The sequence below is a fragment of the Kocuria sp. CPCC 205263 genome, from assembly GCF_040981075.1.
Classification (GTDB): Bacteria; Actinomycetota; Actinomycetes; order Actinomycetales; family Micrococcaceae; genus Kocuria; species Kocuria rosea.
The window spans coordinates 399,388-455,934 of sequence record NZ_JAVKPV010000002.1 but is presented as its reverse complement, the minus strand read 5'-3'; the positions used below and the strand labels follow the sequence as shown (position 1 = coordinate 455,934).

General features: G+C 72.9%; 52 protein-coding genes, 2 tRNA genes and 1 riboswitch (1 of these 55 only partly in view). Of the genes, 4 read left to right on the top strand and 50 right to left on the bottom strand.

Annotated features, from left to right (window positions below; all coding sequences use genetic code 11):
• From recA to rpsO, 13 genes are all read right to left on the bottom strand, one after another.
• Window positions 1-1,034, bottom strand: the 5' portion of a protein-coding gene (gene recA, locus RF647_RS04480) for a recombinase RecA (protein ID WP_017832910.1). 79 nt of this gene lie to the left of the window's left edge; only the first 1,034 of its 1,113 coding nucleotides appear in the window; it begins with the start codon at window positions 1,032-1,034; its stop codon lies beyond the left edge, outside the window.
• Window positions 1,035-1,268: 234 nt separating this feature from the next.
• Window positions 1,269-1,490 carry a DUF3046 domain-containing protein gene (locus RF647_RS04475; protein ID WP_017832911.1) on the bottom strand — a complete coding sequence of 74 codons (222 nt, stop codon included), beginning with the start codon at window positions 1,488-1,490 and terminating at the stop codon, window positions 1,269-1,271.
• Window positions 1,491-1,644: 154 nt separating this feature from the next.
• Window positions 1,645-2,076 carry a helix-turn-helix domain-containing protein gene (locus RF647_RS04470; RefSeq protein WP_017832912.1) on the bottom strand — a complete coding sequence of 144 codons (432 nt, stop codon included), beginning with the start codon at window positions 2,074-2,076 and terminating at the stop codon, window positions 1,645-1,647.
• 163 nt (window positions 2,077-2,239) lie between these two features.
• On the bottom strand, window positions 2,240-2,734 hold the full coding sequence (locus tag RF647_RS04465) for a CinA family protein (protein WP_368810675.1): 495 nt from the start codon (window positions 2,732-2,734) through the stop codon (window positions 2,240-2,242).
• Complete coding sequence (gene pgsA / locus RF647_RS04460; protein ID WP_136341568.1) at window positions 2,731-3,336, bottom strand: CDP-diacylglycerol--glycerol-3-phosphate 3-phosphatidyltransferase; 606 nt, start codon at window positions 3,334-3,336, stop codon at window positions 2,731-2,733. The genes RF647_RS04465 and pgsA overlap by 4 nt, the downstream gene beginning before the upstream one ends.
• 37 nt (window positions 3,337-3,373) lie before the next feature.
• Complete coding sequence (locus tag RF647_RS04455) at window positions 3,374-6,367, bottom strand: DNA translocase FtsK 4TM domain-containing protein (protein ID WP_368810674.1); 2,994 nt, start codon at window positions 6,365-6,367, stop codon at window positions 3,374-3,376.
• Window positions 6,368-6,431: 64 nt separating this feature from the next.
• Complete coding sequence (locus tag RF647_RS04450; RefSeq protein WP_368810673.1) at window positions 6,432-8,123, bottom strand: ribonuclease J; 1,692 nt, start codon at window positions 8,121-8,123, stop codon at window positions 6,432-6,434.
• A 13-nt stretch (window positions 8,124-8,136) separates the two neighbouring features.
• Window positions 8,137-9,093: a 4-hydroxy-tetrahydrodipicolinate synthase gene (gene dapA, locus RF647_RS04445; protein WP_368810672.1), complete on the bottom strand. Its 957-nt coding sequence runs from the start codon at window positions 9,091-9,093 to the stop codon at window positions 8,137-8,139.
• Window positions 9,094-9,160: 67 nt separating this feature from the next.
• The gene (locus RF647_RS04440) at window positions 9,161-9,793 is read right to left on the bottom strand and encodes a hypothetical protein (protein ID WP_368810671.1); all 633 of its coding nucleotides are present in this window, start codon (window positions 9,791-9,793) and stop codon (window positions 9,161-9,163) included.
• Window positions 9,794-9,798: 5 nt separating this feature from the next.
• Window positions 9,799-10,602 carry a 4-hydroxy-tetrahydrodipicolinate reductase gene (gene dapB / locus RF647_RS04435; protein WP_368810670.1) on the bottom strand — a complete coding sequence of 268 codons (804 nt, stop codon included), beginning with the start codon at window positions 10,600-10,602 and terminating at the stop codon, window positions 9,799-9,801.
• A 43-nt stretch (window positions 10,603-10,645) separates the two neighbouring features.
• Complete coding sequence (locus tag RF647_RS04430) at window positions 10,646-12,070, bottom strand: pitrilysin family protein (RefSeq protein ID WP_017832921.1); 1,425 nt, start codon at window positions 12,068-12,070, stop codon at window positions 10,646-10,648.
• A gap of 54 nt (window positions 12,071-12,124) precedes the next feature.
• Window positions 12,125-14,389, bottom strand: a complete 2,265-nt coding sequence (locus RF647_RS04425; RefSeq protein ID WP_368810669.1) for a polyribonucleotide nucleotidyltransferase — start codon at window positions 14,387-14,389, stop codon at window positions 12,125-12,127.
• Window positions 14,390-14,650: 261 nt separating this feature from the next.
• Window positions 14,651-14,920 carry a 30S ribosomal protein S15 gene (gene rpsO / locus RF647_RS04420; RefSeq protein WP_017832923.1) on the bottom strand — a complete coding sequence of 90 codons (270 nt, stop codon included), beginning with the start codon at window positions 14,918-14,920 and terminating at the stop codon, window positions 14,651-14,653.
• 297 nt (window positions 14,921-15,217) lie between these two features.
• Here rpsO and RF647_RS04415 point away from each other — a divergent pair, with 297 nt between their 5' ends.
• Window positions 15,218-16,087 carry an aldo/keto reductase gene (locus RF647_RS04415; RefSeq protein WP_368810668.1) on the top strand — a complete coding sequence of 290 codons (870 nt, stop codon included), beginning with the start codon at window positions 15,218-15,220 and terminating at the stop codon, window positions 16,085-16,087.
• Window positions 16,088-16,105: 18 nt separating this feature from the next.
• Here RF647_RS04415 and RF647_RS04410 read toward each other — a convergent pair whose 3' ends face one another.
• From RF647_RS04410 to rimP, 10 genes are all read right to left on the bottom strand, one after another.
• Window positions 16,106-17,107, bottom strand: a complete 1,002-nt coding sequence (locus RF647_RS04410; RefSeq protein ID WP_368810667.1) for a bifunctional riboflavin kinase/FAD synthetase — start codon at window positions 17,105-17,107, stop codon at window positions 16,106-16,108.
• A gap of 30 nt (window positions 17,108-17,137) precedes the next feature.
• A complete protein-coding gene (locus tag RF647_RS04405) occupies window positions 17,138-17,797 on the bottom strand; it encodes a GNAT family N-acetyltransferase (RefSeq protein WP_368797114.1) in 660 nt (219 codons plus the stop codon).
• Between the two features lie 99 nt (window positions 17,798-17,896).
• The gene (locus tag RF647_RS04400; RefSeq protein ID WP_368810666.1) at window positions 17,897-18,379 is read right to left on the bottom strand and encodes a hypothetical protein; all 483 of its coding nucleotides are present in this window, start codon (window positions 18,377-18,379) and stop codon (window positions 17,897-17,899) included.
• A gap of 55 nt (window positions 18,380-18,434) precedes the next feature.
• Window positions 18,435-18,806 (bottom strand): hypothetical protein, encoded by a 372-nt coding sequence (locus RF647_RS04395; RefSeq protein WP_017832928.1) that lies wholly within the window; start codon window positions 18,804-18,806, stop codon window positions 18,435-18,437.
• Window positions 18,806-19,882 carry a tRNA pseudouridine(55) synthase TruB gene (gene truB, locus RF647_RS04390; protein ID WP_368810665.1) on the bottom strand — a complete coding sequence of 359 codons (1,077 nt, stop codon included), beginning with the start codon at window positions 19,880-19,882 and terminating at the stop codon, window positions 18,806-18,808. The genes RF647_RS04395 and truB overlap by 1 nt, the downstream gene beginning before the upstream one ends.
• Before the next feature lie 21 nt (window positions 19,883-19,903).
• Window positions 19,904-20,353, bottom strand: a complete 450-nt coding sequence (rbfA, locus tag RF647_RS04385; protein WP_017832930.1) for a 30S ribosome-binding factor RbfA — start codon at window positions 20,351-20,353, stop codon at window positions 19,904-19,906.
• Between the two features lie 158 nt (window positions 20,354-20,511).
• Complete coding sequence (gene infB / locus RF647_RS04380) at window positions 20,512-23,385, bottom strand: translation initiation factor IF-2 (protein WP_368810664.1); 2,874 nt, start codon at window positions 23,383-23,385, stop codon at window positions 20,512-20,514.
• Between the two features lie 204 nt (window positions 23,386-23,589).
• A complete protein-coding gene (locus RF647_RS04375; RefSeq protein ID WP_368810663.1) occupies window positions 23,590-23,940 on the bottom strand; it encodes a YlxR family protein in 351 nt (116 codons plus the stop codon).
• Between the two features lie 195 nt (window positions 23,941-24,135).
• On the bottom strand, window positions 24,136-25,116 hold the full coding sequence (nusA, locus tag RF647_RS04370; RefSeq protein WP_368810662.1) for a transcription termination factor NusA: 981 nt from the start codon (window positions 25,114-25,116) through the stop codon (window positions 24,136-24,138).
• A 191-nt stretch (window positions 25,117-25,307) separates the two neighbouring features.
• On the bottom strand, window positions 25,308-25,823 hold the full coding sequence (gene rimP / locus RF647_RS04365) for a ribosome maturation factor RimP (protein WP_368810661.1): 516 nt from the start codon (window positions 25,821-25,823) through the stop codon (window positions 25,308-25,310).
• A 100-nt stretch (window positions 25,824-25,923) separates the two neighbouring features.
• Here rimP and RF647_RS04360 point away from each other — a divergent pair, with 100 nt between their 5' ends.
• Complete coding sequence (locus RF647_RS04360) at window positions 25,924-26,946, top strand: hypothetical protein (RefSeq protein ID WP_368810660.1); 1,023 nt, start codon at window positions 25,924-25,926, stop codon at window positions 26,944-26,946.
• A gap of 21 nt (window positions 26,947-26,967) precedes the next feature.
• Here the strand turns inward: RF647_RS04360 and RF647_RS04355 are convergent, their stop codons facing one another.
• The 18 genes from RF647_RS04355 to rpsB all read right to left on the bottom strand — a co-directional run bounded on the left by RF647_RS04355 (window position 26,968) and on the right by rpsB (window position 45,580).
• The gene (locus RF647_RS04355; protein ID WP_251356191.1) at window positions 26,968-27,735 is read right to left on the bottom strand and encodes a TSUP family transporter; all 768 of its coding nucleotides are present in this window, start codon (window positions 27,733-27,735) and stop codon (window positions 26,968-26,970) included.
• Between the two features lie 49 nt (window positions 27,736-27,784).
• A complete protein-coding gene (locus tag RF647_RS04350; RefSeq protein ID WP_368810723.1) occupies window positions 27,785-29,584 on the bottom strand; it encodes a proline--tRNA ligase in 1,800 nt (599 codons plus the stop codon).
• Between the two features lie 148 nt (window positions 29,585-29,732).
• Entirely contained in the window at window positions 29,733-30,587 is an 855-nt protein-coding gene (locus RF647_RS04345; protein ID WP_241975697.1) for a DUF4081 domain-containing GNAT family N-acetyltransferase, read from the bottom strand.
• Between the two features lie 18 nt (window positions 30,588-30,605).
• A complete protein-coding gene (gene ispG, locus RF647_RS04340) occupies window positions 30,606-31,772 on the bottom strand; it encodes a flavodoxin-dependent (E)-4-hydroxy-3-methylbut-2-enyl-diphosphate synthase (protein WP_133410454.1) in 1,167 nt (388 codons plus the stop codon).
• Between the two features lie 178 nt (window positions 31,773-31,950).
• The gene (locus tag RF647_RS04335; RefSeq protein ID WP_368810659.1) at window positions 31,951-33,285 is read right to left on the bottom strand and encodes an RIP metalloprotease; all 1,335 of its coding nucleotides are present in this window, start codon (window positions 33,283-33,285) and stop codon (window positions 31,951-31,953) included.
• 198 nt (window positions 33,286-33,483) lie between these two features.
• The gene (locus RF647_RS04330; RefSeq protein ID WP_081615817.1) at window positions 33,484-34,083 is read right to left on the bottom strand and encodes a methionine ABC transporter permease; all 600 of its coding nucleotides are present in this window, start codon (window positions 34,081-34,083) and stop codon (window positions 33,484-33,486) included.
• A 56-nt stretch (window positions 34,084-34,139) separates the two neighbouring features.
• Window positions 34,140-35,219, bottom strand: a complete 1,080-nt coding sequence (locus RF647_RS04325) for a methionine ABC transporter ATP-binding protein (protein WP_133410456.1) — start codon at window positions 35,217-35,219, stop codon at window positions 34,140-34,142.
• Window positions 35,216-36,109 (bottom strand): MetQ/NlpA family ABC transporter substrate-binding protein, encoded by an 894-nt coding sequence (locus tag RF647_RS04320; RefSeq protein ID WP_368810658.1) that lies wholly within the window; start codon window positions 36,107-36,109, stop codon window positions 35,216-35,218. Before RF647_RS04320 ends, RF647_RS04325 begins: the two co-directional genes overlap by 4 nt.
• Before the next feature lie 100 nt (window positions 36,110-36,209).
• A riboswitch (SAM riboswitch) is annotated at window positions 36,210-36,326 on the bottom strand.
• A 44-nt stretch (window positions 36,327-36,370) separates the two neighbouring features.
• Entirely contained in the window at window positions 36,371-37,645 is a 1,275-nt protein-coding gene (gene dxr, locus RF647_RS04315) for a 1-deoxy-D-xylulose-5-phosphate reductoisomerase (RefSeq protein ID WP_368810657.1), read from the bottom strand.
• Window positions 37,646-37,774: 129 nt separating this feature from the next.
• Window positions 37,775-38,047, bottom strand: coding sequence for a GlsB/YeaQ/YmgE family stress response membrane protein (locus tag RF647_RS04310; protein WP_017834137.1), 273 nt, complete (start codon window positions 38,045-38,047; stop codon window positions 37,775-37,777).
• A 223-nt stretch (window positions 38,048-38,270) separates the two neighbouring features.
• On the bottom strand, window positions 38,271-39,902 hold the full coding sequence (locus RF647_RS04305) for a cation acetate symporter (RefSeq protein ID WP_368810656.1): 1,632 nt from the start codon (window positions 39,900-39,902) through the stop codon (window positions 38,271-38,273).
• A 3-nt stretch (window positions 39,903-39,905) separates the two neighbouring features.
• Window positions 39,906-40,286 carry a DUF485 domain-containing protein gene (locus tag RF647_RS04300; protein ID WP_368810655.1) on the bottom strand — a complete coding sequence of 127 codons (381 nt, stop codon included), beginning with the start codon at window positions 40,284-40,286 and terminating at the stop codon, window positions 39,906-39,908.
• A gap of 164 nt (window positions 40,287-40,450) precedes the next feature.
• Window positions 40,451-41,059 carry a DivIVA domain-containing protein gene (locus RF647_RS04295; protein WP_368810654.1) on the bottom strand — a complete coding sequence of 203 codons (609 nt, stop codon included), beginning with the start codon at window positions 41,057-41,059 and terminating at the stop codon, window positions 40,451-40,453.
• Window positions 41,060-41,084: 25 nt separating this feature from the next.
• Window positions 41,085-42,041, bottom strand: coding sequence for a phosphatidate cytidylyltransferase (locus RF647_RS04290; RefSeq protein ID WP_017834133.1), 957 nt, complete (start codon window positions 42,039-42,041; stop codon window positions 41,085-41,087).
• Window positions 42,041-42,598: a ribosome recycling factor gene (gene frr, locus RF647_RS04285; RefSeq protein WP_309057665.1), complete on the bottom strand. Its 558-nt coding sequence runs from the start codon at window positions 42,596-42,598 to the stop codon at window positions 42,041-42,043. Before frr ends, RF647_RS04290 begins: the two co-directional genes overlap by 1 nt.
• A gap of 126 nt (window positions 42,599-42,724) precedes the next feature.
• Complete coding sequence (gene pyrH, locus RF647_RS04280) at window positions 42,725-43,498, bottom strand: UMP kinase (protein WP_017834131.1); 774 nt, start codon at window positions 43,496-43,498, stop codon at window positions 42,725-42,727.
• 232 nt (window positions 43,499-43,730) lie between these two features.
• On the bottom strand, window positions 43,731-44,561 hold the full coding sequence (tsf, locus tag RF647_RS04275) for a translation elongation factor Ts (protein ID WP_368810653.1): 831 nt from the start codon (window positions 44,559-44,561) through the stop codon (window positions 43,731-43,733).
• A 110-nt stretch (window positions 44,562-44,671) separates the two neighbouring features.
• Window positions 44,672-45,580 carry a 30S ribosomal protein S2 gene (gene rpsB, locus RF647_RS04270; protein ID WP_017834129.1) on the bottom strand — a complete coding sequence of 303 codons (909 nt, stop codon included), beginning with the start codon at window positions 45,578-45,580 and terminating at the stop codon, window positions 44,672-44,674.
• Between the two features lie 440 nt (window positions 45,581-46,020).
• Between rpsB and RF647_RS04265 the strand changes: the two genes are divergently transcribed.
• A complete protein-coding gene (locus RF647_RS04265; RefSeq protein WP_368810652.1) occupies window positions 46,021-46,977 on the top strand; it encodes a M23 family metallopeptidase in 957 nt (318 codons plus the stop codon).
• On the opposite strand, the gene RF647_RS04260 is transcribed toward RF647_RS04265, so the two are convergent.
• From RF647_RS04260 to RF647_RS04235, 6 genes are all read right to left on the bottom strand, one after another.
• Window positions 46,975-47,048, bottom strand: a tRNA-Ile gene (locus RF647_RS04260). The genes RF647_RS04265 and RF647_RS04260 overlap by 3 nt on opposite strands.
• Window positions 47,049-47,081: 33 nt before the next feature.
• The gene (locus RF647_RS04255) at window positions 47,082-48,377 is read right to left on the bottom strand and encodes a glycosyltransferase (protein WP_368810651.1); all 1,296 of its coding nucleotides are present in this window, start codon (window positions 48,375-48,377) and stop codon (window positions 47,082-47,084) included.
• Window positions 48,374-49,369: a DMT family transporter gene (locus RF647_RS04250; protein WP_368810650.1), complete on the bottom strand. Its 996-nt coding sequence runs from the start codon at window positions 49,367-49,369 to the stop codon at window positions 48,374-48,376. Before RF647_RS04250 ends, RF647_RS04255 begins: the two co-directional genes overlap by 4 nt.
• Before the next feature lie 166 nt (window positions 49,370-49,535).
• Entirely contained in the window at window positions 49,536-50,393 is an 858-nt protein-coding gene (locus tag RF647_RS04245; RefSeq protein ID WP_368810649.1) for a phage holin family protein, read from the bottom strand.
• Between the two features lie 173 nt (window positions 50,394-50,566).
• The gene (locus tag RF647_RS04240) at window positions 50,567-50,995 is read right to left on the bottom strand and encodes a hypothetical protein (RefSeq protein ID WP_368810648.1); all 429 of its coding nucleotides are present in this window, start codon (window positions 50,993-50,995) and stop codon (window positions 50,567-50,569) included.
• A 153-nt stretch (window positions 50,996-51,148) separates the two neighbouring features.
• Entirely contained in the window at window positions 51,149-52,378 is a 1,230-nt protein-coding gene (locus RF647_RS04235) for a heparan-alpha-glucosaminide N-acetyltransferase domain-containing protein (RefSeq protein WP_368810647.1), read from the bottom strand.
• A gap of 296 nt (window positions 52,379-52,674) precedes the next feature.
• Between RF647_RS04235 and RF647_RS04230 the strand changes: the two genes are divergently transcribed.
• On the top strand, window positions 52,675-52,938 hold the full coding sequence (locus RF647_RS04230) for a hypothetical protein (RefSeq protein ID WP_284562451.1): 264 nt from the start codon (window positions 52,675-52,677) through the stop codon (window positions 52,936-52,938).
• 89 nt (window positions 52,939-53,027) lie between these two features.
• Here the strand turns inward: RF647_RS04230 and RF647_RS04225 are convergent.
• From RF647_RS04225 to RF647_RS04215, 3 genes are all read right to left on the bottom strand, one after another.
• Window positions 53,028-53,100: transfer RNA gene (locus tag RF647_RS04225), tRNA-Asn, on the bottom strand.
• 79 nt (window positions 53,101-53,179) lie between these two features.
• Window positions 53,180-55,060, bottom strand: a complete 1,881-nt coding sequence (dnaG, locus tag RF647_RS04220) for a DNA primase (RefSeq protein ID WP_368810646.1) — start codon at window positions 55,058-55,060, stop codon at window positions 53,180-53,182.
• Window positions 55,061-55,165: 105 nt separating this feature from the next.
• Entirely contained in the window at window positions 55,166-56,494 is a 1,329-nt protein-coding gene (locus RF647_RS04215; RefSeq protein ID WP_368810645.1) for an MFS transporter, read from the bottom strand.
• Window positions 56,495-56,547: the final 53 nt, after the last annotated feature.

The following is a 56,547-nucleotide window of genomic DNA, read 5'->3' as shown; positions in this document are numbered from 1 at the left end:
TCCTCGACGACCCCGAGCTTCACCAGGATCCGGCGTTCGATCTCTTCGGCCAGCTCCGGGTTGTCCTTGAGGAACCGGCGCGAGTTCTCCTTGCCCTGCCCCAGCTGGTCGCCCTCGTAGGTGAACCACGCCCCGGACTTCTTGACGATGCCGTGCTCCACGCCCATGTCGATGAGCCCGCCCTCGGTGGAGATGCCCTCCCCGTAGAGGATGTCGAACTCCGCCTGCTTGAAGGGCGGCGCCATCTTGTTCTTGACGATCTTGGCGCGGGTCCGGTTGCCCACCGGGTTGGCCCCGTCCTTGAGGGTCTCGATGCGGCGCACGTCCACGCGCACCGAGGCGTAGAACTTTAGCGCCTTGCCACCGGTGGTGGTCTCGGGGCTGCCGAAGAACACCCCGATTTTCTCGCGCAGCTGGTTGATGAAGATCGCGGTGGTGTTCGAGTGGGAGAGCCGGCCGGTGATCTTGCGCAGCGCCTGGCTCATGAGGCGGGCCTGCAGACCCACGTGGCTGTCGCCCATCTCGCCCTCGATCTCGGCCTTGGGCACCAGGGCCGCCACCGAGTCGATGACGATGATGTCGATGGATCCGGAGCCGACGAGCATGTCCATGATCTCCAGGGCCTGCTCACCGGTGTCCGGCTGCGAGACCAGCAGGCTGTCGGTGTCCACGCCCAGCTTCTCGGCGTAGGAGGGGTCGAGGGCGTGCTCGGCGTCGATGAAGGCGGCGATCCCGCCGGCCTTCTGGACGTTGGCGACCGCGTGCAGGGCCACGGTCGTCTTGCCGGAGGACTCCGGGCCGTAGATCTCCACGACGCGCCCGCGCGGGAACCCGCCGATGCCCAGCGCGACGTCCATCGCGATGGACCCGGTGGGGATGGTCTCGATCTTGGTCGCCGGACGGTCGCCCAGGCGCATGACCGAGCCCTTGCCGTAGTTCTTGTCGATCTGCGCGAGAACGGTCTCGAGAGCCTTCTCGCGGTCGCTGCCGAACTGCTGGTCGGCGCTCTGCTTGTTGCTGCCCTTGGCTGCCATGGTCCACCTCGTGTTCGGGGGGTTCCGCCGGTGCGGCCGGAACCGTTGCTGCTGGTCTTTTCGTGTTCCACGGTATCGCCGTGGTCGGACACCGTAAGGCTTCGAGCGGGGTCTGGGGAGGAGCGGGAACCACTGTCTCGGGACGGACCGGGCTGTGCAGTCCGCGCCCCGTTGCTTCGAATATACCTTCGAAGCGGTCGCGGGTCCACGGGCGCGCCGGGAACCCGGCGGGCGTCAGTCCCGGGGCGGGCGGTCCACGCCCCACCAGCGGGACTCGGGGACGTCCTGGGCCCGGCAGAGGGCGAACCACACGGTCCGCGGGTCGACGCCGGCCTCGATGGCCTCGGCGGCCGTGCGGTGCTCGAGCTCCCCGAGCACGAGGTCCCGGGCCAGGACCCTGCTGTAGCCCGCGCCGAACTCGTCGGCCATGAGCTGCCAGAAGCTGCTCAGCCTCATCCGCGTCCTCCTTCGTCGTGCCTCCCGCCGGGGGTCGTGCCCGTCCATCCTGCCATCCGGGCGGCGGGGCCGGCACAGGCCGGAGGGCCCGGCGGTCCTGGGACCGACGAGCCCTCCGGGACGTCGTGGGCGGGCGGCGGACCGCCCTTGCGGATCAGCGGGCGCCGGCCGCGGCGGCCTCGCCGCCGTTGACGCGGCCGAACTCCCGCGAGTACTGCTCGGTGAGGTCGCTGGGCACCGTGTCCGGGACCAGGAGGCCCTCGGCGTAGGCCAGGCGGTCCGCGACCTCGCGCAGCATCTGGGACATCGGGATGTCGAGCGCGGCGCAGATCGAGGCGAGGAGCTCGGAGGAGGCCTCCTTCTGGCCGCGCTCCACCTCGCTCAGGTAGCCGAGGGAGACGCGGGCGCTGTGCGAGACCTCTCGGAGGGTGCGTCCCTGACGCTGGCGGACGCTGCGCAGGACCTCACCGATCTCCTGGCGGAGTACACCCATCTTCATGTCCTTCGTCTCGGTGCTGTCGTCCTCGTCGAGGCCCACGTCCTTCCAACGGACGACGCCATTGACGGACACGGGTTGCTTGGTCATGTGAATCGCTCGTCTCCTCGTGTGTGCGGCAGCTTCACCGCCGGCTGCGGGCGGTGCCTCGGCGCCGGCCGGTCGACATCTTGACTTCGATCGGCTCAACTCGAGCCTGCGATCATTGCTAACCCCGCTGACGGTTCCATTCTTCCCCGCAGGAGGCGGTTTTTCACTGTGAGTTGGCTGGGAGCACCAGGGCCGCCGTGAGCCGCTCGAGGGCGGCGCGCACGGCGGCCGCCCGGATCTCGGCCCGGTCCCCTGCCGCGGCCAGCTCGTGGACGGTGGACCCGTCCGGTCCCGCGACGCCCAGGTAGACCGTGCCCACGGGCTTGCCGTCGTGCGGCTCGGGACCGGCGGCGCCCGTGGTGGAGACGGCCCAGTCCGTGCCGAGGCGGCGGCGGGCGCCCTCCGCCATGGCGACCGCGACGTCGGGGTCGACGGAGCCCCGCTCGGCGAGCAGCCGGGCCGGCACGCCGAGGACCTCGGTCTTGACCCGGTTTGAGTAGGAGACGACCGCGCCCTCGAAGCAGGCCGAGGCCCCGGGGACGTCGACGACGGCGGCGGCCAGCGCTCCCCCGGTGAGGGATTCCGCAGTCGCGACCGTGAGCGCCCGGCGGACGGCCTCCTCGACGAGCGCCCGGGCGGCCGGCTGCGGCTCCGTCACGCCGCGTTCCGCTCGGCCAGCGCCCGGCGGCGGAGCTGGACCGCCTTGACCACGTAGTCCACGCCGGTCACGACCGTGACCACGAGGGCCGCCCCCATCGCGATCCAGCCCAGCCACGGCCACCACGCGCCCACCAGGGGCACCAGCGGGAGCAGCAGGAGCAGGAGCGCCACGGTCTGCAGGACGGTCTTGAGCTTGCCGCCCTTCGAGGCGGCCATGACGCCGTAGCGGATGACCACGAAGCGCAGGAGCGTGATCCCCCACTCCCGGACGAGGATCACCACGGTCACCCACCACCACAGCTCGCCGAGCATCGAGAGCACCACGAACGCGGCACCGGTCAGTAGCTTGTCGGCGATGGGGTCGGCTATTTTGCCGAAGCTGGTGATCAGCCCGCGGGCCCGCGCGATGTCGCCGTCGAGCTTGTCCGTGTACATGGCGACCGCGAAGACCGCCAGGGCGGCCCACCGCATGCCCAGGGAGTCCTCCCCCTGGGTGCCTCCCACCCACAGGAACCACACGAAGAAGGGCACCAGCACGATGCGCAGGGCGGTCAGCGCGTTCGGCAGGTTGAGGTTGGACGCCGGGTCCGCGGGGCTCATCTGGTGCTCGCTTCCTGGTGGGTGGGACGGGGTCGGCTCAACGGCCGGTCAGCTGCCAGGCGTCCTCGGACTCCTCGGGGTCCTCGGCGCCGTCGCCGTGGTCGGTCGCGGTCCGGGCCAGCGAGGCCTCGACCGGGTCCTCGCCGTAGTCGACCGACCCGCCGGCGCCGGCCTGCGGCGCGGGCGGCTCCTCGCCCCGGAGCACGGCGAGGGTCGCGGCGAGGTCGTCGGGCTTGACGAGCACGTCCCGCGCCTTGGACCCCTCGGAGGGCCCGACGACGCCGCGGGACTCCAGCAGGTCCATGAGCCGGCCGGCTTTGGCGAAGCCGACGCGCAGCTTGCGCTGGAGCATGGAGGTGGACCCGAACTGGGTGGTCACCACGAGCTCGGTGGCCTGCAGGAGGACATCGAGGTCGTCCCCGATGTCCTCGTCGATGGTCTTCTTGGGGGCCTCCTGCACCACGTCCTGGCGGTAGTGGGCCTTCATCTGGCCCTTGACGTGGTCGACGACCTCGTGGATCTCCGACTCGGTGACCCACGCGCCCTGGACGCGCATCGGCTTGGAGGCGCCCATGGGCAGGAACAGGGCATCGCCCTGGCCGATGAGCTTCTCGGCGCCCGGCTGGTCCAGGACCACGCGGGAGTCGGTGACCGAGGATGTCGCGAACGCCATCCGGGAGGGCACGTTGGCCTTGATCAGACCGGTGACCACGTCCACGGAGGGCCGCTGGGTGGCAAGCACCAGGTGGATGCCGGCGGCACGGGCGAGCTGGGTGATCCGCACGATCGCGTCCTCGACGTCGCGCGGGGCGACCATCATCAGGTCCGCGAGCTCGTCGACGATCACGAGCAGGTACGGGTACGGCCGGATCACGCGCTTCGAGCCGGGCTCGGGCTGGACCTTGCCGTTGCGCACGGCCTTGTTGAAGTCGTCGACGTGCTTGTACCCGTAGTGCGAGAGGTCGTCGTAGCGGGCGTCCATCTCCCGCACGACCCACTGCAGCGCCTCGGCGGCCTTCTTGGGGTTCGTGATGATGGGGGTGATCAGGTGGGGCACGCCCTCGTAGGCGGTCAGCTCGACCCGCTTCGGGTCGACCATGACCATCCGCACCTCGTCCGGGGTGGCGCGCATCAGGAGCGAGACGATCATCGAGTTCACGAAGCTCGACTTGCCCGCGCCGGTGGCGCCGGCGACGAGCAGGTGCGGCATCTTCGCGAGGTTGGCCACCACGTAGCCGCCTTCGACGTCCTTGCCCACGCCCATGACCATGGGGTGCTCCGTCTTGCGGGCGTTGTGCGAGCGCAGGACGTCGCCCAGGGACACGGTCTCGCGGTCGGTGTTGGGGATTTCGATGCCGATCGCGGACCGGCCGGGGATCGGCGAGAGGATGCGCACGTCCGCGGAGGCCACGGCGTAGGCGATGTTCTTGGACAGCGCCGTGACGCGCTCGACCTTGGTGCCGGAGCCCAGCTCGATCTCGTACCGGGTGACGGTGGGCCCGCGGGAGAAGCCGGTGACCACGGCGTCCACGTTGAACTGCTCCAGCACGCTCGTCAGGGAGGCGACCACGGCGTCGTTGGCCTCGGAGCGCTCCTTGGGCGGCGGGCCCTGCACGAGCGCGCCGGCCGCGGGCAGGGAGTAGGCGATGTCGCCCTCGAGCTTGAGCTGCTCCGCGCGGGCGGGGATGGGCGACTCGGGGGTGTGGGTGCGGGCGGTGACGGACGTGGAGCCGGTGGGCTCGGCGGCCACGTCCTCCAGCGCCGGGGAGCCGGAGCCCGCGGCGGTGTCCGCGGCCGGCTCGAGGCCCTGCTCCCGGCGCAGCCGGCGTGCGGCGAGCTGCTCCTGGGTGGGCCGCTTCTGCCCCGGCCGGGGGACGTCGCCCCCCTGCTCCGCGGCGGCGGCCGGCTCGGCGGGCGGCTCGGCGGATCCCGCCGCCCCCGCCGTTCCCGCCGCGGCGGCCCGCTGCCGGGCGGCGCGCGCGGAGTCGACGTCGAAGACGCGGGTCGGCGCCTGGCCGTCGGCGGCCTCCTCGGCGACGACGGCGCGCTCGAAGGCCTCGTCCCCGCGGTAGCCGTCGAGGGCGCGGCGCTCGGCCTCGGCCGCCTTGCGCTCGCGGCGCTTCTCGCGGCGGGTCTTGGCCGCCTCGGCGCGCGCGGCGTGCTCGTCCAGGTAGGAGCGGTCGTGCCGGGCGGCGGACACATCGGTCGCGGAGACGGGGCCGTCCTGGCCCATGAGCCGCCAGTAGCCCTGCCGCAGTCGCGGCAGGATGAGGTTGACGGGCGTGGCGGTGACCACGAGCACGGACAGGAACAGGGCCGCGACGAAGATCGCGCCGGCGCCGACCGGGGTGATGAGGGCGCTCAGCGGGTCGGCGGCGAGGAAGCCCACGTAGCCGCCGGCGCTCCGGAGCACCTCGTGGCCCTGGCTCGGGGACGGCTGCCCCAGGAGCACGTGCGCGAGGCCGGAGCCGGCGACGACGGCGGCGCCCAGCCCGATCGCGATGCGGTTGTTGGCCGAGGTGTCCTCGGGGTGGCGGAAGCGGCGCAGGGCGAAGCCCACGAGGGGCAGCGGCAGCACCAGGGCCGTCCAGCCGAAGGTCCCCGCGAGGACCTCGTGCACCGCCACCGCGGGGACCGCCAGCCACGGCGCGGACGCGCCGGGCAGGTTCCACCACTCGACGGCCGCGGCGAGCAGGCCGAGCAGCAGCAGGAAGAGGGCGCCGCCGTCGCGCAGCGACTCCGCGGGCACGTCCGTGCGCAGGGTGCCCATGCGGCGCACGGCGCCGCCGACCACGTGGGCGAGGGCCGTCCAGACGCCTCCGACGGCGCGGGCGCACCAGGCCAGGGCGGCGCCCATGCCGTGCAGCACCCGCGGGGAGCCCGCGGAGGGCGCCGCGGAGCCCCGTCCGGCGGTCGACGGACGGCGGGTGGAGGTGGACCGGCTGGATCCCGACGACCGCGCAGAAGACGTGCTGTTCTTGCCACGCGACGTCGAGGCGCCCTTGCGGGCGGGGGAAGTACGAGTCGCCATGCTCCCAGGGTAGACCACGGCCTCCCCTCGTCAGCGGTGCCGCACGGGGGGAGGGACCGGGGGCTCAGGCCTCGATGACGACCGGGACGATCATGGGCTTGCGGCGCAGCCGGCGGCTGACCCACGAGCCGATGGTGCGGCGCACCACCTGCTGGAGCTGCTGGGTGGTGTGGTTCTTGCCCGAGTGGTTGATGGCGTCCTCGAGCGCGGCGGTGATCCTCGGCTTGATCTCGTCGAACACGCTGTCGTCCTCGGCCACGCCGCGGGCGTGCACGTCAGGGCCGGTGACGACCTTGCCAGTGTCCCGGTTCACCACGGTGATGACGGAGATGAAGCCCTCCTCGGCCAGCACGAGCCGGTCCTTGAGGTCGGCGTCGGTGATCGTGCCCACGGAGGAGCCGTCCACGTAGACGTAGCCGCACTCGACCTGGCCGGTGATCCGCGCCTCGCCGTCGGCCATGTCCACCACGGTGCCGCCCTCGGCCAGGAGCACGTGGTCGGTGGGCACGCCGGTCTCCTCGGCGAGCTTGCCGTTGGCGATGAGGTGGCGGACCTCGCCGTGCACCGGCATGACGTAGCCGGGCTCCACGATGTTGTAGCAGTACAGCAGCTCGCCCGCTGCGGCGTGCCCGGAGACGTGCACCTTGGCGGTGCCCTTGTGGACCACGTTGGCGCCCAGCCGCATGAGCCCGTTGATGATCCGGAAGACCGAGTTCTCGTTGCCGGGGATGAGCGAGGACGCGAGGATCACGGTGTCGCCCTCGGTGAGCTGGACCTTGTGGTCGCCGTTGGCCATCCGGGACAGCGCGGCCATCGGCTCCCCCTGCGACCCGGTGCACATGATGACCAGCTTCGAGTTCGCGTGCTCGTCGATCCGCTTCTGGTCGATCAGGGTGTTCGGCGGGACCTCCAGGTAGCCCAGCTTCTCGGCGATGGTCATGTTGCGCACCATGGACCGGCCCATGAACGCGACCTTGCGCCCGTGCTCGGCGGCGGCGTCCAGCACCTGCTGCACGCGGTGGACGTGCGACGAGAAGGACGCCACGACCACGCGCTTCGGGGCGCGCCCGATCACGTCCGCGAGGACGGGGCCGATGTGCTTCTCCGTGGGGGTGAACCCGGGGACCTCGGCGTTGGTGGAGTCGGTGAGGAACAGGTCCACGCCCTCCTCCCCCAGCCGGGCGAAGTGGCGCAGGTCGGTGATCCGGCCGTCGAGCGGCAGCTGGTCCATCTTGAAGTCGCCCGTGTGCAGGACGGTGCCGGCCTTGGTGCGCAGGAACACCGCGAGGGCGTCCGGGATCGAGTGGTTGACGGCCACGAACTCGCACTCGAACTCGCCGAGCCGCTCGACCTGCCCCTCCCGCACCGCCATGGTGTAGGGCTTGATCCGGTGCTCCTGGAGCTTCGCCTCGATGAGCGCGAGCGTCAGCCGGGAGCCGATCACGGGGATGTCGGGGCGGCGCTTGAGCAGGTACGGGACGGCGCCGATGTGGTCCTCGTGGCCGTGGGTCAGCACCACGGCCACGACGTCGTCGAGCCGGTCGACGATGTGGTTGAGGTCCGGGAGGATGAGGTCCACGCCCGGCTGGGTCTCCTCGGGGAAGAGCACGCCGCAGTCGACCACGAGCAGCTGCCCGTTGATCTCGAACACCGTCATGTTCCGTCCGACCTCGCCCAGCCCGCCCAGCGGGACGACGCGCAGGACGTCCTTGCCGAGGGCGGGGGGAGCCGCCAGGTCGGTGTGCCACTGGGTCATGGGACCCCTTTCGTCAGTCGATGGTCTCGAGGAGGGTGTCGGCGACGACCGAGCCCCGCAGGTCCGCACGGATCAGGGCGGCCTCGGCCTCCGTGGGCGGGACGTGCGGGAGCCGCACGGTGTTGTGCGGCAGCCGGCCCTGCCACATGAGGATCGTCTTCGCCGCGACGGCGCCGGGGGCGCGGGTCATCGTGGCGCGGACGACGGGCTCGAGCTCGGCGTTGATCCGCTGGGCCGTGACGAGGTCCTGGGCACGGACCGCGTCGACGAGTTCGCGGTACCGGGCGGTGGCCACGTGGGTGGTGACGCCAATGAGCCCGGCGGCGCCGATGGCCATCCAGGGCAGGGTCAGGCCGTCGTCGCCCGAGTAGTAGAGCAGGTCGGTCTCGGCCAGCACCCGGGTCGCGGCGACCAGGTCCGCCTTGGCGTCCTTGACGGCCACGATGTTGGGGTGCCCGGCCAGGGAGACGAGGGTCTCGGTGGCGATCGGGATGCCGGCGCGGCCGGGGATGTCGTAGAGCATGATCGGCAGGTCCACGGAGTCCGCGAGGCTGCGGAAGTGGGCCTCGACGCCGGCCTGGGAGGGCTTGTTGTAGTACGGGGTGACGATGAGCAGCCCGTCCATGCCGAGCTTCTCGGCCGCGCGGGAGAGGTAGCGGGAGTGCTCGGTGTCGTTGGAGCCGGTGCCCGCGAGCAGCGGCACGCGGGAGCCGACGGCCTCCTTGACCGCGCGGAACACGGAGAGGTTCTCCTCGTCGGTCATGGTGGAGTACTCCCCCGTGGTGCCGCACACCACGAGGCCGTCGCAGCCGTCGTCGACGAGCTGCTCGGCCATGGCCGCGGTGGCGTCCAGGTCCACGGAGCCGTCCGCGGCGAAGACGGTGATCATCGCGGTGAGCAGCGTCCCGAACAGTGGCTCGGACCGGGTCGCGGGGAGGTCGGCGGAGGAAGGCGAGGCGTTGGCAGTCATGGGTGCCAGGTTACCGCCTCCGCGGCGGGGGCACCGGCGGGCGGGCAGCAGGGGCTCACCACCACGGTCAGGCCCGGCCCTCGCCCGGGGGGTCGGCGGGCTCCACGTTGCGGGCGGCGCGCCCGCGGGAGAGGGCCACGGCGTCGCGCATCGCGGAGCGGGCGCGGGTCCGGTCCCCGGCGGCCGCGTAGGCCAGGGAGAGCCGGTACCAGTTGCGCCAGTCGCCCGGGTCCGCCTCGGTCTGCGCCCGGACGGCCCCGAAGCGCTCGTCGGCGGCCTCGCGCACGATGCGCCCGCCGGGGGTGCGCGGGAGGTCGTCGGGCGGCAGCCCGCCCTCCTCGTGCAGCGTCCGGCCGAGCTGCTCGGTCCGGACCCCGAACAGGATCTCGCGCACCAGCGCCCACACGCCCACGGCCGGGAGCACCAGCATGGCGACGCCGAAGGCCCTGGCGATCCAGCCGTCCGTGCCCAGCAGCAGCACCGCGCGGTGCAGGCTCAGGCCCAGGTAGACGACGAGCAGCGTCACCATGGCCGCGGCGAGCAACTTCGCCTTGCTCGTCGACTCCAGGAGCGTGAAGACGCCCGCGAAGACGAGCACGGCGAGGATCCACAGCTTCGAGCCGCCGGGGATGGGCAGCAGCCAGAGGGTCAGCAGGGCCGCCGCGAGCAGGCCCCAGATCCAGGCTCGGATGGAGTCCATCGGCGCTACAGCCCCAGGTCGAGGTAGCCCTCGAGCCCGTGCGTGAGCCCCTGGTGGGAGCCCACCTCCCGGACGCCGAGCACCACGCCGGTCATGAAGGAGATCCGGTCGAAGGAGTCGTGCCGAATGGTGAGCTGCTCGCCGACGCCGCCCAGCAGCGTCTCCTGGTGGGCGACGAGCCCGCGCAGGCGCACGGAGTGCACCCGGACGTCCTCCACGAGCGCGCCGCGGGCCCCGCCCGGGTCCTGCTCCGTGGCGTCCGGCGACGGCGCGACCCCCGCGGAGCGCCGTGCCTGCCCGACGAGGGCGGCGGTGCGGGCGGCGGTGCCCGAGGGGGCGTCCACCTTGTCCGGGTGGTGCAGCTCGACGATCTCGACGGACTCGAAGAACCGGGCGGCCTGCGCGGAGAAGCGCATGGCGAGCACCGCGCCGACCGAGAAGTTGGGAGCGACGAGCACCCCCACCCCGGGGTGCTCGGCCAGCAGCGCCTCGAGCCGGTCCAGCCGCTCGGCGTCCCAGCCGGTGGTGCCCACGACGCAGTGCATGCCGTGCTGCACGGCGAAGCGGACGTTGGCCTCCGTGGCGGAGGGGACCGTGAGGTCGACCACGACCTCCGCGCCGGCGGCGACCAGGGCCTGGAGCGAATCCTCCCGGCCGAGCTCGGCGACGAGCTGGAGACCCTCGGCGCGGCGCACCGCCTGCACGGCCTCGCTGCCCATCCGGCCGCGCGCGCCGAGCACGGCGACGCGCAGCTCGGCGGGGGCGGACGGCGGGGCGTCGGTGGTCACGGGGGCGGTGCGCTCGGTCATGGCTCCAACTCTAGGTCACGGGACGGGCGGCGGCGGCGTGCGGTCAGCGGCGGGTGGGCGCCACGATGGTGGTCACGACCGGGCCCTCGGCGAGCCACCCCGCGAGCTCCCGGACCTGCTCCGGGGTCACGGAGCGGACCCGGTCCAGGGACTCGTCGATGTCGAGGAACTCCCCGGACTTCAGCTCCGCGGAGCCCAGCCGGGACATCCGGGACCCGGTGTCCTCGAGGGCGAGCACGGTGCCCCCGCCCAGCTGGCCCACGACCTTGCGCAGCTCGTCCGCCCCGATGCCGTCCCGGGCGAGCGTCTCGAGCTCGCCGGCCATGAGCGCCAGGACCTCGTCGGTGCGCGCGGGCAGGCACCCGGCGTACATCCCGAAGTAGCCGGCGTCCGAGTAGGCGCCCGAGAAGGAGAACGTGCTGTAGGCCAGGCCGCGCTTCTCGCGGATCTCCTGGAACAGGCGGGAGGACATCCCGCCGCCCAGGGCCGCGTTGAGCACGGTCATCGCGAAGCGGCGGTCGTCGCCGGCCACGAGCCCGGGCCGGCCGACGACCACGTTGGTCTGCTCCACGGGCCGCTCCAGGAAGTGCTCGCCCCAGTCCGGCTCCAGGGGCGCGGGGGTGCGCTCGCGCCGCGGGAGGGGGGCCGCCGGGGCGGCCGGGTCCCAGCCCGCGCGCTCGAGGGCCTCGGCGACGAGGGCGACGACGACGTCGTGCTCGAGGCCACCGGCGGCCGTGACCACGAGGCCCTCGGGCCGGTAGTGGCGGCGGTAGTGCTCGACCACCGCGTCGCGGGGCACCGCGAGGATCTCCTCGGGGGTCCCACCGATGGGCCGGCCGAGGGGGTGGGCCCCCAGCACCCGCTGGGTGAACTCCTCGAAGGCGACGTCCTCGGGGTCGTCCTTGTCCATCGCGAGCTCCTCGAGGATGACCCCCCGCTCCCGCTCGAGCTCGTCCGGGTCCAGGGCGGCCGACGTCACCATGTCGGTGATGACGTCGATCGACATCGGCAGGTCCTCGGCCAGGACCCGCGCGTAGTAGCACGTGTGCTCCTTGGCCGTGGCGGCGTTGGACTCCCCGCCCACCTCGTCGAACGCCTCCGCGATCTGCAGCGCGGAGCGCCGCTCGGTGCCCTTGAACAGCAGGTGCTCGAGGAAGTGCGTGGAGCCCAGGCGGCCGGGCTGCTCGTCACGGGAGCCGACGCCGACCCAGAAGCCGACCGTCACGGCCCGCTGGGCGGGCATCCGCTCGGTGACAACCCGGGTGCCGCACGGCAGGACCGTGCGACGGACCACGTTGCCGCCGGCGCCCTCGTGGAGGGTGTGGCTGAACCCCGCGGCGGCCGTGGTCAGGGCCGCGGCCGCGGCGGAGGGGGAACTGCGGGGGACCGCCGAGAGGCGGGCGTCCGGGCCGGGGGTGCTCCCCGGGCCGCGGTCGCCCGCCTCCAGCGGCAGATCGACTGCCGTCATCCAGCTGTGCTGCTTTCTGTGCTAGTGCGGTGCTGTGCGCGGGACGGGCCCGGCTCAGGCCTCGGTGGCGTCATCGTCCTCGGTGGGTACGTTCGGCTCCTCGGCGACCACGGGGGCCAGGGACAGCTTGCCGCGGTCGTCGACCTTCGTGATCTCGACCTGGACCTTCTGGCCCACGCCGAGGACGTCCTCGACGTCGGTGACGCGCTTGCCCTCGTTGAGCTTGCGCAGCTCCGAGATGTGCAGCAGGCCGTCCTTGCCCGGAGTGAGGGAGACGAAGGCGCCGAAGGTCGTGGTCTTGACCACGGTGCCCAGGTAGCGCTCGCCGACCTCCGGGACCTGCGGGTTGGCGATCGCGTTGATCGCCGCGCGGGCCGCCTCGGCCGAGGGGCCGTCGGTGGCGCCGATGTAGACGGTGCCGTCGTCCTCGATGGAGATGTCGGTGCCGGTGTCCTCCTGGATCTGGTTGATCATCTTGCCCTTCGGGCCGATGACCTCGCCGATCTTGGAGACGGGGACGGTCACGGAGATCACGCGCGGGGCGAACTCGCTCATCTCGTCCGGCCGGTCGATGGCCGCGTTCAGCACGCCGAGGATGTGCAGCCGGGCCTCGCGGGCCTGGGTCAGCGCGGCGTCCAACACCGAGGAGGGGATCCCGTCGAGCTTGGTGTCGAGCTGGATCGCGGTCACGAACTCGGAGGTGCCGGCCACCTTGAAGTCCATGTCGCCCAGCGCGTCCTCGGCGCCCAGGATGTCGGTCAGCGCGGCGTAGCGGGTCTCCCCGTCCACCTCGTCCGAGACCAGGCCCATGGCGATGCCGGCCACCGGTGCGCGCAGCGGCACGCCGGCGTTGAGCAGCGACAGGGTCGAGGCGCAGACAGAGCCCATCGACGTGGAGCCGTTGGAGCTCAGCGCCTCGGAGACCTGCCGGATCGCGTAGGGGAACTCCTCGCGGGAGGGCAGCACCGGGGTGATGGCCCGCTCGGCCAGGGCGCCGTGGCCGATCTCGCGGCGCTTCGGGGAGCCCACGCGACCGGTCTCGCCGGTGGAGTACGGCGGGAAGTTGTAGTGGTGCATGTACCGCTTGTGCTTCACCGGGGACAGCGAGTCGATCTGCTGCTCCAGCTTCAGCATGTTCAGCGTGGTCACGCCCATGATCTGGGTCTCGCCGCGCTCGAAGATCGCGGAGCCGTGCACGCGCGGCAGGACCTCGACCTCGGCGGTGAGCTGGCGGATGTCCGTCAGGCCGCGGCCGTCGATGCGCACCTGCTCGGTGAGCACCCGCTGGCGCACGGTCTGCTTGGTGAGCGCCTGGTAGGCGCCGTTGACCTCGTCCTTGCGGTCGGTGAAGGGCCCGTCCTCGCCGGCGAGCTCGGCCAGGGTCGCCTGGTGCAGCGCGTCGGTCGCGGTCTCGCGCTCCTGCTTGTCGGCGATCGAGTACACCTCGGCGAGCCGGGTGCCGACGGAAGCCGCGACGGCCTCCTTGACGTCGTCCCCGAAGCCGCCGAAGCGGGGCAGCTCCATCTCCGGCTTGCCGGCGCGGGCCTTGAGGTCGGCCTGGGCGTCGCACAGCGCTTTGAGGGCCGGCTTGGCGGCCTCGAGGCCCTGGGCCACGAGCTCCTCGGTGGGGGCCACGGCGCCGTTGTTCTTGATCAGGTTCCAGGAGTTGTCGGTGGCCTCGGCCTCGACCATCATGATCGCGACGTCCTCGGTGCCGTCCTTGCCGGTGACGACGCGGCCGGCCACGGCCATGTCGAACACGGCGTTCTCGAGCTGCGAGTGCTTCGGGAAGGCCACCCACTGGTGCTGGCCGTTCTCGCCGGCCATGAGCGCCACGCGCACGCCGCCGACGGGACCCTGGAAGGGCATCCCGGACAGGGTCGTGGCCATCGACGCGGCGTTGATCGCCACGGTGTTGTAGATCTCGTCCGGGTTCATGGACAGGATCGTGACGACGACCTGCACCTCGTTGCGGATGCCCTTGGCGAAGGCGGGGCGCAGCGGGCGGTCGATGAGCCGGCAGGTGAGGATCGCGTCCGTGGAGGGGCGGCCCTCGCGGCGGAAGAACGAGCCCGGGATGCGCCCGGCCGCGTACATCCGCTCCTCGACGTCGACCGTCAGGGGGAAGAAGTCGAAGCCCTGGCGGGGGGACTTGCCCACCGTGGTGGCGGCGAGCATGGTGGTGTCCTCGTCGATGGAGACGAGGGTGGAGCCGGCGGCCTGCTTGGCGAGGCGGCCGGTCTCGAAGCGCACGACGCGCTTTCCGTAGGAGCCGTTGTCGATGACGGCTTCGGCGTACTGGATCTCGGGACCCTCCAAGGGTCACCTCCGTTTCGTGTCGGCGGGACCGTCCGCGCGTCACCCGGTCTTCGATCGAGATCCACGGAAGGTCCGGGGCCGCGGGGGCCGTCCGGTGTCCGGAGATCACTACCGAGGACCGCGAATGATCGGCGCGGTGGCCCCGTCTGGTGTTCGATGGTGCTGTCTCTGGTGGTGCGAGGTCCGCCCGGCTGCTGTGCCGTGCGGGCCCGGTGCTCGGCGGCGTCCTCCCGTTGCCGGGCGGACGCCGCCGGGTGCCGACTAGCGGCGCAGGCCGAGCCGCTCGATGAGCGTGCGGTAGCGCGTGATGTCGGTGTCGCGCAGGTAGGTCAGCATGCGGCGACGGCGACCGACCAGGGCCATCAGGCCGCGGCGGGTGTGGTGGTCGTGCTTGTGCTGCTTCAGGTGCTCCGTCAGATCGGCGATCCGGCGGGTCAGGACCGCGATCTGCACCTCGGGCGAACCGGTGTCGCCCTCGTGGGTGGCGAAGTCCTTGATGATCTCCTGCTTGATGGCGGCGTCGAGTGCCACGTGTAACTCCGTTCGAGTCAGTACCGTGCGGCCCGGACGACGGGCTCGTCGCCGGGTCCCGGGACTCCCCGGGGGTCCGACAACCACGGACTGCAGTCGGACCGCCGTCCAGTCTAGCGGACCCGGGCGCGCCGCCCCACCCCCGGGCGGCGCGGCGCGCTGCGCTGGGCCTCCCCCGGCCGGTGGGCCAAAATGGGAGGGACACGACGGCGGGGTCCCGGCGCACGGCCGTCCGGGCCGGGTAGGACCGTGCCGGCAGCACGTGGCCGAGCAGGACGAGACGAGCAGGAGCAGCGCGTGAGCAAGGACGAGAAGGACGGGCGGGGCCCGGCGGTCGCCGACCGCACGCACACGATGCGGGACGGCCGGCGCATTCCCGCGATCGGGCTGGGCACCTACCCGATGGACGACGCCGGGGCCGAGGCCGACGTCGCCGAGGCCCTCATGCTGGGGTACCGGATGGTCGACACCGCGGTGAACTACGGCAACGAGACGGGCGTGGGGCGCGCGATCGCGGCGGCCGGCGTGCCGCGCGACGAGCTGTTCCTCACCACCAAGCTGCCGGGCCGGGACCACGGCACGGACTCCGTGCGCCGCTCGCTCGAGGGCTCCCTGCGGCGGCTGGGCACCGACCACGTGGACCTGTACCTCATCCACTGGCCGAACCCGTCGGTCGGCCGGTACGTCGAGACGTGGCGGACGATGCTGAAGCTGCGGCAGGAGGGGCTCGTCCGCTCGGTGGGGGTGTCCAACTTCACGCCCGCCCACATCCGCCGCCTGGTCGAGGAGACCGGCGAGACGCCGGCCGTCAACCAGGTGGAGCTGCACCCGCACTACCAGCAGGAGCGGCTGCGGGACTTCCACGCGGAGCACCGCATCATCACCCAGGCCTGGTCCCCGCTGGGCCGCAAGACCGATCTGCTCCAGCACGAGTGGATCGCGCGGATCGCCCGGCGGACCGGCCGCACCCCGGCCCAGGTCGTCCTCCGCTGGCACCTGCAGTCGCACACCGTGCCGATCCCGAAGAGCTCCGACCCCCGGCGCATGGCCGAGAACCTCGACGTCTTCGACTGGGAGCTGGACGAGGAGCAGATGCACCGGATGCAGATGCTGCACACCGGGATCAGCGGGTCGGGGTTCGACCCGAACGAGCACGAGGAGATGTAGGGGCCCGGCCGCCGGGGCTCAGGCCTCGGCGGCCAGGATGCCCCGGGTGCGCTCGACGTCGTCGTCCATCTGGGCCACGAGCTTGTCGACGCCCTCGTAGGCGACCATCCCCCGCAGCCGGGCGACGAACTCCACGACCACTTCCTGGCCGTAGAGGTCGAAGTCCTCGATCCGCTCCTCGGGGCGGTCGATGACGTGCGCCTCGACCTGCCGGGGCACGTTCTCGAACGTCGGGTTGGACCCCACGGAGATCGCGGTGGGCCAGCGGGTGCCGTGGGCGTCGAGCAGCCACCCGGCGTACACCCCGTCCGCGGGGACGAACCCGGCCGCGTCCGGGGACAGGTTGGCCGTGGGATAGCCGAGCTCCCGCCCGCGGGCGGCCCCGTGCACCACCTCCCCGCGCATCCGGTGGTGACGCCCGAGCAGCCGGGCGGCCGCGCGCACGTCGCCCGCCTGCAGGCAGGCGCGGATCCACGTGGAGGAGCAGCGCCGCTCCCCCGCCGCGGTCACGGCCGGGGCGTGCTCCGGGTGCTGCTCGTGCAGCGGGTCGAGCAGGTCGTCGACCACGCGGACCTCGAACCCGTGGCGCTCCCCCAGCTCACGGAGCGTGTCGATGTTGCCGGTGTTGTCCTTGCCCAGGCGGGTATCCTCGCCCACCACGAGGCAGCGCGCGCCGAGCGGGCCCACCAGGGTGCCCAGCACGAACTGCTCGGTGGACTGGGCCGCGAACTCCAGGGTGTACTCCAGCACGAGGGCGGCGTCCGCGCCGGTGCGCTCGAGGGCGTCCAGCTTGTCCTCGGTGCCCATGATCAGTCCCGGGTGGCTGCCGGGTCGGTGCACCTGCGCGGGATGCGGGTCGAACGTCACGACCACCGAGGCCCAGCCCAGCTCGCGGGCGGAGTCGACGAGCTGGGACAGCACCCGCTGGTGGCCCCGGTGGACACCGTCGAAATTGCCGATGGTGACGACCGACGGGCCGAAGCCCGGGGGGACGTCAGAGAGATCTCGCCAGCGGAACACGCTTCTCCTCGCAGGAACGGAACAGGCAGGTCAGGGTCGGGGCGGCACGGGCCGGTGCGGGCCGCCGGGCTCCTCCGCGGGGGCGGCGGCCGGGGACGGCGGGCCGTCCCACGGGGCCTGCGGGGAGCGGGGGTCCTCCGCGCCGAGGGTCAGGATCCAGGCGTCCACCGAGGCGCCGCGCTGCTCCATGAACCCGTCGATCCGCACCGGGGAGCGGAAGCCGAGCCTCCAGGCGAGCTTGCGGCTGGCCCAGTTGGGGACCTTCGCCATCCAATAAGCATAGGTGAGGCCCAGGGTCCCGAAGGCGTGCTCGAGCAGCAGCCGGCAGGCGGCCTCGGCGGCGCCGGTGCCGCGGGCGTGGGGGCCGAAGTTGAGTCCGATGTCCGCCGTGGTCCCGCGCAGGGCGTTGAGCCCCACGGTCCCGTGCAGCCGGTCGGTCCGGGCGTCGGCGACCGCCCAGTTGTACTCGCGGCCGGCGCGCCAGGCGGCGGGGACGAACTCCTCGACGTACCAGCGCGCATCGGCCTCCGTGTAGCCCAGGGGCACGGTGGTGAACTCCGCGGCCGCGGGATCCGCGCAGTTGCGGGCCAGCTGCGGGACGTCGCGCTCCTCGAGCCGGCGCAGCACCACGGTGCCGTCGGTGAGGACGGGGACGTCGTAGTCCTCGGCGCCGTCGGGGCGTACGGGCATCGTCGGGGGTCCTTTCGGGAGGCGTGCGGCACGGGGCGCTCCGGCCCGCGACCGAGCCTACCCGGTGCGTGCCGGTGCGCCGCGCGGGACGGACGGCGCTCAGGCGCGTGCCCGCCCGCCACGGGGCCGGGACCGGCGGAGCCAGGCGAGGCCGACCACCGGCAGCACGAGCGGGACGTAGCCGTAGTCCTGCCCGAAGTGGGACCACACGCTGGCCTCGGGGAACAGCTCCGGGACGAACACCGAGAGCAGGCCCACGCCGAGCACGCCGAGCAGCTCCACGGCCACGGCGGCCGTGGCCAGCCGGTGCCAGCGGAGGCCGGGCCGGGCGAGGGCCACGGTGGCCACCACGTAGACGGCCGCGGCGAACGCGGAGAGCAGGTACGGCAGCGGCGCGGCCTGGAAGCCGGTCGCGATCTGGTAGAGCGAGCGGACACCGGCGGAGAGGGAGAAGACCGCGTAGACCACGACGACCAGCCGGCCGAAGCCCGAGGACTTGCGGTCGCCGCGCGCCGCGGCGGCGCGGGGCCCGAAGCGCTGCTGCAGCCGGGTGGGGCCCTCCTGCGGGCGGTCGTGCGTCATCGGGGTCTCTCCTGCGGGGTCGTGGCGGGCCAGGAGCCGGTCCTGGGTCCGGGGCTCACTGGTAGTACCAGATGTAGTTCATGCGGTAGACCATGATCGCGACCACCGGCCCCGCGGCCGCGAGCACCCAGTTGGACCAGCTCGAGCGCTCCACGAGGGACCACACGAAGGTTCCCGCCGGGATGAGCAGGGCGGTCAGCAGGTAGCCCCAGTACTCGAGGGCCGATCCGGTGGGCCCGGGCCCCCGCACGTGCATGACGACCGTGCCCACGGCGTAGACGAGCAGGAACGCCTCGAGCAGCAGCACGGAGCCCTGGGTCCAGTCGTCGGGCCGCCGCCCGCGTGCGGCCTGAACGGCGCACACCAGGAAGGAGAGGGCGCCGAGCAGGACCGCGGCCCAGAACCAGCCGTCGTAGCCCCACAGCATCAGCGTTCCTCCCCGGCGATCACCGGCGGCGCGGGGAACCGCTCCCCGGGCAGGAAGACGAGCACGGGCTTGGCGGTGCGCTCGCCGCGGTGGCCGCGGTCGGACAGCAGGGCCACGAGACGCCCGTCGGGGGCGAAGCCGGCGGTGACGGCGTCCTGGTCCGGGGCAGTCCCCCGGTGGCCCTGACCACGGTCCTCGTCGCTGCCCGCGCCGTCGTCGGCGGCGCTGGGACCGATCCGGCGCCCGTGGGCGACGTCCTGGGCCTCGGCGGCGGTCAGTCGACGGACAGGGAACAGTCCGGCGGCGGCCTCCTCCAGGTTCGTCACGGGCAGCGGGCGGCCGGCGGACACCTCCGCGGCGAGCTCCTCGAGGGTCGACGCGTCCTCGAGGGTCCATGCGCCCACCCGGGTGCGGCGCAGCGCGGTCAGGTGACCGCCCACCCCGAGGTCGGCGCCGAGGTCCCGGGCCAGGGCCCGGACGTAGGTGCCCGAGCTGCAGGTCACGGTGACGTCGACGTCGAGGACCTCCCGCCCGGCGTCGTCGGCGGTGCGCACGAGGCGGTGCACGGCGAACTCGGAGACGGTGACGGGGCGCGCGGCGAGCTCCACGTCCTGCCCGGCGCGGACCTGGGCGTAGGCGCGGCGGCCCTCGACCTTGATCGCGCTGACCTTCGCGGGGACCTGCTGGATGTCCCCGGTGAGCCGGGCGACGCCGGCCGCCACCGCGTGCTCGCCCACCGCGGTCACGGCCCCGGGGTCGGCGACGTCGACAACCTCCCCCTCGGCGTCGTCGGTCACGGTGGTCAGACCGAGCCGGATCGTCGCGGCGTACGTCTTGTCCCGGCCCACCACCCAGGTCAGGAGGCGGGTGGCCCGGTCGACGCCGAGCACCAGCACGCCCGTGGCCATGGGGTCCAGGGTGCCGGCGTGGCCCACCTTGCGGGTGCCCGCGAGACGGCGGGCACGGGCGACGACGTCGTGGCTGGTCCAGCCGGCGGGCTTGTCCACGACCACGAGCCCGGACGGCGTCGGCAGGGACGGGTCCGGGCTCGGGACGTCAGGCTGCGTGCGGGTCACTTCCCCGGTGCCCCCGCCTGCTCAGCGGTCCCGGGAGGACTCGTCGTCCTCCTCGGCCGGCTTCCGGTAGGGGTCCTCGCCGGCGGCCCAGCTGGCCCCGGCGGCCTGGGCGGCGACCTCGGCGTCCTTCTCCTTGGCCGCGCGCAGCACCTCCTCGAGGTGGGAGGCGTTGACCGGGATCTCGTCCGGGACGAAGGTCAGGGTGGGCGTCAGGCGAGCCGTGATGTTCCGTCCCACCTCGCTGCGCAGAACGCCCTTGGCGGACTCGAGGGCCGCCCGGGTGTTCTGCTGCTCCTCCGCGGTGCCGAACACCGTGTAGTAGAGGGTGGCGTGCTGGAGGTCGTTGGTGACGCGGGCGTCCGTGATGGTCACGAAGCCCAGCCGTGGGTCCTTGACCCGGCGCTCGAGCGCCTGGGCCACGACGACCTTGATCCGGTCGGCGAGTCGGGCGGCGCGTGCTGCGTCAGCCATGGTGGATGCTCCTCGGGTCGGGGCGGTGCGGTGCTCGTCGCGGTGCTGGCGACGAGGCGGGGAACGGTGCTGGAACGGGGGCGGCGGCACGGGCGGGCGCTGGGCCCGCCCGTGCCGCCGCGGGTGTCCCGCGCGCGGAGCACGGGACTCGGGACGGGTCAGGCGCGCGGCTTCTCGCGCATCTCCCACGTCTCGATGAGGTCGCCCTCGTGGATGTCGTTGAAGGAGCCGAGCCCGATACCGCACTCGTAGCCCTCGCGGACCTCGGTCGCGTCGTCCTTGAACCGGCGCAGCGAGTCGACCGTGAGGTTGTCCGCCACGACGCTGCCGTCCCGGACGAGCCGGGCCTTGGAGTTGCGGCGGATGGTCCCCTTGGTGATGTAGGCACCGGCGATGTTGCCCCACTTGGAGGAGCGGTACACCTCGCGGATCTCGGCGGTGCCGAGCGCCACCTCCTCGTACTCCGGCTTGAGCATGCCCTTGAGCGCGCTCTCGACGTCGTCGATGGCGTTGTAGATCACCGAGTAGAACTTCATCTCGACGCCCTCGCGGTCGGCCAGGTCCGTCACGCGCTCGGCGGGACGGACGTTGAAGCCGATGATGATCGCGTTGTCCACGGTCGCCAGGTTGACGTCGTTCTGGGTGATGGCGCCGACGCCGCGGTGGATGACCCGCAGCTGGACCTCCTCGCCCACGTCGATCTTGAGCAGGGAGTCCTCGAGCGCCTCCACGGCACCGGACACGTCGCCCTTGATGATGAGGTTGAGAGTGTCGATCTTGCCGGCGGCCACGGCCTCGTCGAAGGACTCGAGCGTGATCCGCTTGCGGCGCTTGGCGAGCAGGGCGTTGCGGTCCGCCGCCTGGCGCTTCTCGGCGATCTGGCGCGCGGTGCGCTCCTCCGGTGTGGAGAGGAACGTGTCACCCGCCCGGGGCACGGAGTCGAGACCCAGCACCTGCACGGGCCGCGAGGGACCCGCCTCCTCGACGGACTGCCCGTTCTCGTCGAACATGGCGCGCACGCGGCCGTACGCGGCTCCGGCGACGATCGCGTCGCCGACGTGCAGCGTGCCGGACTGCACGAGCACGGTCGAGACCGCACCGCGCCCCTTGTCCAGGTTCGCCTCGATCGCCACGCCGCGGGCACCCTTGTTCGGGTTCGCCGACAGCTCGAGCGCGCCGTCCGCGGTCAGCACGATCGCGTCCAGCAGGTCGTCGATATTGAGGTTCTGGCGCGCGGAGACGTCGACGAACATGGTGTCGCCGCCGTACTCCTCGGGGACCAGGCCGTACTCGGTGAGCTGGCCGCGGATCTTCTCCGGGTTCGCCTCGGGCTTGTCGATCTTGTTGACCGCCACCACGATCGGCACGCCGGCGGCCTGGGCGTGGTTGAGCGCCTCGACCGTCTGCGGCATGACGCCGTCGTCCGCGGCGACCACGAGCACGGCGATGTCCGTCACCTGGGCACCACGGGCACGCATGGCGGTGAACGCCTCGTGGCCCGGGGTGTCGATGAACGTGATCTGCCGCTCCTGGCCGTCGACCTCGGTCTCGATCTGGTAGGCGCCGATGTGCTGGGTGATGCCACCGGCCTCCCCCTCGATCACCTTCGTGTTGCGGATCGCGTCGAGCAGGCGGGTCTTGCCGTGGTCGACGTGGCCCATGACGGTAACGACCGGCGGACGCGCCTCCAGGACGTCCTCGCCCTCGGCCGCGGCCTCGGCGTCCAGGTCGATGTCGAAGGACTCGAAGAGCTCGCGCTCTTCGTCCTCCGGCGAGACCACCTGGATCCGGTACCCGAGCTCGGCGCCCAGCAGCTGGAAGGTCTCCTCGTCGAGGGACTGCGTCTGTGTGGCCATCTCGCCGAGGTGGATGAGCACCGTGACGAGGGAGGCCGGGTTCGCGTTGATCTTCTCGGCGAAATCCGTGAGGGACGCGCCGCGGCGCAGGCGCACCACCGTGGTGCCGTCGCCGTGGGGAACGGCGACGCCGCCGACGGACGGGGCCTTCATCTGCTCGAGCTCCTGGCGCTTGGCCCGCTTCGACTTGCGCTGCTTACCGCGGGCACCGCCGCGCCCGAAGGCGCCCTGGGTGCCGCCGCGGCCGCCGCGGCCGGGGCCGCCGCCGGGACGGGAGAACCCGCCCCCGCCGCCGCCGGGACCGCCGCGGCGGGGACCTGCGCCGCCGCCGGCCGGCCGGGAGCCGATCGGGGCCACGCCCGTGGTGTGCCCGGGCATCATGTTCGGGCTGGGGCGTGCGCCGCCGGGGCGGGGACCGCCCTGGGGACGCGGGCCGCCCTGGCCCTGCGGACGGGGACCGCCCTGACCCTGGCCCTGGCCCTGCGGGCGGGGACCGCCCTGACCCTGGCCCTGGGGACGCGGTCCGCCCTGGCGCTCGGGACGGCCCGAGCGCATGCCCTGCTGGGCGGCGAACGGGTTGTTGCCCGGACGCGGACCCGCCGGGCGGGGAGCACCGGGACGCGGAGCGGCCGAGCCCGGACGGGGTGCGGTGCCACCGGGGCGCGGCGCGGCGGAGCCCGGACGGGGCGCTCCGCTGCGGCCCATGCCCTGCTGGCTGGCGAACGGGTTGTTGCCCGGGCGCGGACCCGGGGCGGGGGTCCTGGCGCCCGGTGCCGCCGGGCGCTGCGGCGCGGACCGCTCCGGGGTCGAGGACGGCTCCGCGGAGCGCTGCTCGGGCGCCTTCTCGGCCGGCCGCTGCTCGGCGGCCTGTTCGGGCGTGCGCTCCGGTGCCTTCTCGGCGGGCTTGGCGGCCGCCGGGCCCGGGGCGGGCGCGGAGGTGCCGGGCCGGGACGAGGCGCCGGGCTTGGACGCGGGCTTGCCGGCGGGCGCCGGGGCCGCCGGGGCGGACTTCTCCGCCCGGCCGGCGAGGGCGGAGCGCAGCTTCTTGGCGACGGGCGGCTCGACGGTCGAGGACGCGCCTCGGACGAACTCACCCAGGGTCTGAAGCGTGGAAATCGCTTCCTTGGACGTTATTCCGAGCTCTTTCGCGAGCTCGTGAACGCGGGGCTTGGCCACTTCTCTCCTGTCTCGGTCCGCACCGAAACAGGCACGAACCACTTATTTTCCGTTGAGGCTCCCGGAGCATCGGCCGTCGAGGACGGCGCGGGGTCGCGGGAGGCCGTTGGCAGAGCACAACGAAGCACTCATCGCTGGGCACTCATCGGTTTTCCATCGGTTCTCTGACTCGCTTTCCAGTTCTTCACCCGCGTACGGACGTGGTCACCGGTCCGGTCGGACCGCGCGGGCTGCCGTCCGGGGACGGCTGTGGTCGGCACTCGTGCGTCCGGTCGCCGGGGCTGCCCCCGTGGACAGCAGGGCGTCCAGTGCGGGGGCGACCGCATCCGTGTCCACGACCGCCCGGAACGCGCGCCGGAAGGCGCGCCGGCGCAGGGCCGAGTCCAGGCACTCGTGGGAGGGGTGGAGCCAGGCTCCGCGACCGCCGAGGCGTCCGTCCCGGTCGACCACGGCCCGGAGGCCGCTGTCGGTCGGTTCGGTCACCACACGTACGAGCTGGTCAGGGTGTTCGGTGGTCCGGCATCCGATGCACGTGCGACGGGAGTCTGCACTCACTCGCTCGGTACTCCTCGTCTCGCGCCGGGACGTCGGGGACGTCCCGTGCGGGCCGGGAGCGGGCGCCGGACAGGGACCACCAACGATCTGACCGCTATCCAGTCTATCCCGGGGACCGCCCTGGGCCGAAACCGGGGGCGCGCGGGATCCCGGGACCGCCTCGGGGCGGGGGCGCCGGTCCCGCCGCGGCGGGGCTCAGCGGCGCTCGGCGGCCTTCGACTCGGGCACGATGTCGATCTTCCAGCCCGTGAGCTTGGCGGCCAGGCGGGCGTTCTGGCCCTCCTTGCCGATGGCCAGGGACAGCTGGGTGTCGGGGACCACGGCGCGGGACGAGCGGGCCCGCTCGTCGAGCACGGTCACCCGGGTCACCTTGGCCGGGGACAGGGCGTTGGCGATGCAGCGGGCGGGGTCGTCCGACCAGTCGACGATGTCGATCTTCTCGTCGTGCAACTCGTTCATCACGGCGCGCACGCGGGAGCCCATCTCCCCGATGCAGGCGCCCTTGGCGTTGATCCCGGACTGGGTGGCGCGCACGGCGATCTTGGTGCGGTGGCCGGCCTCGCGGGCGATTGCCATGATCTCCACGGAGCCGTCGGCGATCTCCGGCACCTCCATCTCGAACAGGCGGCGCACCAGGTCCGGGTGGGACCGGGACAGTGTGATGGACGGGCCCTTCATGCCGCGCTTGACCTCCACGACGAAGGCGCGGATGCGCGCGCCGTGCGGGTACTTCTCGCCGGGGGCCTGCTCGTGCGGGGGCAGCACGCCCTCCACGGTGCCAAGGTCGACCTGGACCATGTGGGGGTTGTGCCCCTGCTGGATCTGCCCGGAGACGATCTCTCCCTCCCGGCCCTTGAAGTGGCCCAGGACGGCGTCGTCCTCGACGTCGCGCAGCCGCTGGAGGATGACCTGGCGGGCCGTGGAGGCCGCGATCCGCCCGAAGCCGGCCGGGGTGTCGTCGAACTCCCCGACCGCCTCGCCGTCCTCGTCCAGCTCGGGGGCCCAGATGGTGACGTGGCCGGTCCGGCGCTCGATCTCGGCGCGCGCTCCCGGCAGCGCGCCGGCGGTCTTGTGGTACGCCAGCAGGAGGGCCTGCTCGATGGTGGGGATGAGCAGGTCCACGGGGATGTCGCGCTCACGCTCCAGCAGTCGGAGGGTGCTCATATCGATGTCCATGTCCGGCCTTCCTCACCTGACGGCCCCGGGGACGGCGCAGCGCACCGTCGGGGATGACGGGGCGCCGCCACGGGTCGTGCTCGCGCACTCGTCGTCGCACTCGGTTGTCGTCGCACTGCGGACCGCGGCGCCGGTGGGCGCCGCGGCGTCAACGGCACATCTTACACTCGTGCCGGGCGGGGCCGGGTCCGTCAGTCCGTGAACTCGACCTCCACCCTGGCCCGGCGCACGGCCTCGAAGGCCCAGCGCTCCGGGTCGAGCAGCCGGGCCGGCATCCCCTTCTTCACCTGGTGGCTGCGCTGCAGGACCACGCCGTCCTGCTCCACCTCCAGCAGGCGGGCCGCGAACTTCTCGCCCTCCACCGGGGTGACCCGCACCAGCCGGCCGATCGAGCGGCGCCAGTGCCGCGGGGCCGCGAGCTCCCTCGTGGCCCCCGGGGAGGACACCTCCAGCTCGTAGGCCGAGCCGGGCACGGGGTCCGTGCGATCGAGGAGCTCGGACACGGCCCGGGAGACCGCGGCGATACGGTCGATGTCCACGCTGTCGGTGCTGTCCTCCGGCAGGTCCACGAGCACCTGCAGCACGAGCCCGGTGCCGGCGGGCTTCAGGGCGACGTGCTCCAGGACGAGCCCCGACTCCTCCACCGCGGGGCCGATCAGCTCGGCCAGCCGCTGGTCGTCGGGTTCGGGGGTGCTGTGCTCGCTCACGGGGTCTCCTCGTGCTGTCGGGACGTCGGGGTCGGTCCTGGAGATCCTATGATGAACGCGGCCCTCCGCCGTCCCCCGCCGCGTCCCCCAGGAGCCCCCGGTGACCGATCCCCGCACGCCCGCCCCCCGGGTGCTCCCGCTGGTGCTGGGGGTCCTGCTCGCCACCGGCGCCGCCGGGGCGTGGTGGCTGGACGCCGCCCGGCCGGTGCCCCCGGACGAGGTCGCGCGCGCTGAGGCGTGGCGGGGCACCGAGGCGCTGCTCGCGGCGCCCGCCCCGGCCCCGGCACCCGCCGCTGCGTGGGCGGACGTGCGCGCCGACCTGGCCCGGCAACTCGAGGCCCTGGGCCCCGCGCCCGACGACCGCACGAGCGCCGCCGCCCGGGACGGGCGCCCCTCCCCCGCCGGCGGCACCGGCACCGGCGGCGCCGGGGACGCCGCGGAATCGGGCGTCACGGCGTTCGCCGCGCTGCGGACGACGGCGACGGCCCTCGCCGGGGACGCCCTCGCCGCCGAGGACCCCGCCCTGGCTCGGGTGCTCGCCGCGGCGGCGGTCTCGCGGGCCACGGCGGCCCAGCACCTCGCGGCCGCGCAGCTCGCGGCTCCGCAGGTCCCGGCTCCGGCGGGCGCCGACCTGTGCGACGCCGCCGGGGATCCGGCCCCCGGCGGGAGGACCGCTCCCGGCGCCGTCCTGTGGTCGGCGCTGGACCGCGCCGGCTACGCCTTCGAGGCGCTGGCCGCCCGCACCGGGACGGTCCCGGACGGTGTCGCCCCTGACGGTGCCGCCCCGGCCGGTGCCGTCCCCGCCGAGCTGGCGGACCGGGCCCGGGCGGACGTCGAGGAGCTCCTGGGGTCCCCGTCCGCCCGGCGGGTGCTCGCGGCGGACCCGGGGCTGCCGGCGGGCGCCTACGTCCTGCCCGAGGACGTGCGGGAGCACCCCGGCCGGGTCGCGGACACGGCGGCCCGGGACGTGCAGGAGGCCGCCGCGCACGTGCTGGCCCGCGGGGACGCCGGCGACCGGTGCTGGGCGCTCGTGGCGCTCGAGCGCGCGACCGGGCTGCGCGCCGGGCTCACGGGGGAGGTCGACGCCCTGCCCGGCGTGGTCCGGGACGACCCGCCGCGGTGACCTCCCGTCCGGTGGGGCGGCTCAGGCCCCCCGCAGGACGTCGACGCCCAGCTTGAGGATGAGCAGCGAGACCACGGTGAGGAACACCACCCGGATGAAGCGGCTGCCACGGGCCACCGCGGTGCGCGCCCCGAGGTAGCCGCCCAGCATGTTGGACAGTCCCAGGACGAGCCCCAGGCCCCACAGCACCGATCCGTGGCCGAAGAAGAACACGAGCGCGCCCACGTTGGTCGCGAGGTTGACGATCTTCGCCTTCGCGCTGGCGGCCAGGAAGCTGTAGCCCAGCAGCGTGATCATGGCGATGACCAGGAACGAGCCGGTGCCCGGGCCCATCACGCCGTCGTAGAAGCCGATGACGGTGCCGATCACCATCGCGGTGCCGTAGTGCCGCGCGCCGCTGTGGCGCAGCTCGGTCAGCTGCCCCACGGTGGGCCGGGCCACGGTGAACAGGAGCACGGCCACCAGTGCGGCGAGGATGATCGGGCGGAACACCGCCTCGGGCAGGGACGCGGCCAGCGCCGCCCCGCCGAAGCTGCCGACCAGCGCGACACCGGCCATGGGCAGGGCGGTGCGCAGGTCGGGGGACGTGCGCCGGTAGAAGGTCAGCGCGCTCGTCGCGGTGCCGAACACGGAGCCCATCTTGTTGGTGGCCAGGGCCTGGACGGGGCTGATCCCCGGGACCATCAGCACCACGGGCAGCTGCAGCAGGCCGCCGCCGCCGACCACGGCGTCGACGAAGCCCGCGGCGAGCCCGGCCGCCACCAGCAGGGCGACGACGCCGGGGTCCATCTGCTCCAGGCCCGAGGCCCCGAGCCAGGCGCCGAGCCCCTGCACGGGCTCAGCCGCGCACGGCGGCGGCGACCACGGCGGCGACGCCGTCCCGGGGCACGTCCTCGCTGCTGCCGCTCGCGCGGTCCTTGAGCTCGAGGACGCCGTCCTTGAGGCCGCGGCCGACCACCAGCACGGTGGGCACGCCGAGCAGCTCGGCGTCGCCGAACTTCACGCCCGGGGAGACCTTGGGCCGGTCGTCGAAGAGGACCTCGAGCCCCTCCGCCTCGAGCTCGGCCACGACCTTCTCGGCCTCCTCCAGCACCTCGGGGCCCTTGCCGGTGGCGACCACGTGGACGTCCGCGGGGGCGACCTGGCGCGGCCAGAGCAGCCCCTTGTCGTCGTGGTAGGCCTCGGCGAGGGCGGCCACCGCCCGGGTGACCCCGATCCCGTAGGAGCCCATGGTCACGGTGACGAGCTTGCCGTTGCGGTCGAGCACCTTCAGCCCCAGTGCCTCCGCGTACTTGCGGCCCAGCTGGAAGATGTGCCCCATCTCGATGCCGCGGGCCGCCTCGAGCGGTCCGGAGCCGTCCGGCGCAGGATCGCCGGCCCGGACCTCGGCGCACTCCAGGACGCCGTCCCAGTCGAAGTCGCGCCCGGCCGTGAGGTCGTAGACGTGCTGGCCGGCCACGTTCGCCCCGGTCACCCACCGGGTGCCGCGGACCACGCGCGGGTCCACGAAGAAGGGGATGCCGGTTGAGGACTTCTCGCCGAGCACGGCCTGGTCCAGGGACAGCCCCGGGCCGATGTAGCCCTTGACCAGCAGCGGGCAGGCGCGCAGGTCCTCGTCGCCGGCCTGCTCCACCAGCACCTCGCCGGAGACGTCCAGGGCGGCGCCGATGCCGGCCTCGATGCGCTTGAGGTCCACGGCGCGGTCGCCGGGCAGGCCGACCGCCACGAGCCGCCTGGTGCCGTCGGGCAGGACGACGGCGAGCACCACGTTCTTGAGGGTGTCGCCGGCGGTCCAGGGCCCCTCGGCGCGCGGGTGCAGCTCGTTCGAGCGCTGCACGAGCGTGTCGATCGTGGGGCTGTCCGGGGTCTCGAGCACCCGTGCCTCGGGGGCCCCGGCGGGATCGGTCTCCGCGGGCACCACGGTGGTCACCGCCTCGACGTTGGCCGCGTAGCCGCCGGGCGAGCGCACGAACGTGTCCTCCCCGATGACCGTGGGGTGCAGGAACTCCTCGGAGCGGGAGCCGCCCATGGCCCCGGACTGGGCCGAGACGGCGACCACGGGCAGGCCGAGGCGCTCGAAGATCCGGACGTAGGCCTCGCGGTGCCTGGCGTAGGACTCGTCGAGACCGGCGTCGTCGACGTCGAAGGAGTAGGAGTCCTTCATGACGAACTCGCGCCCGCGTAGGAGACCGGCGCGGGGGCGGGCCTCGTCCCGGTACTTCGCCTGGATCTGGTAGAGGGTGACGGGAAGGTCCTTGTAGGAGGAGTACAGGTCCTTGACGAGCAGCGTGAACATCTCCTCGTGCGTGGGCGCAAGCAGGTAGTCGGCGTCCTTGCGGTCCTTCAGGCGGAAGAGGTTCTCCCCGTACTCCGTCCAGCGGTTCGTGACCTCGTAGGGCTCGCGCGGCAGCAGCGCCGGGAAGTGCACCTCCTGGGCGCCGATCGCGCCCATCTCCTCGCGCACCACCTGCTCGACCTTCCCGAGCACCCGCAGGCCCATCGGCAGCCAGGTGTAGATGCCCGGGGCGGCCCGGCGGATGTAGCCGGCGCGGACGAGCAGCTTGTGGCTGTCCACCTCGGCGTCGACCGGGTCTTCGCGGAGGGTTCGCAGGAACAGGGAGGAGAGTCGCAGCGCCACGAGGGCTCCGTTTCTCCCGGGGAGCGCGGCGTGGTGCAGCCGGGCCCGGGCGTCGAGAGGGTGGGCGGCGCCGACGGCGCCGCTGATTCCGGTCAAATCTACACCCCCCGCCCGGCCCGGCCGCACCGGGATCGGCGGCCCCGGGCGCTCAGAGCAGGACGGTGGCGAAGGTCCCGACCCGCTCGAAGCCGACCCGCCGGTAGGTGGCGAGGGCCCGGACGTTGTAGTCGTTGACGTAGAGGCTGACCACCGGGGTGCGCCGGCGGGCGAGGCGCACGGCGGCCGCCATGCAGGGCGCCGCCAGCCCCCGGCCGCGGTGCGCCGGGTCCACCCACACGCCCTGCACCTGCGCCACGCCGCGGGCCACCGAGCCGAGGTCGGCCTTGAACACCACGCGGCCCCCGTCGTCCGTCAGCACGAGGCAGCGCCCCGCCTCGACGAGCGCGGAGACCCGGTCCCGGTACCCGCGGTCGCCGCCCGTGTACGGGGAGTACCCGACCTCCTCCTCGAACATGGCGGCGCTCGCCGGGAGCACGGCGGGCAGGTCCTCGGGGCGTGCCACGCGCACGCCGGGGTGCGGCGCGGGCGCCGGGTCCCGGTCGATGGCCAGCAGGGGCTGGACGGGGCGCAGGTCGAAGGGCCGGGGCCACGAGCGCTCCACCCGGGACCACAGCCCGAGGACCAGCTCCGCGGGCCCGAACAGCGAGGCGTGCCGGGACCCGCCCCGCCGCAGGTGCCCGCCGACGAGGTCCAGGCCCGGGCCGTCCAGGGACACGGGCACCACGTTCGTGCCCACCCAGCACGCGCCGGTCAGCTCACCGTCCGGCCCGGCGGTGCCGACCACGGGCGGGATCCGCGAGCCCCGGCTCCCGCGGTACGACTCGACGTGGGCGGCCACGAAGGCGTGGGCGACGGGGTCCGCCTCGAGCAGCCGGTCCAGCTGGGCCGGATCGACCTCCCCCGCCGGCACCAGCCGCGGCGCCGTCCTCCGCTGCGTCCTCACCCGCCCGTCACCGGCCCGTCAGCTGACGCTCACGACGGGGCTGCCCGCCGTGGTCTCCCCGTTCTCGTCCGTCTCCATCTCGGCGGCGATGCGGTTGGCCTCCTCGATCAGCGTCTCCACGATGAGGTCCTCGGGGACGGTCTTCACGACCTCGCCCTTGACGAAGATCTGGCCCTTGCCGTTGCCGGAGGCCACGCCGAGGTCGGCCTCGCGGGCCTCGCCGGGGCCGTTGACGACGCAGCCCATCACGGCCACCCGCAGCGGAACGGTGAGCCCCTCGAGGCCCGCCGTCACCTCGTCCGCGAGCGTGTAGACGTCGACCTGCGCGCGGCCGCAGGAGGGACAGGAGACGATCTCGAGCTTGCGCGGGCGCAGGCCCAGGGACTGCAGGATCTGGTTGCCGACCTTGACCTCCTCGACCGGCGGCGCCGAGAGGGAGACCCGGATGGTGTCCCCGATGCCCTGGGACAGCAGGGCACCGAAGGCCGTGGCGGACTTGATGGTGCCCTGGAAGGCGGGGCCCGCCTCGGTCACGCCGAGGTGCAGGGGCCAGTCGCCGCGCTCGGCGAGCAGCTGGTAGGCCCGGACCATGGTGACCGGGTCGTTGTGCTTGACGGAGATCTTGAAGTCGTGGAAGTCGTGCTCCTCGAACAGGGACGCCTCCCACACGGCGGACTCGACGAGCGCCTCGGGCGTGGCCTTGCCGTACTTGTCCATGATCCGCTGATCGAGGGAGCCCGCGTTCACACCGATCCGGATGGACACCCCGGCGGCCTTGGCCTCGCGGGCGATCTGGCCGACCTGGTCGTCGAACTTGCGGATGTTGCCCGGGTTCACGCGCACGGCCGCACACCCGGCCTCGATGGCCGCGTAGACGTACTTCGGCTGGAAGTGGATGTCCGCGATCACCGGGATCGGGGACTTCATGGCGATGATCGGCAGGGCGTCGGCGTCGTCCTGGGACGGGCACGCCACCCGGACGATGTCGCACCCGGTGGCGTTGAGCTCGGCGATCTGCTGCAGGGTGGCGTTGATGTCCGTGGTGGGGGTGGTCGTCATGGACTGCACGCTCACCGGCGAGTCGGAGCCGACGCCCACGGACCCCACCCGGATCTGCCGGGTCTTCCGGCGCGGGGAGAGGACGGGCTGGGGCGCGGCGGGCATGCCGAGGCTGACCGGGGTCAAGGAGTTCCTCCGAGGAATCGAGGGCAGGAGCTGGAGCGGTGGCGCCGGGACCGGCTGGCCGGGCCCGTCGCCGGTTCCCATTGTGCCCCATGCTCCGGGGCGGACCCCGGTGCCGGGAGTGCAATTCCTCCCACGCCGAACGCCCGCCGGCCCCGGAGGCGCGCCGGCCGGCCCGGACTCAGAACAGCCGGACCGGTTTGACGATGTCCGCGTAGATCAGCAGCACGGACATCCCGATCATCAGCACGGCCACCGCGTAGGTCACCGGCAGCAGCCGGGCGGGGTCGAACGGGCCGGGGTCGCGGCGGCCGAGCAGCCGGGCGCTCCCCCGGCGCAGCGCCTCCCACAGCGCCCCGGCGACGTGCCCGCCGTCGAGCGGCAGCAGCGGCAGCAGGTTGAAGACGAACAGGGCCAGGTTGACGGAGCCGACCAGGCCCACGAGGGAGGCGGCCTTGTCCCGCAGCGCGATCTCCTCGTGCGCGGCGATCTCCCCCGAGATCCGGCCGACCCCCACCACGGAGATCGGCCCGTCCGGGTCCCGGGGCGCGTCGGAGAACGCCGCCTCCCCCACCTCGTAGATCCGCTGCGGCAGGTGCAGGACCACCCCGGCGATCTGCTGCAGCCCGTCGAGCACCGCCCCGGGCACCGCGGTCAGCGGCTGCCGGACGGGCTCGCTCGTGGGGCTGATGCCGATGAACCCGACCTCCTCGTAGCGGGGGGCGCCGTCCTCGCCGGTCACGGCGGCGCCGGAGTCGTCCAGCACGGGGCGCGAGGACAGAATGGGGGTCAGCGCCGCGGACACGGTCCGGCTGTCCCGCTCGACCACCACCGGGATCCGTTCGCCGGCCCGGTCCCGGATCCGGGCGGTGAGCTCGTCCCAGGAGCCGACCGGGGCGCCGTCGACGGCCGTGACGACGTCCCCGGGGCGCAGCCCGGCGGCGTTCGCGGGGGCCTGGGGGTCCTCCGGCCGGCACTCGGTCTGCCCGGCGGCCTGGCGCTCCGCGGCCACCACGCACTCGGACACCCACGCGACCGTCGTGGTGGGCGTCGCCGTCCCGAAGCCGGAGAGCAGGACGGCCAGGCACAGGGTTCCGAGCAGGAGGTTCATCACCGGGCCGCCGAGCATGATCACGATCCGCTTCCACACGGGCAGCCGGTAGAACACGCGGTCCTCGTCCCCGGGGAGGAGCTGGTCCGCGGCGCCGCCGCGGGCCTCGGCCGCCATCTGCTGGAACACGCCGGTGCTCGAGGCGCGGGCCGTCGAGCCTGCGCGCGCCGGCGGGTACATCCCCACCATGGAGATGTAGCCGCCCAGCGGGACCGCTTTGAGCCCGTACTCCGTCTCGCCGCGCCGGCGGGAGAACACGGTGCGCCCGAAGCCGACCATGTACTGCGTGACGCGCACGCCGAAGAGCTTGGCCGGCACGAGGTGGCCGATCTCGTGGAGGGCGATGGAGACCGCGATGGCGGCGGCGGCCAGCAGCACGCCCACGAGGAACAGCACGACACCCATCCGTCGGACCTCCCGGGATCGTCGAGGGACCCCGGCGGGCGCCGGGGACGTCGGGGCCGTGCGCTCGGCACGGCGAGGACCAGTCTGCACCACGATCCTGGGCGTCGGGCACCGGGCGCACCACAGGGCACGACGACGGCCGGTGCCCTCCTGGGAGGGAGGCGCACCGGCCGTCGGAGGGCTGCGGGGCGGGGCGCCTCAGCGGCGCAGGATCCGGCGCGCCAGCCGGTTGCCCACCACCTGCACGAGCTGGACCAGGACCACGATGACGGCGACCGCCGCCCACGTGACCTCGTCGTTGAACCGCTGGTAGCCCAGGCGCAGGGCGAAGTCGCCCAGGCCGCCGGCGCCGATGGCCCCGGCCATCGCCGACATGTCCGTGATGCCGATGACCAGGAAGGTGTAGCCGAGCACCAGGGGGCCCAGCGCCTCGGGCAGGATCACCGTGGTGATGATGCGGCCGCGGGAGACGCCCATGGAGCGGGCCGCCTCCACGACGCCGGGGTCCACGCTCATGAGGTTCTGCTCGACGATGCGCGCCACCGCGAACATGGCCCCGATGGTCATCGCGAAGATCGCGGCGTTGGGTCCCAGCCGGGTCCCGACGACCCCCTGGGTCACCGGTCCCAGCGCGGCCAGCAGGATGATGAACGGGATCGGCCGGACGAAGTTCACCACGAGGTTGAGGCCCTCGTGCACCGCCCGGTTCTCCAGGATGTTGCCCCGGCGGGTGACGTAGAGGCCGACGCCCACGAGCAGACCGAGCAGGCCGGCGAGCAGCAGCGTGACGGCCACCATGTAGAGGGTCTCCCCGAGCGCGGACAGCAGCTCGGGTCCCAGGACGGACCAGTCGTTCACGCGGCCACCTCTCTCAGGGTCGTGATGCGAGACATCTCGTCGACCACGGCCTGCACGGCCGTGTCCGCACCGGTCAGCTCGAAGGTCAGGGACCCGAACGACTGCTCCTGGAGCACGCTGATCCCGCCGTAGGCGATGGTGAAGCGGACCCCGCGGGCGGCGCCGTCCGAGAGCACCCCGCCGATGTCCACGCCGTCGCCGACGTCCACGATCACCAGGCGCCCCCGGTGGGCGCGGCGCAGCCGCTCGACCTCGCGGGCGTCGGGCACCGAGTGCAGGACGGAGGAGACGAAGCGGCGGGCGGTCTCGGTGCGGGGCCGGGCGAAGATGTCCACGGTGGAGCCGTGCTCCACGACCTTCCCGTCCTGCATCACGGCCACGCGGTCGGCGATCGCGCGGACCACGTCCATCTCGTGGGTGATGATCACGATTGTGATCCCGAGCTCCCGGTTGACCCGCTGCAGCACCTGCAGCACCTCCTGCGTGGTCTCCGGGTCGAGGGCGCTCGTCGACTCGTCGGCCAGGAGCAGCTTCGGGCTGGTCGCCAGGGCGCGGGCGATGCCCACGCGCTGCTTCTGCCCGCCGGAGAGCTGCTCCGGGTAGTTGCCGGCGCGGGCGGCGAGGCCAACGAACTCGAGCAGCTCGGCCACCCGCGCCCGGCGCTTCTCCTTCGGCCAGCCGGCCCGCTTGAGCGGGTACTCGACGTTGCCGGCGACGGTGCGGGAGGTGAAGAGGTTGAACTGCTGGAAGATCATCCCGATCTCCTGCCGCACGGGCGCCAGCTCGGTCTCGCGCCGGCCGGCCACCTCGAAGCCCTCCACGGTCAGGGAACCCGAGGACACGGGCTCGAGCCCGTTGATCAGGCGCACGAGAGTGGACTTGCCCGCCCCGGAGTAGCCGATCACGCCGAAGATCTCGCCGCGGCGGACGTCGAGGGTGACGTCGTCGACCGCGAGCACCTCGCGCGCCGCCCGCCCCGAGCCGGTGCGGAAGGTCTTGGAGACGTTGCGGAAGGAGACGAGCACCTCGTCCGGGCGCCCGGGTGCGGACGGCCCGGCGGGGACCGCCGCGCTCACTGCTCCTGGTCCTTCAGCTCCTGCTGGTAGCGCGCGGTCAGCTCCTGGAGCTCCTCCGGCTCCAGCTGCAGCGGCACGGCGGTGTCCTTGGTCTCCTCCATCTCGGCGTCGATCACGGCCTGCTCGTGGTAGAGGGCCGCGACCTGCCGGAGGGTCTCGTCGTCGGCGAGCTCCTCCGTGGTGGTGAAGAGGTTGACGTAGGCACGGGAGCCCTCGGACTCGGGGTCGTCCTGGGCGAGCGCGGACTGCGGGTCGATGTCGGCCCGCGAGAGGAAGTCGTTGTTGATGACCGAGCCGGCCACCGAGTCGAGCGAGAGCACCGTCTGCTCCGCGGAGACCGGGGTGACGCGCACCGTGGAGGCCTCGGTGTCGACGTCGAGCTCGGTGGGGATGAGGGTGTCGCCGGTCAGCTCCACGAGACCTGCGGCCTCGAGCACGAGCAGGGCCCGGGAGAGGTTCACGGCGTCGTTGGGCACCGCGATCTCGTCGCCCTCCTGGAACTGCTCCACGGAGTCGTACTGGTTGGAGTACAGGCCCAGCGGGTAGATCGATGTCGAGCCGATCGGGGTGATGGAGCCCCCGGCCGCGTTGTTGTAGTCGGCGAGGAACGGGACGTGCTGGAACCAGGTCATCTCCACGTCACCGGACTCGGTGGCGGGGTTCGGCTGGTTGTAGTCGGAGAAGTCGACGTACTCGACGGTGATGCCCTGCTCCTCGGCCACCCGCTGGAGGGCGTCGTGGGTCGGGTCGGTGCCCACCACGCCGATGGTGACCTTGTCGTCGGCGAGCACGCCCTCGCCGGAGGACTCCCCGGCGGAACCGCCGCAGGCGGTGAGGGCGAGGCCGAGGGTCGTGGCGAGGGCGAGGAAGGGGAGGCGCTGCGATCGCATGTGGTGCCTTTCCGTGGGTCCGGGGTGTCGGAGGTCTCCACCGGGGCCAACGGGTCCGGCGGCCACGGTCGAGGGCGCGCCGGAGGGCGCGTGCGCGGTCGGACCGTACTTGCCGCCGGCCGTCGTCGGCCGGTGCCGGATGGTTCACCTGGGGCACCCCACTACGGGAGAGGGTTGCCGCCCAGCAAGCCAGGGCTGCACGCTGGGACTCGTCATCCGCCCGACAGACTAGCACGTGCGGCGGGGCCGGGCCCGGCCCCGTCAGTGGGCGAGGACCACGCGGGCCCGCCCGCGGGCCCAGCGCTCGGCCGCCAGCACGGCCTCGAGCTCCAGCGGGGCGTCGTCGTCGTGCTCGCCCAGCACCGCCTCGACCGTGTCCACGATGGCGGGGAACCGGATCCGGCCGTCGTGGAAGGCGTGCACCGCCTCCTCGTTGGCCGCGTTGAACACGGCGGGGAAGGTCCCGCCCCGCTCCCCCGCCGCCTTGAGGAGCTCGACAGCGGGGAACGCCACCGGGTCGAGGGGCTCGAAGGTCCACTCCGTGGCGCGCGTCCAGTCGCACGGCAGGGCGGCCCCGGGCACCCGGTGCGGCCAGGCCAGACCGAGGGCGATGGGCAGGCGCATGTCCGGGGGCGAGGCCTGGGCGAGGGTGGAGCCGTCCACGAACTGGACCATGGAGTGCACGACCGACTGGGGGTGGACCACCACGTCGATGCGCTCGAGGGGCACGTCGAAGAGCAGGTGGGCCTCGAGCACCTCGAGGGCCTTGTTCACCATGGTCGCCGAGTTGGTCGTCACCATCAGGCCCATGTCCCACGTCGGGTGGCGCAGCGCGTCCCGGGGCGTGACCCCCTCGAGCTCCGCCCGGGACCGGCCGCGGAAGGGCCCGCCGGAGGCCGTCAGCACGAGCCGGTCCACCTCCCCGGCGGTGCCGCCGCGCAGCGCCTGCGCCAGCGCGGAGTGCTCGGAGTCCACGGGAATCAAAGCGTCCGGGTCCCCGGTGGCCGCGGCGGCGGCCTTGACCAGGGCGCCGCCGGCGATCAGGGACTCCTTGTTCGCCAGGGCGAGCCGGTGCCCGGCCCGCAGCGCCGCCAGCGTGGGGGCGAGGCCGATGGAGCCGGTGATCCCGTTGAGCACGAGGTCGGCGTCGGGGTGGGCGGCGGCCACGGACGCGGCGTCGGGCCCGTGCACGACGTCCGGGCGGTATCCCCCGGCCCCGGCGGACGCGGCCCGGTCCGCGATGAGGCCGGCCAGCCGGGCGGCGTCCTGGGCGGTGCCGCTGGTCGCCACGAGCGCGGCGCGGGTCTCGAGGGCCTGCTCGGCGAGGAGCTCGAGGTGCCGCGGTCCGGCGGCGAGGGCGACCACGGTGAACGGGTCCGCGCCCTCGAGCTCGCGGGCGGCCCGCACGACGTCGAGCGCCTGGGTGCCGATCGAGCCCGTCGAGCCGAGGACGCTGATCCGGCGGGGGCCGGCGGCGGCCAGGGCGCGCAGCTCGGGTGTCGGGCGGGTGCGGGGCGAGGCGGCGGGGGGCGTCATGGCCCCAGTATCCACCAGCGGCCGTCCCCGGTGCCGCGCCCCGGGGGTGCCTGCGGCCGGCCAGGAACGGGCCGAGGCCCCGTCCACCGGGAACGGTGGACGGGGCCTCGGCGACCGACGGGGGTGGGATCAGCGCGTGGCGCGACCCTTGCGGCCGGAGACCGCACCCCAGATGAAGAGCACGATGAGGGCTCCCACGACGGCGGTGATGATGGTGCCGATGTCGAACGCGGACTCCAGGTCCCCGATGCCGATCAGCGAGCCGAGGAAGCCTCCGAGGAGGGCCCCCACGATGCCGAGCACGATCGTGACGATGATGCCACCACCCTGGCTGCCGGGCATGATGAGCTTGGCGAGGGCGCCGGCGATGAGGCCGAGGATGATCCAGCTGATGATTCCCATGATGGCTCCTTATCCGTCCCGGGAGGGACTTTTATTGTACGCAACCGGCGAGTATCCCAGGAATACCCTGAGGTTGCTTCTGCGCTTCACCCTAGCCGACGGTCAGCCGCCTGTCTGTTCCCGTTAGCCAATCGACGCGTTCCCCCCGGACGCAGACCGGCCCGCCGGAAGCCGGGGCTTCGGGCGGGCCGGTGGATCCTCCCAGGTGGGAGCGGGGAATCCGTCAGTGGGCGACGGGCTTCTCGGCGCCGATGCCTGTGAGGGAGCGCACCTCCATCTCGGACTGCTTGATCGGGTCCTCGAGACGGCGCTCCGTCATGGAACCGATGAAGCCGAGCAGGAAGGAGGCCGGGATCGAGACGATGCCCGGGTTCTGCAGCGGGAACCACGCGAAGTCGGCCGTCGGGATCATCGACGTCTCGGTGCCGGACATGACCGGGGAGAAGACGATGAGGCCCACCGAGATGATCAGGCCGCCGTACATGGACCAGACCGCGCCCCGGGTGGTGAAGCGACGCCAGTACAGGGAGTACAGGATGGTCGGCAGGTTCGCCGAGGCCGCGACCGCGAAGGCGAGCGCCACGAGGAACGCGACGTTCTGGCCCTGGGCGCCGATGCCGCCCGCGATGGAGACGAGACCGATGACCACCACCGTGGTCTTCGCGACCTTCAGCTCCTTGCGGGGATCGGAGTTCCCCTTCTTGATCACGCTGGTGTAGATGTCGTGGGCGAACGAGGCCGAGGCGGTGATGGCCAGGCCGGCGACGACCGCGAGGATCGTGGCGAAGGCCACCGCCGCGATGACGCCCATTAGCAGGGACCCGCCGAGCTCGAAGGCCAGCAGCGGGGCAGCGGAGTTCACGCCGCCGGGAGCCGCCTGGATCCGCTCGGCGCCGATGAGGGCAGCCGCGCCGAAGCCCAGGATGAGGGTGAAGAGGTAGAACAGGCCGATCAGGGCGATCGCCCAGACCACCGAGGTGCGGGCCTCCTTGGCCGTGGGCACCGTGTAGAAGCGCATCAGCACGTGGGGCAGACCCGCCGCGCCGAAGACGAGGGCCAGTCCCAGGGAGATGAAGTCCAGCTTGCTGGTCTCGCTCACGCCGTACTTCAGGCCGGGCTCCAGGATGGCCGGGTTGCCGGAGACGGCGACCGCGTCACCGAGCAGGGAGGAGAAGTTGAAGCCGTAGAGCGCCAGGATCCACACGGTCATGACCGCCACGCCGGAGACCAGGAGAACCGCCTTGATGATCTGCACGTAGGTGGTGCCCTTCATCCCGCCCACGAGGACGTAGACGATCATGAGCACGCCCACGACCACGATCACGAGGGACTGCCCGGCCCTCGAGCCGATGCCCAGCAGCAGCGACACCAGCGCACCGGCGCCCGCCATCTGGGCCAGCAGGTAGAACGCGGACACGGCGAGGGTGGAGATGGACGCCGCGACGCGCACGGGGCGCTGGCGCAGGCGGAAGGACAGGACGTCCGCCATCGTGAACTTGCCGGTGTTGCGCAGCAGCTCGGCGATCAGCAGCAGCGCCACGAGCCAGGCCACGAGGAAGCCGATGGAGTAGAGGAACCCGTCGTAGCCCTGGAGGGCGATCGCGCCCACGATGCCCAGGAAGGACGCCGCCGAGAGGTAGTCGCCCGCGATGGCCAGGCCGTTCTGGGTGCCGCTGAAGCCGCGGCCGCCGGCGTAGTAGTCGGCCGCCGTGGACGTGGACTTCGAGGCGCGGAGGACGATGACCATCGTGACGACGACGAACGCGCCGAAGATGGAGATGTTGATCCAGGGCGTGCCGACCGTCTCCGTGGTGGCGGCCGTCATGGGCGCGAGCGCGGTGTGCAGCTGGTGCATCGGTCAGTTCTCCTGTCCGTGGACGCCGCCGGTGGTGCCGAGGCTGGGCTCGAGACGCTCCCGGATGGCCGTGGCCTTCGGGTCCAGCTTGCGGTTGGCGAAGGACACGTAGGCCCCCGTGATGGCAAAGGTCGTGACGAACTGGAGCAGGCCCAGGACGACGCCGAGGTTGACGTTGCCGATGACCCGGATGGCGAACAGCTGCGGCGCGTACATGGCGAGCACCACGTACAGCAGGTACCAGACCAGGAAGGCGACGGCGAGCGGGAAGACGAAGCCGCGATGGGTCTTCCGCAGCTCCTGGAACTCTGGCGACCGCTGGGCCGCGGGGAAGTCGATGTCGGCGACGAGGTCGTCGGCGTCGATGGGTGGCTGGGTGGACATGGGCTACCTCCTCATGTGATGTGGCCCACACTAGGCCGTTGTATGCACAGGAGCAAGGCGTGACACCCAAAAGTTGCTTTCCGGGGGTCAGGATGAACACGGAACGGCGTTTCTGGACGAGGCCCGGTCCAGCATGTATACACAGAGGCTTCGGGGAGCCTGTTTCAGCGAGAGGCCAGGAGCAACTGGACGGCGCGGTCCAGGAAGGCGTCCACCTGCTGCTCCTCGTAGCTGCGCTCCCCCTGTGCGGGCGGGAACACGGCCCGGCGCAGCTCGGCCGGCGCGAGGTCCGCGGTGCCTTCGAGTCGGGCGCCCAGGCGCTCGCAGAGGACGTCCACGTGGGCCGCGGAGTAGCCCTGGGCCCGCGGCCGGGAGGGGCGCCGGAAGCGCTGCGTGCGCGGCCGGTCGAGACGGTTCCGGAGCAACCGGGTCAGGGCGTCGACGTCCTCCTGCCAGGCCTCGGGGCCCCGGTCGCGCAGGCACTGCTCGCGCTCGGCCGCGGCCAGCGCGTCCTCGGCCGCGTCCAGCAGCCCGTCGACGGCCTCCGGCCGGTAGCCGCCCCGCGCGTCGGCGAAGACGGCAGCGCGCACCTGCGTGCTCAGCACGGCCCCGGACCGGTGCGCCGGTCCGGGACCGGGCGGCGCGTCCTGCAGGGCCGCGTGCACGGCTGCCAGGAGGTCGTCCACCTGGACGACGTCGTAGCCGTGCTCAACCTCGGCGCACCGCGGGATGCGGGCGGTGGCCGGCCGGGCTCCGGGGCGGTCAGGAGACATGGGCTGCGGGTCCGGGACGCCGGGCTCAGGCGCTCGCGGCGAAGAGCTCGAAGAGCAGGTACCCGGCGGGGACGGCGAAGAGGATGGAGTCGATCCGGTCCATCACGCCCCCGTGGCCGGGCAGGAGGGTCCCCATGTCCTTGATCCCCAGCTCGCGCTTGACCATGGACTCGGAGAAGTCGCCGAGGGTGGCGGCGAGCACGAGCACCGCGGCGAGCACGGCGCCCTCCCACCAGGCGTGGTCGAGCAGCAGCACGGCGCACAGGACGCCGATCAGCACCGAGCCGCCCAGCGACCCGGCGAAGCCCTCCCAGGACTTCTTGGGGCTGATCCGCGGCGCCATGGGGTGGCGGCCCCAGACCACGCCCACGGCGTAGCCGCACGTGTCCGAGCCGACGGCCAGCAGGATGACCGTGAGCACCTTCAGGGGGCCCGCCTCGGTGTGGTAGAGCAGCAGGGCGATGCTCAGCAGGAAGCCCACCCAGACCAGGGCGAACACGGAGCCCATGATGGACAGGATCATGCCGTCCCGGCCCCCCAGGGCCCGCCAGACGATCACGAGCGTCAGCCCCACGATCACGGCCATCATCAGCGCCTCGCCGCCACCGGCGAACGCGGCGACCGGCATCAGCACGCCCGCGGTCACCGCCGGGACGCGCGGGATGACGATGCCGCGGTAGCGCAGGGACCGGCCGACCTCCCAGACGCCGATCCCCGCCGCCGTCCCGGCGAAGAGCGCCAGGACGAGGGGCTGGACGAACAGCCCGACGAGCAGGGTCCCGATGAGCACCACGGCGACGCCCACGGCGGCCGGCAGGTTCCGGCCGGCGCGGGAGGGGGCGGTGTGCCGGCGCCCCGGCGTGCCCGGGGTCGTCGCGGCGCCGGCTCGGACGGGCGCCGGCCGGGCACGCGGGGAGAAGGCCCCCCCGGCGGTTCCCGGGGAAGCCTTCGTCTCCTGGTGCGGTCGAGGCTGGTCCGGCATCAGACCTGCAGCAGCTCCGCTTCCTTGTTCTTGAGCATCTCGTCGATCTGGTCGATGTGCTTCTTGGTCGCGGCGTCGAGGTCCTTCTCGGCGCGCTTGCCCTCGTCCTCGCCGATGTCGCCGTCCTTGACGGCCTTCTCGATCTGGTCCTTGGCGTGCCGGCGGATGTTGCGCACGGAGACGCGCGCCTCCTCGGCCTTGTGCCCGACGACCTTGACGTACTCCTTGCGCCGCTCCTGCGTCAGCTCCGGCATGACCACGCGGATGACGTTGCCGTCGTTGGCGGGGTTCGCCCCGATGTCCGAGTTGCGCAGCGCCTTCTCGATGTCGTTGAGGGCGGAGCGGTCGTACGGCGTGATGAGCAGCGTGCGGGCCTCGGGGTTCTGGAAGGAGGCGAGCTGCTGGAGCGGGGTGGGAGTGCCGTAGTACTCGACCAGCACGCTCGAGAAGAGGGAGGGGTTGGCCCGGCCCGTGCGGATCGCGGCGAAGTCCTCCTTGGCGCCCTCCACGGCTTTGCCCATCTTGGTCTTCGCTTCGGACATGGTCTCTGAGATCACGTAGGGGCTCCTTCGTCGTGTCGCACGGAGTCCTCCGCGCGGTGTCGGTTCGGCCGGTCGCCGCGCGGGAACCACGCCGCCCGGCCGTGCTCGCCCCAGTCTAACCGGGGGCCGCCCGGCACCGGCTCACGCGGTGACGAGGGTGCCGATCTGCTCCCCGAGGATCGCGCGGGTGACGTTGCCCTCGCCCTCCATGCCGAACACGCGCATCGTCACGTCGTTGTCGCGGCACAGGCTGAAGGCCGTCTGGTCCATGACCCGGATGTCGCGGGCGAGGGCCTCGCCGTAGGTGAGGGTGGACAGCCGCTGGGCGTCCGGGTTCGTGCGGGGGTCCGCGGTGTAGACGCCGTCCACCCCGTTCTTCGCCATGAGGACCTCGTCCGCGTGGACCTCCAGGGCCCGCTGGGCCGCGACGGTGTCGGTGGAGAAGTAGGGCAGCCCGGCGCCGGCGCCGAAGATCACGACGCGGTCCTTCTCCATGTGCCGGATGGCCCGGCGCGGGATGTAGACCTCGGCCACCTGCTCCATCTTGATCGCGGACTGCACCCGGGTGTCGACCCCGCACTGCTCGAGGAAGTCCTGCAGGGCCAGACAGTTCATGACGGTGCCGAGCATCCCCATGTAGTCCGCACGGGAGCGGTCCATGCCGGCCTGGGAGAGCTCCGCGCCGCGGAAGAAGTTGCCGCCGCCCACCACGATGGCGGTCTCGACCTGGCCCACGGTGGCCGCGATCTGCTCGGCGATGTCGCGGACCACGCGCGTGTCCACCCCGATGGAGCCGCCGCCGAAGACCTCGCCCGAGAGCTTCAGCAGCACCCGGCGGCGGGCGGGGGCGACCCGGGGGTCCCTGCTCAGGCGCAGGGCCTCGTCCTTGATCTCGGAGGCAGAAGTGGTGGGCATGGTTCCTCCCGGCGACGACGGAGCTGCGTGGACCGGCTCGGCCCCGCGAGGGTGCAGCTGGCGCGGGGGGCGGGCCTCCCTCAGCATACAGAACGCGTCCGCCCCCGGGCGCCGGCCCCCGGGGCCTCGAGGGCGTCGTCGCAGGCGGGACCGGGAACGACGACGGAGGCGCCCCTGCCGTGCAGGAACGCCTCCGTAGCGAGCGGGCGCCGGGCGCCCGGGAGAGGACCGGTCAGGCGCCGACGCGGAAGCGGGCGAAGGCCGTGGCGGTCGCACCGGCCTCCTCGAGCACCTTGCCGACGGTCTTCTTGGAGTCCTTGGCGAAGTCCTGGTCCAGCAGGACGACGTCCTTGAAGTAGCCCTTGAGGCGGCCGTTGATGATGTTCGGCAGGATCTTCTCCGGCTTGCCCTCGGCGCGGGCCGTCTCCTCGGCGACGCGCTTCTCCGACTCGACGGTCTCGGCGGGCACGTCCTCCTGGGAGAGGAACGTCGGGGACATCGCGGCGATGTGCACGGCGACGTCGTGGGCGACCTGCCCGGCGTCGGCACCGGCCACGGCCAGCAGCACGCCGACCTGCGCCGGGAGGTCCTTGGAGGTCTTGTGCAGGTAGACGGCCACGCTGTCGCCCTCGACGCGGGCGATGCGCCGGACGACAACCTTCTCGCCGAGCAGGGCACCGGTCTCGGTGACGAGCTCGGAGACGGCCTTGCCGTCGACCTGGGCGTCCATGAGGGACTCGAGCGTGGTGGCGTCGGCGGCCACGGCGGCGTCGAGCACCTTATTGCCGAACTCGACGAACGGGGCGGACTTCGCCACGAAGTCGGTCTCGGAGTTAACCTCGACCATGTACCCGACGGTGCCCTCGACGCGCGCGGCGACGAGGCCCTCGGCCGTGGCCCGGCCCTCGCGCTTGGTGACGCCCTTGAGGCCCTTGACGCGGATGATCTCCTGCGCCTTCTGGAGGTCGCCGTCGGCCTCGTCGAGCGCCTTCTTGACGTCCAGCATGCCGGCGCCGGTGCGCTCACGCAGGGCCTTGATCTCGGTGGCGGTGTAGTTCGCCATGGAAACTCCTCACTCGGTCGGTGGTGCCGGCCGGGGCGGGCACGGGCCCGCCCCGGCCGGCCTCGGGCGGGGACGGTGCCCCGCCGGGGGAAACGGACGGTGGACGGAGACTACTCGGCGGCGGTCTCGGTCTCGGCCGGGGCCTCGGCGGGAGCCTCGGTCTCGGCCGGGGCCTCGGTCGCGGCGGCGGTCTCGGCCTCGGCCGGGGCTGCGGTCTCGGCCGGCGCCTCGGTCGCGGCGGTCTGCTCGGCGGCGTGCTGCTCGAGCAGCTCGCGCTCCCACTCGGCCATCGGCTCGGCGGCCTGGTCGGCGCCGCCGGACTTCTTGTTGTGGCGCTCCATGAGACCCTCGGCCACGGCGTCGGCGATCACGCGGGTCAGCAGGTTGACGGAGCGGATGGCGTCGTCGTTGCCCGGAATCGGGAAGGCGACCTCGTCGGGGTCGCAGTTGGTGTCGAGGATCGCGACGACCGGGATGCCCAGCTTCTGGGCCTCGTCCACCGCGAGGTGCTCCTTCTTGGTGTCCACGATCCAGATCAGAGAGGGGGCCTTGGTCAGGTTGCGGATGCCGCCGAGGGTGCGCTCCAGCTTCTCCTTCTCGCGGCGCAGGAGCAGGAGCTCCTTCTTCGTGTACTGCGAGCCGGCGACGTCGTCGAAGTCGATCTCCTCGAGCTCCTTCATGCGCTCGATGCGCTTGGAGACCGTGGCGAAGTTCGTGAGCATGCCGCCGAGCCAGCGGTGGTTCACGTAGGGCATGCCCACGCGGGTGGCCTGCTCGGCGATGGCCTCCTGGGCCTGCTTCTTGGTGCCGACGAAGAGGATGGTGCCGCCGTGGGCCACGGTGGTCTTGACGGCCTCGTAGGCGCGGTCGATGAAGGACAGCGACTGCTGGAGGTCGATGATGTAGATGCCGTTGCGCTCGGTGAAGATGAAGCGCTTCATCTTCGGGTTCCACCGGCGGGTCTGGTGGCCGAAGTGCACGCCGCTGTCGAGGAGCTGGCGCATGGTAACGACGGACATGTCGTCTCCTGGTCTCTCGTGCGGGAGGGCGTGCGACGACGCCCGGCCCGCGGGTTCGGTTCTCGGCTGCGTCCGGCGGACGAGCCCCTGGTGCAGCGGTGGACGGACCCTGCGGGTCCGTCTCCCGACCGCCGTGCCGCACCCCGCCTGGACGGGGAACGCGGACCGGGGCGGCCGGACCGGGACGGGAGGTCCCGGCGGCGCTGCGCGCGAAGTCAGCTGCTCGCCACCGCGCCGTCGGCTCCGGCGTCGGGGCCGGGTCCGGGTGGACGCGAGGGCGCGCCACGAGGGGCGCCTCAGAGCACACTGCGGGATCGAGTGTACTACAAGGGCCTCGTCCGCCCTGCACGCGGCCGGGGGCTGCCGGAGGGGCCCCGGGACCGTCCACAGTACGGGGCCGGCCGGCTCTCCGCCCGGCCCCGGTGACGGACAGTCGGGACATGCCCACCGGACCCTCCCCGCTCCTCCGTCTCCTGCGCCGGCCCCGTGACCGGACCGGGCCGGCCGGGGCGGCGCGGACCGGGACGCCGAGGGCGGGCAGGGAGCCGGCCGGCGTGGTGGGGCTCGCGATCGTGCTCGGGGCGCTGCTCCCCTCCGTCGGCTCGGCGGCCCAGGGGTGGGCGTGGCCCCTGTCGCCGCGGCCGGCCGTGGTGGGCGAGTGGGCCCCGCCCGCCCAGCGGTGGGCGCGGGGCCACCGGGGCGTGGACCTGGACGCGGGCCAGGGCGCCGCCGTGCGCGCCCCGGCCGCGGGAACGGTGGCCTTCGTGGGGTTCGTGGTGGACCGCCCGGTGCTCACGCTCGACCACGGCGGGGGTCTGCGCTCGAGCTTCGAGCCCGTCGAGTCGTCCCTGCTCCCCGGGGACCGGGTGCACCGCGGCCAGGTCGTGGGCGTGCTGCGCGGCCGGGACCACTGCGGCCCGGGGACCTGTCTGCACTGGGGCGTGCGCCGGGACGGCGACTACGTCAACCCGCTGCAGTTCGTCGGCGCGCTCGAGCCGTCGGTGCTGCTCCCCGTGCCCGAGCAGCTGCGCGCGGCCGCTCAGCCCTCGTCGTCCCGAGCGTCGTCGACGCCCTGCTCGACCTCATCGACGACCCCCTCAGCGCCCTCCCGGACCTGGTCGGCGCCCTCCTCGACCTCCTGCTGGACCTGGTCGGCGCCCTCCTCCAGGTCCTCGGTGGTGGTGTCGCAGCCGGTCAGTGCGGCGAGCGCCAGGGCGGCGACGGACAGGTGGCTCCACGGCGTGCGTCGGCTCATCTCGGCGTCCTCTCGGTGGGTGGTGCGCGGATCGGACCACCAGTGCACCACATCCGCGGGGGACGCGCACCCGGTGGACGGGGCAGGCGGACGGGAGCACCCCTCCCACCGGAAGACGCACGGTGACAGGGGTGTCGGGTAGGGCCGGTGGGGCTTGAACCCACGACCGAAGGATTATGAGTCCTCTGCTCTGACCAGCTGAGCTACGGCCCCGCGCCGGGACGGGCCCGGCGGCGCAGCACCACGTTACCGCACGAGCGAGGCCAGCCTGGTCCGAATCCGTCGCGGGCCCGCGACAGGGGCGCGCGCGGGCTCCTGGTGCTCGCACGCTCCCGGAGCAGGAGTGCGCACGGACTCCGGGTGCTCGCCGCGGTAGAGCCGCAGGAACGTCTCCAGGGTCCGCGGGAAGCTGTGCCGCGCGACCTTGCGGCGGCTCTCCCGGCCCATCCGGGCGCGCTCCTCGGGCGGGGCGCCCAGGACGAGGGCGAGCTTGCGCGCCAGGTCCTGGGCGTCGCCGGGGGCGAAGAGCCAGCCGTTGACGCCGTCCTCGGCCAGGTGCGGCAGGGCCCGCGCGTCGGCCAGGACCACGGGCCGGGACGCCGCCATCGCCTCGAGGGTGACCAGCGACTGGAGCTCGGCCGTGCCCGGCTGGCAGAACACGTCGGCCCGCAGATAGGCCGCGCGCAGGTCCTCGTCCGGGACGTAGCCCAGGAAACGGACCCGGTGGGCGACCCCCAGGGCCCGCGCCAGCTTCTCGAGCGCGGGCCGCTGCTCGCCGTCGCCCACGATCTCCAGGTGGGCGTCGAGCTCGGCGGGCAGCACGGAGAGCGCCTCGATGAGCACGTCCACGTTCTTCTCCACCGCGAGCCGGCCGGTGAACAGGACGGTCGGGTGCGCGGCCGGCTGCCGCCGCTCGCCGTCGTGGGCCTCGTAGTCGGCGATCCGGATCCCGTTGGACACGGCGAGCACGGTGTCGGGGAAGCCGTTGCGGCGCATGGCCTCCACCGCGAGCGGGGTGGGTGCGGTCACCACGTCGCAGGCGCCGAGCACCCGCACCATGTCCCGCCACGAGACCGCGCGGTAGCGGTTCAGCACCCATGCCGGGAACGGCAGGAACGGCTCCAGGTTCTCGGGGACGAAGTGGTTGGTGGCCACGGTGCGGATGCCCCGCCGCCGGGCCTCCCGCACCAGCATCCGGCCGAGGATGTAGTGGCACTGGACGTGGACGACGTCGGGGCGCACCTCGTCCAGCACGCGGCGGATCTCCCCGGCGACCTGCCACGGGAAGCACAGGCGGAAGTACGGGTGGGTGAAGGCCCGGTGGGAGCGGAGCCGGTGCTCGACCACGCCGTCGTCCTCGGCCCGGTACGACGGCCCGGGGTCCGGCCGTGCGCACAGGACGTGCACCCGGTGGCCCTGCTCGTGCAGGCCCCGGGCCAGACGGTGCCCGAACTGCGCGGCCCCGTTGACGTCCGGGGGGTAGGTCTCGGCGCCCAGGAGGACGGTCAGGGGGCGTGCGGCGGAGGCGGTGTGGGCGCTCAAGCGTGTCTTCCCGGTCGGTCGTGTGCGGGTCGGTCGGATGCCGCGGGGCGGTCGGATGCTGCGGGGCGCCGTGCGGCGGAGCCCGTGGGGGGCTGCGCCCGGTCCTGCCGTGCGAGTTCGGCGCGGCGCTCGAGCACCTCCGGGTGGTGCTGCGAGAGCACGGCGACCCCGACTATAGCAACGCCGCCTCCCGCGGCCATGAGCATCCCGACCGGGACGGAGAAGCCCGGCACCGCCTCGCCCAGGACCAGCAGCCCCAGGAGCACGCCCACCATGGGGTCGATCACGGTCAGCCCCGCGATCACGAGGTCCGGCGGACCCGACGCGAAGGCCGTCTGCACGAACCACCCGCCCAGCACGGCGGCGACGACGGCGGTGCCCGCGGCCAGCCAGTTGACGTCGTCCAGAGGCGTCCCGGCGCTGCCCTGGATGCGGATCAGGGTCAGCCGCACGAGCACCGCCACGAATCCGTAGAGGATGCCGGCGCCCACCACGTAGAACGTCCCGCCCAGGCTGCGGCCGAACATCGCCGCGGAGACCCCCAGGACGCAGATCAGCACCACGAGCATGACCACCACGGTGTGCTCGGCCCAGCGCGAGATGCCCCGGGCGGGGTCGGTCGCCGCCACGGCGCACGTCACGAAGATCGCCCCGCCCGCGGTGCACAGTCCGATCGCCGTCCAGGTGCGCCGGTTGATCCGCAGCCGGCGGTGCCGTGCGTGCAGCAATGTGGTGATCACCAGGGCCACCACGCCGATCGGCTGGACCACCGTCACGGTGGCGAGCCCCAGGGCGGTGACGTTGAGGCCGGTGCCGAGGCCCAGCAGGGTGAGCCCCAGCAGCCAGCGGGGACGGCGCAGCAGGACCGGGATGCTGCGCAGGCGCAGCCGTCCCCGCGCGACGTCCGCCACGGCACTGCCCTGCTGCTGCGTCCCGACGGCCAGGCACACGGCCGAGAGCAGCGCCAGGGCGACCGCCAACCACTGGCTCATGGCACCCACCGATCTGTCGTCACGCCCGGGAGTCTATCGAGCCGGCCCGCCTGTCCGGCCCGGGGCACGTGGACACCCGGTGAACGCACGGGGAAGGCCCGGAAGCCTGTGGCTTCCGGGCCCTCGACCGGTGCGCTCGTCCACGGGGAACCCATGGACGGCGACGTCACCGGAACAGCTTGCGGAGGAAGACGACGAACGCGCTCCCCGCCACGGCCAGCACCGTGAGCGGCTGCCACCGCTCGCCGAGGCCGGACCCGGCGGACGAGCCGGAGGTCGAGCGGGACTTCGCACCGCCCTGGGCGAGCAGGCCCTTCACGTCCTTCGGGGTGGTCTTCACGGTGCGGCTGGTGCGGTCCACGAAGCCCTTGGTGGTGGACTGGATGGTCTCCGCACGGCCCTGCACGTCGTCGCGCAGCGTCTTGAGGTGCTCGCGGCGCAGCTTGAGCCGGTGCCGCAGCTGCTCCTCGGTGGGCGCCGGGGGCTTCTGCTGGGCCGGGTCCTGCGCGGCCTCCCGCTTCTCCTGCTCCTTGCGCTCGCGGGCCAGCTGCTCCTCGCGCTGGACGCGGCTCTCGGTGTAGGCGGAGCCCTCCTTGACCACGCCGAGGTCGTACTTGATCCCGAAGAGCGCCTTGCGCGGCACGAGCGGAAGGGCCTTCTTGATGGTGGACACCCCGATGAGCGCCGCGACGGCCAGGATGATCAGGAACAGCACGGCGAGCAGCAGGGCCGCCAGCCAGGCCGGCATGATCTGCGACAGACCCGCGATCGCCGCACCGACCAGGGCGATCGTGGCGAGCAGCAGGAACACGAGGCCGACGACGACGAAGGCCGCGCCCTTGCCCAGCGTCTTCGCCTTCTCCGTGAGCTCGAGCTTGGCGAGCTGCGCCTCGTCCTTGAGCTGCTTGGGCAGCAGCCTGGCGAAGACCTTGACGACATCGAGGATCGACGCCGATCCGGGGTCGGAGTGCTCCGACCCCGCTCCCGACGCCCCGCCCGTGCTGGGGCCTACCGAATGACTCATGCCCGCCTCCGTTGATGATGAGAAAAGTACGTGGACTGAGCACCAAGCTACCATCGGGGACGCCGCCGGCGGGCGCGCACGGGGCCGCGACGTGACCTGCCGGGACGTGCGGGAGGGCCCGTCCGGTTCCCCGGACGGGCCCTCCCGTCGGTGCGTCGGGATCGGATCCCGTGCTAATCCTTCCCGCCCCGGTCCTTGCCCTTGTCGCCCTTGTCCTTGTCCTTGTCCCAGCGCCGGTCCTCGTCCTGCTCGAAGTACACCCTCACGTACTTCTTCTGGCAGACCTTGTCCGACTTGCCGGTGCGGTCGACCTGGCGGGCGTCCCTGTAGTACTCGCGCCAGTTGCCCCCGTGGCACTTCTCCTTGGCGATGGACGCAGCCTTCTCGAGGCTCTTGTCCTCGTAGCGCTTCGTCTTCCAGTCGCCGCGGTGCTTGTACTTGACGACGACGTCGACCTCGCCGTTCTTGCGCTCGTCCTTCTTGCTGTGCCCCTTGTCGTCGCCCTTGCGATCGTCCTTGCCGTCAGCGAGCGCCGGTCCTGCTCCCCCGAGCAGCAGTCCCGCCACGGCCACACTCGCTACCAGCTTTTCCAGAGTTTTCACTGTGTTCCCCCTTGGTGAATAAGGTGAGTTCAGCTTAATTCGCTTCTGACAAGGGACTCAATAGCAAACGGTGACGTTCCGGACGCGGTACGGTCACGAATCGGAACTACTGTTCCGTACACCCGGCGGTCGGATCCCGCGGAGGCGGAGCCCCTAGTCGCGCCGGGTTCCGGAGGACGCCGCGAGGAACCGTCGCCGGGCACTCTTCGTCACGGCGCCGAGCGCCCGCTCCAGCGGCCCCTGCCCCATGGTCCGCTGCCACGCCACGGCGAACAGGACCGCCGACACGAGCTGGACGGCGAGCCACAGATGGGGCCGGTCCTCGTGGACCTCGAACGACAGGACGACCAGGTGCGCGGTGTACAGGCTCAGGGTCATCGAGCCCATCGCGGACAGCGGCAGCAGCCAGGCCCCGACCACGCGGGAGATCAGCAGGAAGGTGCCCAGGACGGCCATGCCCGTGCCCAGGCTGACCGCGATGGCCAGGGGGGTGTTGGTGTGCGGCGCGTCGACGGCGAGCGACCACCAGGTGTCGGTGGCCAGCCAGTCCTCGCCCCAGACCAGGACCTCGTCCAGTTCCTCCGCGTCCCCTGACGAGGAGGCCAGCAGCCGTTCGTAGCCGCCGAGGCCGTGGAGCAGGACGTACGAGGCCGCCTGCGCGCAGACCGACAGACCCACGCCGGCCGCCAGCAGGCGCAGCTGGGTCGCCCTCCTCCGCAGATCGAGCCGGCCGAGCCCCATGCCGGCCAGCAGATAGGTCAGGTAGGCGAGCGCCGGATAGGTGCCGGTCAGAAGCAGCTGGGCCGCCGTCGCCCCCGGCTCCGTCAGCAGCTCCCCGAACGCGGGGTTGTCGGCGACGGGCTCGGGCAGTGCGTCGCGCAGCGACTGCATGAGCACCGGAGCCACGAGCAGGAAGACCGCAGCCGAGCCGAACAGCGGCTTCGGGCCCGCGCGCAGGAAGGGAACGGCCAGGAGGAAGAACACGCCGTAGTAGATCAGGATGTTGTCCGCCGGCAGGTCGTCGGCCAGCAGGGATCCGATGGCCAGTCCCAGCACCGCGATCAGCACCGCCCGCACCACGAGCGCCGCACGGTCCGCGCCCAGCTCCCGGCCTCCGTGCGGGCGGGTTCCACCGGTGGACAGGGCGAGCCCCACGCCCGCCAGCAGCGCGAACAGCGCCGCCGAGTCCCCGGAGAAGAGGAGGTGCGACCAGGTCGGCTCGCCGGTCTCGTCGTCGGAGGACGGCAGGACGTGGACGGACATGAGACCGATGAGCGCCAGACCGCGGGCCGCGTCGACGCCGGTCAGACGCCTCGACGGCTTCCCCGCGGCGCTCCGGTCCCGGGACGAGGCGGGTCCGGCTGTCCTGGCCGACCAACGCATGGTTCCCCCTGAGATGTCGAGCCTCGTCCGGAAGCCCGCCGAGGATGCGGTCCGGTGCGTCCAGGATCTCGACTCGTCCGGGACCGCCCTGGACTCATGATGCGCCCCGGACTTCCGTCCTCGCTAGGAGGAACATAAGGATTCCATATGACCTGCGCGTACCTCGGAGCGGGGCGGGCAGCCCGTTTCCCGCCGCTTCTGCCCTGTCGGGCAAAGAGCGGGCATTACTTCTGCGACCGGATGCGGGTCAATGGAAGGGAGCCCCGATCGGGGCTCCTGCCGGAAGGACGACCACCATGACCGCCATCCCCCGGGCCCATCCCGCCGAGTCCCTCGTCCGGGCCGGTGTCGTCGGCGCGCTCGCCGCCCGCGGCGTCACCGTCACCTCCGTCGAGATGCTGTTCGACGGCCAGGAGTGGGCCGTGACAGTGTCCCACCACCCGCCCGACATGTCGGAGAGCGACGTGCGGGTGGCGGTCTGGACCGCCGTCCTCAATTACACGGCCGTCTTCGACGTGCCCGCCCCCTCGGAGGGGGTCCGGATCAGCGTCACCGGCTGACGCTCGACGCGCCGGCGCGACGACGGCGTCCGCCCGGGGACGACGGAGGCCCCCACCGGCGTTTCCGCTGGTGAGGGCCTCCTGTGCTGCTCCCCCGACTGGACTCGAACCAGTAACCCTTCGATTAACAGTCGAATGCTCTGCCAATTGAGCTACGGGGGACCGTGCACGCGGACGTGCAACGAGCCATCACTTTACCGTTCCCACCGGGCTTCGACAAATCCGGTTCCGCCCGGTGGCGTCAGTCCTGGCGGAGGCCGCGCCGCTGCATCTCCAGCTCCAGCAGCTCCCGCTGGAGCTCCTGGTAGCGCTCGCGCTGCCCGGTGGGATCCGTGCGCTGGAGCTCCGCCAGCCGGTCCGACTTCCGCCGGTTGATCTGCAGCTCGAAGAGGCGGTTGAGGATGTCCGCGGTGTAGCGCTCCAGCTGCTGCTGCGTGGTGGCCGGCAGCGGGGTCACGGCGAGCTCGGCGAGGTAGCCGTGCAGCGGCTCAGGGAGGTGTCCGCGCACCCCGTCCACCCAGGCCTGTCCGCTCGGCACGGCGGACCCGTCGCTGAGGAGCTCGGCGCGCGCGGCGAGCACGGCGTCGTGCACGGCCCCGTGCACGGGGTAGCGGAAGGCGCTGAGCCCGAACTCCTCCCAGTGCCGCGCGAGCATCAGGTCCGGGCACTGGATGACGGTTTCGAGGGCCTCGCGCTCCATCCGGGCCACGGGCTCGCGCGGGTCGGGCAGCTCGACCGGGGCGGGCCCGGAGGCTTCCGGCTCCGCCGGCCGGTGCAGCGCAGGGGCCTCCTCCCGCTGGGCGCGGCCGGCGGCGTCGACGGCCCGCTGGACCTCCGCCGGCTCGAGCCCGAGCCAGCCCGCGAGCTGCCGCGCGTAGGCGGGGCGCAGGGAGCGGTCGCGGATCCGCGCCACGATGGGCGCGCAGGCGCGCATCGCCCGGATGCGGCCCTCGATGGTGTCCAGGTCGAAGTTCTTCAGCGTCGCCCGGATCGCGAACTCGAACAGGGGGCGGCGGTTCTCCACGAGCTCGGCCACGGCGGCGTCCCCGCGGGCGAGCCGGAGGTCGCACGGGTCCATGCCGTGGGGCTCGACCGCCACGTAGGTCTGCGCCACGAACTTCTGGTCCTCCTCGAACGCGCGCAGGGCGGCCTTCTGCCCGGCGGCGTCGCCGTCGAAGGTGAAGACCACCTCTCCCCCACCGCCGTCATCGGAGAGGAACCGCCGGACGATCTTGATGTGCTCGGCCCCGAAGGCGGTGCCGCACGTGGCCACCGCCGTGGTCACGCCCGCGAGGTGGCAGGCCATGACGTCGGTGTAGCCCTCGACGACGACGAGGCGCCGCTGCCTGGCGATCTCCCGCTTCGCGAGGTCGATGCCGTAGAGCACCTGGGACTTCTTGTACAGGGCGGTCTCGGGGGTGTTGAGGTACTTCGGGCCCTGGTCGTCGTCGTGGAGCTTGCGGGCGCCGAAGCCGATGACCTCGCCGGCGACCGCGCGGATGGGCCAGACGAGCCGGCCGCGGAACCGGTCGTAGAGCCCGCGGTTGCCCTCGGAGAACATCCCGGTGAGCTTGAGCTCCTGGTCCGTGAAGCCGCGCTCCCGCAGGTGCTTGAGGAGGTGGTCCCAGCCGCGGGGCGCGTAGCCCACGCCGTAGCGCCGGGCCGCCTCGCCGTCGAAGCCCCGCTCGCCCAGGAACTGCTGGGCGGGGGCGGCCTGGCGGGTGTAGAGGTTGCGCTGGAAGAACTCCGCGGCGACCTTGTGCGCGTCCAGCAGGCGCTGGCGGCGGCCGACCTCCTCCTTGTTCGGCCCGGAGCCCTGCTCGTAGTGCAGCTCGTAGCCCACCCGGGCCGCGAGCTTCTCCACGGTCTCGGAGAAGGTGGTGTGGTCCATCGTCATGAGGAACGAGATGACGTCCCCGGACTCGTCGCAGCCGAAGCAGTGGTAGGTGCCCATCTGCGGCCGCACGTGGAAGGACGGGGTGCGCTCGTCGTGGAACGGGCAGAGCCCCTTCCAGGAGCCGATGCCGGCGCTCTTGAGGGTGACGTAGCCGTCGACGATCTCCTTGATGTCGGTGCGCGCCCGCACCTCGTCGATGTCCTCGCGTCTGATCAGTCCTGCCACACCGCCAGTCTAGGCGCGCGGCCGGACGGCGGAGGGCCGCCCCGGGCCGCGCGGTGGATCACCGTGCGGCCCGGGGCGGCCCGTGGAGCGGGAGCCGTCAGCGGCTCAGCGGGAGCGTTCCCGCAGGTCCTGCCGGGTCCGGGTGCCGGTCAGGGCGAGCCCGCCCAGGGCACCCACCGCGGCGAAGGCGAAGAAGCCCCACGGGTAGGCCAGGCCCGCGGTCAGCAGGGTGCCCCCGATGATCGGGCCCGAGATCGCCCCGAGCCGGCCGACCCCGGCGGACATGCCCAGCGCCGTGGCGCGCACGCGCGGCGGGTGGTTGGCGGCGGTGAACGCGTAGACGAGCACCTGGGAGGAGAACACGAAGCAACCGGTGACGAAGACCATGGCGTAGATCCCGAGCAGCGGCAGCTTGATCGCCAGGGCCGCGAGCAGCGCGGCCGAGCCGAGGAACCAGATGATGCCCGCTACGCGCGGGGTGATCCGGTCGGCCACCCGGCCGGCGACCGCCAGCCCCGCGATGGCGCCCACGTTCAGGATCAGCAGGAAGCCGAGGGAGTTGCCGAGGTCGTAGTCGGCCGCCCGCATGATCTGCGGCAGCCAGGTGTTGAGGCCGTAGACGAGCAGCAGGCCCATGAAGGAGGCGACCCAGATGGCGATCGAGTTCCGGCGCCATCCGGTGGAGAGCAGCATGGTGGCGCCGACCGTCTCCGCCTGCTCCTCGGCGGTGTGGTGCTCGAGGTGCACGCCGTAGTGCGCCGCCACGGCGCGCGCCTCGGCCATCCGCCCCTTGGACGCGAGGAACGAGGGGGACTCGGGGAGGAACACGAGCATGAGGGGCACGAGGACGAGCGCCGGCAGGGAGCCCAGGACGAACATCTCCTGCCAGCCGAACTGGACGACGACGACGATGGCGAGCGCCGCGGTGAGCACCGCGCCCACGTGGTAGCCGGTCATCACCAGGGTCGTGGCGTTGGAGCCGCGGCCGAGGCGGGCGAACTCGGTGACCATCGCGATGGCGGTGGGCAGGCACCCGCCCAGGCCCAGGCCGGCGAGGAAGCGCAGCAGGCCGAAGACGAACACGCTCGGGGAGAACGCCGCGGCGAAGGTCAGCAGGGAGAACATGATCACGGCGCCGATGAGCATCTTGCGGCGGCCGAGCCGGTCGGTGAGGTAGCCCATGGTCAGCGCGCCGATCATCATGCCCACGAGGCCGACGGTGGCCACGGCGGTTCCCTGCGCGGTGGTCATCCCGAGCTCGTTGTTCTCGAGCATGGACGGCAGCACCGCGCCCAGGACCACGGCGTCGAAGCCGTCCAGCAGCACCGCGATCCAGCACAGCGGCGCCACCCACGCCCGGGAGCGGAGGACGGGCCGGGCGCCCGGGGAGGAGGGGGACGCGGCCTGCGGGGCGGGTCCGGTGGAGTTTTCCATGACGATCAGACCTTTGTGAGGAGGAGCACAAACGCGCCGAGTCTAGGGAGCGG

Bases quoted from the DNA above. Each gene is read 5' to 3' on its own strand.
- RF647_RS04475 (WP_017832911.1), bottom strand. From the start codon at position 1,490: ATGAGGCTGAGCAGCTTCTGGCAGCTCATGGCCGACGAGTTCGGCGCG.
- RF647_RS04470 (WP_017832912.1), bottom strand. From the start codon at position 2,076: ATGACCAAGCAACCCGTGTCCGTCAATGGCGTCGTCCGTTGGAAGGAC.
- pgsA (WP_136341568.1), bottom strand. From the start codon at position 3,336: ATGAGCCCCGCGGACCCGGCGTCCAACCTCAACCTGCCGAACGCGCTG.
- RF647_RS04455 (WP_368810674.1), bottom strand. From the start codon at position 6,367: ATGGCGACTCGTACTTCCCCCGCCCGCAAGGGCGCCTCGACGTCGCGT.
- RF647_RS04450 (WP_368810673.1), bottom strand. From the start codon at position 8,123: ATGACCCAGTGGCACACCGACCTGGCGGCTCCCCCCGCCCTCGGCAAG.
- dapA (WP_368810672.1), bottom strand. From the start codon at position 9,093: ATGACTGCCAACGCCTCGCCTTCCTCCGCCGACCTCCCCGCGACCCGG.
- RF647_RS04440 (WP_368810671.1), bottom strand. From the start codon at position 9,793: ATGGACTCCATCCGAGCCTGGATCTGGGGCCTGCTCGCGGCGGCCCTG.
- dapB (WP_368810670.1), bottom strand. From the start codon at position 10,602: ATGACCGAGCGCACCGCCCCCGTGACCACCGACGCCCCGCCGTCCGCC.
- RF647_RS04430 (WP_017832921.1), bottom strand. From the start codon at position 12,070: ATGACGGCAGTCGATCTGCCGCTGGAGGCGGGCGACCGCGGCCCGGGG.
- RF647_RS04405 (WP_368797114.1), bottom strand. From the start codon at position 17,797: ATGCCCGTACGCCCCGACGGCGCCGAGGACTACGACGTCCCCGTCCTC.
- RF647_RS04400 (WP_368810666.1), bottom strand. From the start codon at position 18,379: ATGACGCACGACCGCCCGCAGGAGGGCCCCACCCGGCTGCAGCAGCGC.
- RF647_RS04395 (WP_017832928.1), bottom strand. From the start codon at position 18,806: ATGCTGTGGGGCTACGACGGCTGGTTCTGGGCCGCGGTCCTGCTCGGC.
- rbfA (WP_017832930.1), bottom strand. From the start codon at position 20,353: ATGGCTGACGCAGCACGCGCCGCCCGACTCGCCGACCGGATCAAGGTC.
- nusA (WP_368810662.1), bottom strand. From the start codon at position 25,116: ATGGACATCGATATGAGCACCCTCCGACTGCTGGAGCGTGAGCGCGAC.
- RF647_RS04355 (WP_251356191.1), bottom strand. From the start codon at position 27,735: ATGGACCCCGGCGTCGTCGCCCTGCTGGTGGCGGCCGGGCTCGCCGCG.
- RF647_RS04335 (WP_368810659.1), bottom strand. From the start codon at position 33,285: ATGGGTGTCGTGCTGTTCCTCGTGGGCGTGCTGCTGGCCGCCGCCGCC.
- RF647_RS04330 (WP_081615817.1), bottom strand. From the start codon at position 34,083: ATGGTGGCCGTCACGCTGCTGCTCGCCGGCCTGCTCGGTCTGCTCGTG.
- RF647_RS04320 (WP_368810658.1), bottom strand. From the start codon at position 36,109: ATGCGATCGCAGCGCCTCCCCTTCCTCGCCCTCGCCACGACCCTCGGC.
- dxr (WP_368810657.1), bottom strand. From the start codon at position 37,645: ATGACGCCCCCCGCCGCCTCGCCCCGCACCCGCCCGACACCCGAGCTG.
- RF647_RS04310 (WP_017834137.1), bottom strand. From the start codon at position 38,047: ATGGGAATCATCAGCTGGATCATCCTCGGCCTCATCGCCGGCGCCCTC.
- RF647_RS04305 (WP_368810656.1), bottom strand. From the start codon at position 39,902: ATGCACCAGCTGCACACCGCGCTCGCGCCCATGACGGCCGCCACCACG.
- RF647_RS04300 (WP_368810655.1), bottom strand. From the start codon at position 40,286: ATGTCCACCCAGCCACCCATCGACGCCGACGACCTCGTCGCCGACATC.
- RF647_RS04295 (WP_368810654.1), bottom strand. From the start codon at position 41,059: ATGTCTCCTGACCGCCCCGGAGCCCGGCCGGCCACCGCCCGCATCCCG.
- RF647_RS04290 (WP_017834133.1), bottom strand. From the start codon at position 42,041: ATGCCGGACCAGCCTCGACCGCACCAGGAGACGAAGGCTTCCCCGGGA.
- pyrH (WP_017834131.1), bottom strand. From the start codon at position 43,498: ATGCCCACCACTTCTGCCTCCGAGATCAAGGACGAGGCCCTGCGCCTG.
- tsf (WP_368810653.1), bottom strand. From the start codon at position 44,561: ATGGCGAACTACACCGCCACCGAGATCAAGGCCCTGCGTGAGCGCACC.
- rpsB (WP_017834129.1), bottom strand. From the start codon at position 45,580: ATGTCCGTCGTTACCATGCGCCAGCTCCTCGACAGCGGCGTGCACTTC.
- RF647_RS04265 (WP_368810652.1), top strand. From the start codon at position 46,021: ATGCCCACCGGACCCTCCCCGCTCCTCCGTCTCCTGCGCCGGCCCCGT.
- RF647_RS04250 (WP_368810650.1), bottom strand. From the start codon at position 49,369: ATGAGCCAGTGGTTGGCGGTCGCCCTGGCGCTGCTCTCGGCCGTGTGC.
- RF647_RS04245 (WP_368810649.1), bottom strand. From the start codon at position 50,393: ATGAGTCATTCGGTAGGCCCCAGCACGGGCGGGGCGTCGGGAGCGGGG.
- RF647_RS04235 (WP_368810647.1), bottom strand. From the start codon at position 52,378: ATGCGTTGGTCGGCCAGGACAGCCGGACCCGCCTCGTCCCGGGACCGG.
- RF647_RS04230 (WP_284562451.1), top strand. From the start codon at position 52,675: ATGACCGCCATCCCCCGGGCCCATCCCGCCGAGTCCCTCGTCCGGGCC.
- RF647_RS04215 (WP_368810645.1), bottom strand. From the start codon at position 56,494: ATGGAAAACTCCACCGGACCCGCCCCGCAGGCCGCGTCCCCCTCCTCC.